The 57,671-nt window shown below is 37.9% G+C and carries 50 protein-coding genes (2 of these 50 cut by a window edge); 42 read left to right on the top strand and 8 right to left on the bottom strand.

Annotated elements, in window-relative coordinates; genetic code table 11:
- Positions 1-300, bottom strand: partial view of an SDR family oxidoreductase gene (locus tag H5116_RS12540; RefSeq protein ID WP_182716279.1) — the beginning only. The gene continues 381 nt to the left of window position 1, outside the view; only the first 300 of its 681 coding nucleotides appear in the window; its start codon is at positions 298-300; its stop codon lies beyond the left edge, outside the window.
- A gap of 274 nt (positions 301-574) precedes the next feature.
- Between H5116_RS12540 and H5116_RS12535 the strand changes: the two genes are divergently transcribed.
- The 3 genes from H5116_RS12535 (at position 575) to H5116_RS12525 (ending at position 5,057) form a co-directional block, all read left to right on the top strand.
- Entirely contained in the window at positions 575-1,429 is an 855-nt protein-coding gene (locus H5116_RS12535; protein ID WP_182716278.1) for a mechanosensitive ion channel family protein, read from the top strand.
- A 152-nt stretch (positions 1,430-1,581) separates the two neighbouring features.
- Positions 1,582-3,993, top strand: coding sequence for a thrombospondin type 3 repeat-containing protein (locus tag H5116_RS12530; RefSeq protein ID WP_310735993.1), 2,412 nt, complete (start codon positions 1,582-1,584; stop codon positions 3,991-3,993).
- A gap of 5 nt (positions 3,994-3,998) precedes the next feature.
- Positions 3,999-5,057, top strand: a complete 1,059-nt coding sequence (locus tag H5116_RS12525) for a hypothetical protein (RefSeq protein ID WP_182716276.1) — start codon at positions 3,999-4,001, stop codon at positions 5,055-5,057.
- 35 nt (positions 5,058-5,092) lie between these two features.
- On the opposite strand, the gene astB is transcribed toward H5116_RS12525, so the two are convergent.
- The 3 genes from astB to H5116_RS12510 all read right to left on the bottom strand — a co-directional run bounded on the left by astB (position 5,093) and on the right by H5116_RS12510 (position 8,663).
- Positions 5,093-6,439, bottom strand: coding sequence for an N-succinylarginine dihydrolase (astB, locus tag H5116_RS12520; RefSeq protein ID WP_182716275.1), 1,347 nt, complete (start codon positions 6,437-6,439; stop codon positions 5,093-5,095).
- Positions 6,440-7,076: 637 nt separating this feature from the next.
- Complete coding sequence (locus tag H5116_RS12515; protein ID WP_182716274.1) at positions 7,077-8,183, bottom strand: L-dopachrome tautomerase-related protein; 1,107 nt, start codon at positions 8,181-8,183, stop codon at positions 7,077-7,079.
- 45 nt (positions 8,184-8,228) lie between these two features.
- Positions 8,229-8,663: a MarR family winged helix-turn-helix transcriptional regulator gene (locus H5116_RS12510; RefSeq protein ID WP_170071607.1), complete on the bottom strand. Its 435-nt coding sequence runs from the start codon at positions 8,661-8,663 to the stop codon at positions 8,229-8,231.
- Between the two features lie 129 nt (positions 8,664-8,792).
- Here H5116_RS12510 and H5116_RS12505 point away from each other — a divergent pair, with 129 nt between their 5' ends.
- The 5 genes from H5116_RS12505 to H5116_RS12485 all read left to right on the top strand — a co-directional run bounded on the left by H5116_RS12505 (position 8,793) and on the right by H5116_RS12485 (position 14,254).
- Entirely contained in the window at positions 8,793-9,221 is a 429-nt protein-coding gene (locus H5116_RS12505) for an organic hydroperoxide resistance protein (RefSeq protein WP_182716273.1), read from the top strand.
- Between the two features lie 176 nt (positions 9,222-9,397).
- On the top strand, positions 9,398-9,754 hold the full coding sequence (locus H5116_RS12500) for a metalloregulator ArsR/SmtB family transcription factor (RefSeq protein ID WP_024595411.1): 357 nt from the start codon (positions 9,398-9,400) through the stop codon (positions 9,752-9,754).
- A gap of 20 nt (positions 9,755-9,774) precedes the next feature.
- Entirely contained in the window at positions 9,775-10,785 is a 1,011-nt protein-coding gene (locus tag H5116_RS12495; protein ID WP_182716272.1) for an ArsJ-associated glyceraldehyde-3-phosphate dehydrogenase, read from the top strand.
- 24 nt (positions 10,786-10,809) lie between these two features.
- A complete protein-coding gene (arsJ, locus tag H5116_RS12490; RefSeq protein WP_182716271.1) occupies positions 10,810-12,027 on the top strand; it encodes an organoarsenical effux MFS transporter ArsJ in 1,218 nt (405 codons plus the stop codon).
- 106 nt (positions 12,028-12,133) lie between these two features.
- Positions 12,134-14,254, top strand: coding sequence for a methyl-accepting chemotaxis protein (locus H5116_RS12485; RefSeq protein ID WP_024595408.1), 2,121 nt, complete (start codon positions 12,134-12,136; stop codon positions 14,252-14,254).
- Positions 14,255-14,358: 104 nt separating this feature from the next.
- Here H5116_RS12485 and H5116_RS12480 read toward each other — a convergent pair whose 3' ends face one another.
- Positions 14,359-14,946, bottom strand: coding sequence for a TetR/AcrR family transcriptional regulator (locus H5116_RS12480; RefSeq protein ID WP_182716270.1), 588 nt, complete (start codon positions 14,944-14,946; stop codon positions 14,359-14,361).
- 112 nt (positions 14,947-15,058) lie between these two features.
- On the opposite strand from H5116_RS12480, the gene H5116_RS12475 reads away from it, so the two are divergent.
- Positions 15,059-15,601, top strand: a complete 543-nt coding sequence (locus H5116_RS12475) for a carboxymuconolactone decarboxylase family protein (protein ID WP_024595406.1) — start codon at positions 15,059-15,061, stop codon at positions 15,599-15,601.
- Positions 15,602-15,663: 62 nt separating this feature from the next.
- On the opposite strand, the gene H5116_RS12470 is transcribed toward H5116_RS12475, so the two are convergent.
- Positions 15,664-16,194, bottom strand: coding sequence for a hypothetical protein (locus tag H5116_RS12470; protein ID WP_182197176.1), 531 nt, complete (start codon positions 16,192-16,194; stop codon positions 15,664-15,666).
- 51 nt (positions 16,195-16,245) lie between these two features.
- Here H5116_RS12470 and H5116_RS12465 point away from each other — a divergent pair, with 51 nt between their 5' ends.
- On the top strand, positions 16,246-16,617 hold the full coding sequence (locus H5116_RS12465) for a DUF1294 domain-containing protein (protein WP_182716269.1): 372 nt from the start codon (positions 16,246-16,248) through the stop codon (positions 16,615-16,617).
- A 64-nt stretch (positions 16,618-16,681) separates the two neighbouring features.
- Here the strand turns inward: H5116_RS12465 and H5116_RS12460 are convergent, their stop codons facing one another.
- Together H5116_RS12460 and H5116_RS12455 are read right to left on the bottom strand one after the other, a co-directional pair.
- Entirely contained in the window at positions 16,682-17,038 is a 357-nt protein-coding gene (locus H5116_RS12460) for a PEGA domain-containing protein (RefSeq protein ID WP_024595403.1), read from the bottom strand.
- A gap of 170 nt (positions 17,039-17,208) precedes the next feature.
- Complete coding sequence (locus tag H5116_RS12455; protein ID WP_024595402.1) at positions 17,209-19,182, bottom strand: serine/threonine-protein kinase; 1,974 nt, start codon at positions 19,180-19,182, stop codon at positions 17,209-17,211.
- Positions 19,183-19,675: 493 nt separating this feature from the next.
- On the opposite strand from H5116_RS12455, the gene tagH reads away from it, so the two are divergent.
- The 32 genes from tagH to H5116_RS12295 all read left to right on the top strand — a co-directional run.
- The gene (tagH, locus tag H5116_RS12450) at positions 19,676-20,986 is read left to right on the top strand and encodes a type VI secretion system-associated FHA domain protein TagH (RefSeq protein WP_024595401.1); all 1,311 of its coding nucleotides are present in this window, start codon (positions 19,676-19,678) and stop codon (positions 20,984-20,986) included.
- A gap of 15 nt (positions 20,987-21,001) precedes the next feature.
- Positions 21,002-21,466 (top strand): type VI secretion system lipoprotein TssJ, encoded by a 465-nt coding sequence (tssJ, locus tag H5116_RS12445; protein WP_024595400.1) that lies wholly within the window; start codon positions 21,002-21,004, stop codon positions 21,464-21,466.
- Positions 21,467-21,481: 15 nt separating this feature from the next.
- On the top strand, positions 21,482-22,810 hold the full coding sequence (gene tssK, locus H5116_RS12440) for a type VI secretion system baseplate subunit TssK (protein ID WP_024595399.1): 1,329 nt from the start codon (positions 21,482-21,484) through the stop codon (positions 22,808-22,810).
- Positions 22,811-22,831: 21 nt separating this feature from the next.
- A complete protein-coding gene (gene tssL, locus H5116_RS12435) occupies positions 22,832-24,112 on the top strand; it encodes a type VI secretion system protein TssL, long form (RefSeq protein ID WP_024603626.1) in 1,281 nt (426 codons plus the stop codon).
- A 9-nt stretch (positions 24,113-24,121) separates the two neighbouring features.
- The gene (gene tssM, locus H5116_RS12430; RefSeq protein WP_182716268.1) at positions 24,122-27,634 is read left to right on the top strand and encodes a type VI secretion system membrane subunit TssM; all 3,513 of its coding nucleotides are present in this window, start codon (positions 24,122-24,124) and stop codon (positions 27,632-27,634) included.
- Positions 27,616-28,344, top strand: a complete 729-nt coding sequence (gene tagF / locus H5116_RS12425) for a type VI secretion system-associated protein TagF (RefSeq protein ID WP_024595080.1) — start codon at positions 27,616-27,618, stop codon at positions 28,342-28,344. Before tssM ends, tagF begins: the two co-directional genes overlap by 19 nt.
- Positions 28,337-29,134, top strand: a complete 798-nt coding sequence (locus H5116_RS12420) for a protein phosphatase 2C domain-containing protein (RefSeq protein WP_182716267.1) — start codon at positions 28,337-28,339, stop codon at positions 29,132-29,134. The genes tagF and H5116_RS12420 overlap by 8 nt, the downstream gene beginning before the upstream one ends.
- 220 nt (positions 29,135-29,354) lie before the next feature.
- Positions 29,355-30,470 (top strand): type VI secretion system protein TssA, encoded by a 1,116-nt coding sequence (tssA, locus tag H5116_RS12415; protein ID WP_154902980.1) that lies wholly within the window; start codon positions 29,355-29,357, stop codon positions 30,468-30,470.
- A 16-nt stretch (positions 30,471-30,486) separates the two neighbouring features.
- Positions 30,487-30,990 (top strand): type VI secretion system contractile sheath small subunit, encoded by a 504-nt coding sequence (gene tssB, locus H5116_RS12410; RefSeq protein ID WP_024594566.1) that lies wholly within the window; start codon positions 30,487-30,489, stop codon positions 30,988-30,990.
- Positions 30,987-32,477 carry a type VI secretion system contractile sheath large subunit gene (gene tssC, locus H5116_RS12405; protein ID WP_024594567.1) on the top strand — a complete coding sequence of 497 codons (1,491 nt, stop codon included), beginning with the start codon at positions 30,987-30,989 and terminating at the stop codon, positions 32,475-32,477. The genes tssB and tssC (H5116_RS12405) overlap by 4 nt, the downstream gene beginning before the upstream one ends.
- Positions 32,478-32,513: 36 nt before the next feature.
- The gene (gene tssC, locus H5116_RS12400; protein WP_182711777.1) at positions 32,514-34,040 is read left to right on the top strand and encodes a type VI secretion system contractile sheath large subunit; all 1,527 of its coding nucleotides are present in this window, start codon (positions 32,514-32,516) and stop codon (positions 34,038-34,040) included.
- Between the two features lie 2 nt (positions 34,041-34,042).
- Positions 34,043-34,810, top strand: coding sequence for a type VI secretion system accessory protein TagJ (locus H5116_RS12395; RefSeq protein ID WP_182716266.1), 768 nt, complete (start codon positions 34,043-34,045; stop codon positions 34,808-34,810).
- Positions 34,811-34,827: 17 nt separating this feature from the next.
- The gene (gene tssE, locus H5116_RS12390; protein ID WP_024594570.1) at positions 34,828-35,313 is read left to right on the top strand and encodes a type VI secretion system baseplate subunit TssE; all 486 of its coding nucleotides are present in this window, start codon (positions 34,828-34,830) and stop codon (positions 35,311-35,313) included.
- Positions 35,310-37,136: a type VI secretion system baseplate subunit TssF gene (gene tssF / locus H5116_RS12385; protein ID WP_024594571.1), complete on the top strand. Its 1,827-nt coding sequence runs from the start codon at positions 35,310-35,312 to the stop codon at positions 37,134-37,136. Before tssE ends, tssF begins: the two co-directional genes overlap by 4 nt.
- A complete protein-coding gene (tssG, locus tag H5116_RS12380; RefSeq protein ID WP_182716265.1) occupies positions 37,133-38,122 on the top strand; it encodes a type VI secretion system baseplate subunit TssG in 990 nt (329 codons plus the stop codon). Before tssF ends, tssG begins: the two co-directional genes overlap by 4 nt.
- Before the next feature lie 22 nt (positions 38,123-38,144).
- Complete coding sequence (gene tssH / locus H5116_RS12375) at positions 38,145-40,748, top strand: type VI secretion system ATPase TssH (protein ID WP_182716264.1); 2,604 nt, start codon at positions 38,145-38,147, stop codon at positions 40,746-40,748.
- Between the two features lie 250 nt (positions 40,749-40,998).
- Positions 40,999-41,478, top strand: coding sequence for a type VI secretion system tube protein Hcp (locus tag H5116_RS12370; protein WP_024594574.1), 480 nt, complete (start codon positions 40,999-41,001; stop codon positions 41,476-41,478).
- A 73-nt stretch (positions 41,479-41,551) separates the two neighbouring features.
- Positions 41,552-43,429: a type VI secretion system Vgr family protein gene (locus tag H5116_RS12365; protein ID WP_182711773.1), complete on the top strand. Its 1,878-nt coding sequence runs from the start codon at positions 41,552-41,554 to the stop codon at positions 43,427-43,429.
- Positions 43,430-43,436: 7 nt separating this feature from the next.
- Complete coding sequence (locus H5116_RS12360; RefSeq protein ID WP_182671935.1) at positions 43,437-43,793, top strand: hypothetical protein; 357 nt, start codon at positions 43,437-43,439, stop codon at positions 43,791-43,793.
- A gap of 35 nt (positions 43,794-43,828) precedes the next feature.
- Positions 43,829-44,119, top strand: a complete 291-nt coding sequence (locus H5116_RS12355; protein ID WP_024595244.1) for a PAAR domain-containing protein — start codon at positions 43,829-43,831, stop codon at positions 44,117-44,119.
- Positions 44,120-44,121: 2 nt separating this feature from the next.
- Entirely contained in the window at positions 44,122-45,150 is a 1,029-nt protein-coding gene (locus tag H5116_RS12350; protein ID WP_182716263.1) for a hypothetical protein, read from the top strand.
- Positions 45,147-45,998, top strand: coding sequence for a hypothetical protein (locus tag H5116_RS12345; RefSeq protein WP_182716262.1), 852 nt, complete (start codon positions 45,147-45,149; stop codon positions 45,996-45,998). Before H5116_RS12350 ends, H5116_RS12345 begins: the two co-directional genes overlap by 4 nt.
- A complete protein-coding gene (locus tag H5116_RS12340) occupies positions 45,998-50,515 on the top strand; it encodes an RHS repeat-associated core domain-containing protein (RefSeq protein WP_182716261.1) in 4,518 nt (1,505 codons plus the stop codon). The genes H5116_RS12345 and H5116_RS12340 overlap by 1 nt, the downstream gene beginning before the upstream one ends.
- On the top strand, positions 50,512-51,486 hold the full coding sequence (locus H5116_RS12335) for an ankyrin repeat domain-containing protein (protein ID WP_182716260.1): 975 nt from the start codon (positions 50,512-50,514) through the stop codon (positions 51,484-51,486). Before H5116_RS12340 ends, H5116_RS12335 begins: the two co-directional genes overlap by 4 nt.
- Before the next feature lie 55 nt (positions 51,487-51,541).
- Positions 51,542-52,039 carry a DUF6795 domain-containing protein gene (locus H5116_RS12330; protein WP_182716259.1) on the top strand — a complete coding sequence of 166 codons (498 nt, stop codon included), beginning with the start codon at positions 51,542-51,544 and terminating at the stop codon, positions 52,037-52,039.
- A 14-nt stretch (positions 52,040-52,053) separates the two neighbouring features.
- Positions 52,054-53,226 carry a lipase family protein gene (locus tag H5116_RS12325; protein ID WP_182716258.1) on the top strand — a complete coding sequence of 391 codons (1,173 nt, stop codon included), beginning with the start codon at positions 52,054-52,056 and terminating at the stop codon, positions 53,224-53,226.
- Between the two features lie 117 nt (positions 53,227-53,343).
- A complete protein-coding gene (locus tag H5116_RS12320) occupies positions 53,344-54,117 on the top strand; it encodes a ChaN family lipoprotein (RefSeq protein WP_182716257.1) in 774 nt (257 codons plus the stop codon).
- On the top strand, positions 54,111-54,689 hold the full coding sequence (locus tag H5116_RS12315; RefSeq protein ID WP_182716256.1) for a hypothetical protein: 579 nt from the start codon (positions 54,111-54,113) through the stop codon (positions 54,687-54,689). Before H5116_RS12320 ends, H5116_RS12315 begins: the two co-directional genes overlap by 7 nt.
- Before the next feature lie 71 nt (positions 54,690-54,760).
- On the top strand, positions 54,761-55,027 hold the full coding sequence (locus H5116_RS12310) for a hypothetical protein (protein ID WP_058547829.1): 267 nt from the start codon (positions 54,761-54,763) through the stop codon (positions 55,025-55,027).
- Positions 55,028-55,109: 82 nt separating this feature from the next.
- Positions 55,110-55,889, top strand: coding sequence for a hypothetical protein (locus tag H5116_RS12305; RefSeq protein ID WP_182716255.1), 780 nt, complete (start codon positions 55,110-55,112; stop codon positions 55,887-55,889).
- Positions 55,890-56,127: 238 nt separating this feature from the next.
- Positions 56,128-56,559, top strand: coding sequence for a DUF6795 domain-containing protein (locus H5116_RS12300; RefSeq protein ID WP_259398380.1), 432 nt, complete (start codon positions 56,128-56,130; stop codon positions 56,557-56,559).
- A gap of 23 nt (positions 56,560-56,582) precedes the next feature.
- Positions 56,583-57,671, top strand: the 5' portion of a protein-coding gene (locus H5116_RS12295) for a lipase family protein (protein ID WP_064387120.1). Its footprint extends 78 nt past the window's final position; only the first 1,089 of its 1,167 coding nucleotides appear in the window; it begins with the start codon at positions 56,583-56,585; its stop codon lies off the right edge, out of view.

Below are 57,671 nucleotides of genomic sequence, written 5' to 3'. Positions count from 1 at the left end.
GTCGCCTTCTTCAACCCCTAAAGTGTCTAGCCCTTTACCTGCATTAGCAAAGGCAACATCTAAACGACTAAATTTTTCAATGCCTTTAGCAACTACGTTTTCAAGCGCGGTAAAGTCGGTTGCATCTGCGGCTACGCTAATGGCGTTATCTGAGCCCAATGACTCTACTAATTCAGTTAATTTATCTTCGCGTCTAGCGGTAAGTATTACTTTATGACCATTGTTAACCAGCATTTTTGCGGTTGCTTCGCCAATACCACTTGAAGCGCCGGTTATGAGTACTATTTTCTCTTTTCCCATAGATAACCTCTTTTGTGAACCTTGAAAGCTTAAAATAACCATACCAATAAACGATTAACCTATATTGAATAGGCGCTATAAATTAGCCGTAAATAGGTGGGCTCTACGTATCAAAAACCATAGTTTTAACGGTATTTTTAAAGTTGAAATAAGTGATTAAAAAAGATAGGTTTAAATTTTTTATTCTATATACTCGCGCCACTTCTTTTGAAGTCGGTTTTATTAGATTTAACCATTATTTTGCTGAGTGTCAGCAATATTTATCGGAACAAACATGAAAGATAAACTTTTAGCGTTTTGGCAAAGCCATTCAGAAACAATCATCACTTTAGGGTACAAAGTGGTTTTAGCGTTGGTGATTTTAGTTGCGAGTGCCTTAATTGCACGCTCGGTTAAAAAAGCGATTAAAAACTCTAAATCGCCATTAAAAAGGGTAGATAGTACGCTACTCCCGCTTTTATCGAGTATTGCTGGTTATTTAGTTTATATAATTGGCGGGCTATTTATTTTAGATATTTTTGGCGTAAACACGGCCAGTTTAATTGCGCTAATGGGTGCTGCTGGTTTAGCGATTGGTTTAGCCCTTAAAAATACGCTGAGCAATATTGCTGCGGGTATTATGCTGCTAATACTCAGACCTTTTAAAATAGGCGATTTTGTTGATGCCAGTGGCACACTAGGTACTGTGAGTGAAATAAACCTATTTACCACTATTTTTAAAACCACCGACGGTCTTTATATAGCATCGCCTAACGGCAAAGTGTGGGGTGGCAATATTAAAAACTTTACCCGTAATGGTAAAAGACGAATGGACATAGTGGTGGGGATTTCGTATGCCGACTCTATTGACGTTGGCTTAAATGTACTCAAAGAATTAGCGGCATCAGAGAGCCGGTTACTCGCAGAGCCTGCACCTAAAGTAATGGTGACATCAATAGGCGAAAGCGCAGTGAACATTCAATTACGTGCGTGGGCTGTTAATGGTGATTATTGGCAAACTGTGTGGGATTTAAATAAACGTGTTAAAGAAGCAATTGAAGGCGCTGGGCTGAGTATTCCGTTTCCGCAGCGTACGCTGCATATATCCGAGTCGATGGCGTCGGCAATAACGGTAAGTAAAGACGTTTAAATTCTAGTAGCATGGACTGTACTAACTGAGCTATATATTAGTTTCACTTTTAATATACTTGATTATGTTTGTTAATAAATTGATAGTTAAATTTAAATAAGGCTATAATATACAGATACTTTTTAAATTAAATTTTGGTGTCAAGGATGGCTGTGAGAAACTCCCTACGTCTATTTTTTCTGTGTGTGTCTATAAATACTTTGCTTGCTTGCGGTGGTGGAGAATCTTCTGATTCTTCCCAACCCATCGAGAAATCACCCGAAACAGTCACTCAAACATATACTATAACTGCTATTGATGGTTATTTACGTTCTGCAGTTGTATGGCTAGATCTAAATAATAATGGAAGACAGGATACTGATGAACCTAGCACTATTACCCAAGCTAACGGTAAAGGAGTACTGACTCTTTCATCTGAAATTAATCCTGAAGATTATAGTGTAATTTTATTTGCTGAAGAGGGTAAAACATTTGATGAAAGCTTAAATAGGGTTATTAATGAAAACTTTATATTAGCTTCACCAAAAGGTGAACAAGTAATTAGTCCTTTAACGACACTTGTTTATTTGAAAAACAGAAAAACGCTTGATATAAACTCCGCTACTTCTCAAATTAGTCAGTTATTAAATGTAGCTCCGCAAAGTTTATTAGAAGACTTTATTATTAAAGGTCATGCTCAGAATGAGTCTGTGGCTGCTGATTTAGTTCGCCTTGCTATTATTCCCGGTTCAGAAACTAAATTGCTTAGTGATATTAATAATAGTGAGAGTGTATTCAATGAACTAAATGAGTACTTAGGGTTAAGAGAAAATGCGGACAGCCAAATATATATTATTAGAGATAGCACCGGTAAGTTGTCAGGCGATACAGATTTAGATGGTATTGCTGATAGTGAAGATTCAGATATTGATGGAGATGGTGTATTAAATACACAAGATGCTTTTCCATATAATATATCCGAATGGAATGATCTAGATAATGATGGTATTGGCGATAATAGCGATCCTGATATCGATGGCGATAATGTAGCTAATGCTTCAGATGTGTTTCCATTCGATGCAACTGAATGGGATGATCTAGATGGTGACGGTATTGGTAATAATAGCGATCCAGATATAGACGGTGATGGCATCCTTAATGATGAAGATGAAAACCCATACATAGCTGAATATAATACGATTAAAAACCCAGGTGAGTTAGCTATAGAGCAAACGATTGTAGGTGATATTTCTCAAGGTCAATGGCAGTATTTTACCGTTGAAGCACCTGAAAATAGAATACTAAATATTACGTTATTTAATTTATCGGGCGATATTGATTTATACGTAGAAGAAGATGATTTCCCAACCAAATTTGAGTATCAATGTCGTTCTAATTTAGGTACTACTCAAAATGAAAGTTGTGCAATACGTGTTCATCAGTCTGCTACTTACCACATCGGTATACTCGCGAAAGAAGGCGCGACTTTTAATTTATTAGCCACGACAGAAAATGTTATATATAAAAAGGCAATGCTACTTTTACACGGATTAGCTTCAAGTCCTAGTACATGGAATGCAATGGTAAATGACGATAGCTTTTTCAATGGTCAATGCCAAATATTAACTACTAACGATAATATTCTTCCAGTAGTTGAAGCTAATAGTGATGGCATTAGCTGTTTCAATTTGGAGTTTGGAGCATTTGATAGAGAAGGCATTTATGCAAGAACAGGCTTAGATAATAAATCATGTATTAATGCTTTGGGTTGTGATGGTGATTTTACCTCTTTTGAAGGCTTAGGTTACGAAGTAGAAAAGGCTGTAGAGAAAATAGTTGATTCTTTAGGTGAAGATACTGAAATATTTTTATTTGGTCATAGCCGAGGTGGTCTAGCTGCTCGCTCTTATTTGCAGAATGATCAAGCTATGTATAGGTCTTTTGTTAAAGGGTTCGCAACAACAGGCACTCCGCATCAAGGTTCTCCATTAGGCCGTTTTTATCAATATATGAATGACAACTGCATACCAGAAGGTACTTATCGACAAGATGGCGGAAAGTGTGAAGATAACTGGGAGGTTGTCGAGATGCTCAATGGTACAAGAACATATTTTGGGCTTAATCTCGGACCAGATTATCAAATGGATTTGCAATCCCCAAGTATTGATCTCTTATCGCCAGAGTCATCTGCAATACAAGATTTGAACAGCAACTTAATGAGCCTTGATGACCTAGTAATAGGGCAACTGGCTTATCAAGGGACTGACTTCGGAATCCTTTCGAAAGACGCTGGTATTTCGGGTTATGATTTGTATGCCTATCGAGCATTATTTTCTGGTGACCATCCGCATCCAGAAACGCTAAGGTATATTGAAAATGGACAAACAAGAGCTTCATTTATTGGTGATGGAATTGTACCTGTTTATAGCCAAAAATTGAGTTTATTGTTAGAAAGACAAGGTATATCAATTACTAAAGAAGATACACAAACAGATGCAAATATTTTGCACACAGAAGAGACTGAAAGAGTAACCGATATTTTTAGGTTGTTAGATGCCTTATATACAGATTTAGAGTGGAAATAAGTATTATGAAAAAAGTGATACTTTTAACTTTTATATGTTTACTGGTAGCGTTTACTTTTTATTGGTTTTTGCCTGTTGTTCAGTATGCAGAGTTCCCAGTGAATACAGATGCTAAATCTAGAGGGATTAAAGATACTGTATCTAATGTACAAACACACCAAACAGACACTACTTTGGTCACTTCTAAATCATCAAAAAATGCCAAAGATAATAATGTTGAAAAAAAAGAACTTAGTGATAAGGATGCTTTAACCATTGCTAAAATGCTTTTAAGTCGTGTTTATAACAGTGAAACCATTGATTTTAATGCTGAAAAAGAACTGTTAACTTATTTAAAAACTACAAATAAAGAAGTTGTTTATCAATTTATTGTTGAAAAATTACAATCAGCAATTAAGGGTAATAAAAATGATGATATATTAATTGAATATACTTTAAGCCTTTTAGTCGCAATAGATACTCAAAGAGCGAGTGAAGTGTTTTTTGGTTTTGTTGCCGAAGATGACTGGCAAGGATCGAGGGCTATATATAACGTTAAAAAGTCGATAGAAAAACTAAATCGAGGTGGTCAATACACCGCTTTAGCGCAGCAAGCATTTACAATTGCGAATGAAGAAAACCCATTTATTGGCGAGTTAGCTACTTCAATCGCTCGGCATGCAGAGGCTGAACAAATAGAGTATTTATTTGGTTATATTGATGAAAAATATGAGAGTAAGCACATGTTTGTTAAGCGTGCGATGAACACTATTCATGATGAATCTTTAGTTCCTCATATAGCAGGATATTTAACAGATAACTCCACCGCCAATATAAAAAACACAGTACTAAATACGCTTGCTAATATGGGACAATACGAAGCGACTGCTGTCTTAATCAAATGGAGTTCTACACAATCAAAAAGCTCTGCTGAGCAAGTAGAAAAACTGTTTGATATCGCAGTACAAAGAAGCCCTTCTACAAAAAGAGCAATAGAAAAAGAACTACATATTCAAAGTTTTGTAAGTAGCGAGGTAAAATTGGTGATTGCTAATGCTGCGAATAAAAAAACGTTGAAACAATAATGCAGCGACACTTATGCCGCTGCATTGTGAAATTGTTAACCCTCTAATTGAAAGTCGTACACTGAGCCTAAATTTAGTAGTTGTGTAAGCTCATCAAGTGCTTGGTAGCTTTCGGTGAGTAGGGCTGAGTCTGCAAAGTCACTTGCGCCTAATTTGTCGCGGTAGTTACGTTTTGCCCAGTCACACAGTTGTGTGTATTTAGTATCAGTTAAAATAACCTCTGGGTTTACTGCAGCAAGTTCTTGCTCGTTAAGGGCTACACGTAAACGCAAGCAAGCTGGGCCGCCGCCATTTTGCATACTTTGGCGTAAATCAAAAAACTGTACTTGGTTTACTGGGTTATCAGCCATAATCATTTCTTCAATGTAGGCGTTAACCGCGACGTTGCGTTTACATTCTTGTGGTGCCACTAACAGCATTGAACCATCTTCAAGGCTCACAAGCTGGCTATTAAATAAGTAACTACTTACAGCATCGGAAATACTTACTTTGTCGGTAGGTACTTCAATAATGTAAAATTCTTTATTGCCTACATACGCTTCGCGAATATCTTGCAGTGCCAGTGCTTGGTTTAAAAATGCTTGCTGGTGGCACAGTAATACGTTGGCGTTACCTACTGCAATTACATCGTTATGAAACACGCCTTGATCTATTACGTCTGGATTTTGCTGTAGTAAAATTTGGCTTGAATCTTTTAAGTTATGTAAACGGCAAATTGCTTCTGAGGCTTCTAGAGTTTGCCTTGCAGGAAATTTAGCTGGTTTTGGTAATTGGCTGTTAAACGCGCTGGCACCAAATACAAACATTTCAAGGCCTTGCTCGCCGTGGCTGTCACAAAAACGAGTATGGTTTGCTGCACCTTCGTCGCCAAAAAAGCCTTGGTCTGGTAAATGGGTATGGTGCGCAAAGTATTTGTCGTTATTAAACATCGCTTTTAATAAGCGCGTAGTGGTTGCAGGCTCTAATGAACGATGAAACTTATTATTTAAATTAGCTGAAGTAAAATGTACTTTGCCGTCGGTTGTATCAGGAGATGGCGATACCGTAGCGGCATTGGCTGTCCACATTGCTGACGCTGAATAACACGCGCGTAATAAAATAGGATCTGCTTTAAATGCTTTGTGAATTACTTGTGCATCATTACCGGTAAAGCCTAAGCGGCGCAGTACGTTTAAGTCGGGGCGCGCATGAGGGGCAAATACACCTTGAGTTAGGCCTTTGTCGTGCATGGCTTTCATTTTTTCAAGGCCTTGAAGCACAGCCTCTTGAGGATTTGAAAAGCTTGCTGCGTTATTTAACGAGGCAACATTACCATACGATAAACCAGCGTAGTTGTGAGTAGGGCCAACTAAGCCATCAAAATTAACTTCCAAAGCGTGCATACACGTTCCAACTAAAAATTTTCAATAGGATGCAACAATACAACGCAATAGGGCTGCTTGCAAAGTTATAAACGCAGTGTTTTTACTAATTTTTTCGATGTTTATAAATGTGGAGTTTATTACAAGGGGGTTGTTTTAATATTGAACGATTAATTTGAAGTTTAATTAAAATGTACACATAAATTTCATAGTGTGCAAAAGCTTAGCCTAAAGTAGGTTTATACATTTAAGCTTTATGCCAAGCCTTTACACAATACGATGTTACTTAACATAGACGCGCTCTTTATCAGCGGTGGTATGGGTATTTGTTGGATCATTAACTTGCCAAACGCTAATATCTAAACGCCATAAAAGGTAAAGGGTATGGTATAAGTTGAACATGGTTTTTCCTTGGTATTTTCACTGAACACATCAGTTTATTGGAAGAAGTATGCCAACATTAACTTGAATATTTTATGAATAGAAATCAGGTATTTAGTATTTAAGTGTAAATACGTACTAAAGGATTAGCACCAAAGCGGTGAAGTATTTTTAAAATATGCACCAGTGTGGTGTGTTTTTAACAAAAAGCCCTGCAACTATTAGGTCACTTAAATGTGCAAGGCTTTTTAAAAAATACAGTCACTCAAAAAGCAAATTAGCGGCCTACTTTTCCTTTTACTAAAGGCTCGAACGACATTACTTTAAACTTACCGTGGCTTTGATTTTTGCCATTATTAAGTACAGGCGAATTATGTAAATCGTCAACGGTAAAGTATATTTTATGATCGGCTCCGTAACTAAAGCCATCAGGCCAGCTTAAGCGTTCGTCCTTAAATAATACTTCGTAGTTGCCAGTGGGTTTAACTACGCCAATTGCGCCATTGGTTATGTCGGTTACATATATGTTACCGCCGCCATCAACAATAATACCGTCTGAAATTGGCTTAGTGCCGTAACGCGTAACTTTGTCTTCAAGTGCTTTAGCCCAAAGGCTCTCGTTATTTATATCGCTGGTGGCAATGCGGTAAACCGACGTGCCCGACATTGAGCCAAAGTAAAGCCAGTCTTCGTTAGGGTCAAGCGTAATAGGGTTAACACCTAAGCGGACTGGTTGTCCGCCAAGGCTCATTATGCGCCCATCAATAACCATATCGATATTTTCGGCGGTGGTGTAATGGCTATTTTGTAACACTCTGCGTGCGACACCTGTTTTAAGGTTTACCGTAATAATAGCGGCTTGGCTGCCTTGGGCTGTGTCGGCAATGTATACAACGCCATGTTTATTATCGATGACTAAATCGTTTAAAAACGAGGTGTCGGTAATGGCCGGTTTAGCCAGATAAATAATTTTATGTAGTTGCTCTTTGTTTGTATCCCAACCTACTAAGCGCCCAGCGTGATCGGGCCCTGAAGTGTCGAGCATCCATAATACACCATCGCTTGATACGTTTATGCCAAGTACGTCGTAAAAACCTTTACCGTTATTGTACGCGTATGCCCACTCTTCATTAGGATAGGGCTTAGTTGTACCATCGCTTAAAAGCTCCATAATTTTTTGCTTTTGGCCAAAAAAGCCATGCACAGATAAAAACTTTCTGCCCGATGGGGTAATAGCAATGTTGCCCGGAGGGTGCTGCGCATCAAATGTGGCTACTGTTTTTAAATCAGCATTTTGATTATCGGTATTAGCAGATACGGCGTTGCTACCTAAAAGAGCCGTGCTACACGCCGCTGCTAATAGTAATTTTTTAATATGGGTCATTTTTAAAACCTTTTAAAACACGTTTATTGTTTAAAAATTAAGAGCCTAATCGGCTAAGTCGTTTACTACTAAATCGAGCAGCTGCATTAACTGCTGTGCTTGTGTTGCATCTACACTATCAAATTTACATAAAATATTTTTAGGAATATCGGCTGCTTTTAACTTAAGCGATTGGCCATGCTGGGTTAGCTGCACTAGGCGTTTGCGTTTGTCGTGCTCATCTTTAATAACAGCCAGTAATGATTTGTCGCTCATTTTTTTGAGTATTTGGGTCATTGCACCGCCGTCTATCGCGGTTTTATCTTTTAGCTCGGCAATTGTTATTTCGTCTTGCTCCCACAGGGCCATCATTACTACGTATTGTGGGTAAGTTAAATTTAGTTCGCTTAAAGGCTCGCGATACGCACGCGCAATGCTGTTAGATGCCATGTATAACCGATGACATAACTGATTCTTTAACTTTAATTGCTCAAACGACATAACTTTATCCTTCATTTCGATACATGCTATTTTAATTTGCATGCAAAATATTTGCAATCTCTAATTACTTGCTCTATTATTTTGTACGCAAACTAAATTGATTGATATTTTTAAACTTTGGAGTTCATTATGAATGTATTACAAAACGTAGCTTACACAGCAAAAGCAACTGCAACTGGCGGCCGTGAAGGCGTAGCTAAATCTGATGATGGCCGTTTAGATGTAAAACTATCAACACCTAAAGGTTTAGGCGGCGATGACGGACAAGGCACTAACCCAGAGCAATTATTTGCCGCAGGTTATGCAGCATGTTTTATTGGCGCACTTAAATTTGTAGCGGGTAGCGAAAAAATAGATTTACCAAGCGACACACATATTAATTCACAAGTGTCTATTGGTGCGATTGAAGGCGGTTTTGGGATTGCGGTAAAACTTGCTGTATCACTAGGTGATATGGATAAAACAGCAGCGCAAACGCTTGTAGATAAAGCGCACCAAGTATGTCCATATTCAAACGCAACACGTGGCAATATTGAAGTAGAGCTTTCAGTTATTTAATTAATTGCTAAGTTAACTAATACTGTAATAGCCCAGTGGTTTTGCCACTGGGCTTTTTTGTGCGTGGAGTTTAATAAAAATGAGTCGTTAAATAAACATACAAAAAATCATATATTCACTATTCCATATATTCTGTTTTTGTTTTATTGTATGTGCAATAAAACTGCGAGGACAATATGGAACAATTCAACCCACTTCAATTTTATAAATGCCTAGCGGACGATACGCGTTTAAAAGCAATGCTGCTCATTAGCCATCAAGAAGAGCTATGTGTATGCGAACTGGTTACTGCACTTGAGCTAAGCCAGCCTAAAGTGTCTCGCCATTTAGCGCAGTTAAGACAATGCGGATTGTTGAGCGACCGTAAACAAAATCAATGGGTTTATTACAGTATTAATAAAGCCCTACCAGAGTGGGCTAAAAATGTATTAACGCAAACGCTTACTGCTAACCCTTCATTTTATGAAAACGATTTAACGCGCTTAAATGTTATGGGTAATCGCCCTGAACGTATTACTAGCTGCTGTAACTAACTTATTAAAGGTATTTAATTATGACTATTAAAGTAGGTATTAACGGTTTTGGCCGTATGGGACGTTTAACTCTGCGTGCAGCAGTTGATTGGCCAGAAATAGAGTTTATTAAAGTAAATGATGTAGCGGGCGATGCTAAAACCCACGCACATTTAATTGAGTTTGACTCAGTACACGGGCGCTTAACACAACAGGTTTCTAGTGATGATAATAGCTTTAGTGTGGGTAAGCATACGATTGCAGTTACCAACAACAAAGCCATAAACGAAACTGATTGGTCTGATTGCGATGTAGTAATAGAAGCCAGCGGTAAAATGAAAACCACAGAGCTGTTAAATCAATATTTAGCGCAAGGTGTTAAGCGTGTTGTGGTAACCGCACCTGTAAAAGAAGACGGTATTTTAAATGTAGTAATGGGTGTTAACGATGATTTATATAACCCAAGTGAGCATAACATTGTTACAGCCGCCTCTTGTACTACTAACTGTTTAGCGCCAATAGTAAAAGTACTGCAAGAAAAAGTGGGCATTAAACACGGCTCAATGACTACTATTCACGACATTACTAATACTCAAACGATTATTGATGCCCCTCATAAAGATTTACGACGTGCGCGTTCATGCGGTACAAGTTTAATTCCTACTACAACCGGTAGTGCAACGGCTATTACGCATATTTTTCCTGAGCTTAAAGGTAAATTAAACGGCCATGCCGTGCGCGTACCTCTTACTAACGCATCAATTACTGATTGTGTTTTTGAGCTCGAGCGAGGTGTTACACAAGACGAAGTAAACACGTGGTTTAAAGACGCTGCAAATAACGAGCTACAAGGTATTTTAGGCTACGAAGAAAAGCCGCTTGTATCTATAGATTACAAAACAGATCCGCGCAGCTGCACTATTGATGCGCTTTCAACCATGGTAATTAACAACACTCAACTTAAACTATACGCTTGGTACGATAACGAGTGGGGTTATGCAAACCGTACTGCTGAGCTAATGCTTAAAGTTGCACAAAGTGATTTGGTTTAATCTCGTTTAAAAAGGTTTAACGCTATGTTTGCGCAGTTGGCTAACTTACCGAGCTCTATAAAACAATATTTAATAATTACTGGTAACTATTGGGCATTTACTTTAACTGATGGTGCGCTACGCATGTTGGTGGTGCTGTATTTTCATCAGTTAGGTTATGGCGCATTTGCGATAGCCATGTTGTTTTTGTTTTATGAAATATTTGGGGTGATCACCAATTTAGTAGGTGGTTGGCTTGGCGCGCATTTAGGGTTGAACAAAACCATGAATGTAGGGCTTGGGCTACAACTTGTCGCTTTAGCCATGCTTTGCGTGCCAGGGGATTGGCTAACCGTTGCCTATGTTATGGCAGCGCAAGCACTGAGTGGCATAGCAAAAGACTTAAATAAAATGAGTGCAAAGAGCGCCATTAAGTATTTAGTACCGCAAGACGATGCAGGGCAAAGCCAATTATATAAATGGATTGCCATACTTACCGGCTCTAAAAATGCTTTAAAAGGGGTGGGCTTTTTTTTAGGCGGCTTATTACTAACTGTATTTGGTTTTGTGGGGGCATTAATAAGTCTAATTATTTTACTTAGTGTTGCGTGGGTTATTAGTTTAATTTTTTTAAAAGGCGATATTGGTAAAGCTAAAAACAAACCTAAGTTTAAAGAATTACTTTCTAAATCGCGGGCAATTAACTTACTTAGCGCAGCGCGTTTATGCTTGTTTGCAGCGCGCGATGTATGGTTTGTAGTTGCACTACCTGTTTACTTAGCCGCTCAGTTTAACTGGGATCATTGGTGGGTCAGCGGTTTTATGGCTTCGTGGGTAATTGCTTATGGGCTGGTGCAATCGCAAGCACCGCGAATAACTGGGCAAGGTGATTCAACTTCACATTCGGTCAAAAAAGCATACTGGTGGGTTGCTTTATTAAGTGGTGTAACTGGCATTTTGGCGTTGTTGATGCAATTGGATATAGCGGTACATTTTACGCTTGTAATAGGCTTACTTATTTTTGGTGGAGTATTTGCTGTAAATTCATCGCTGCATAGTTACTTAATAGTAAGTTTTGCAAAAAACGATGGAGTGTCACTCGACGTTGGCTTTTATTATATGGCCAATGCGATAGGGCGTTTGCTTGGTACGGTGCTTTCTGGTTGGGTTTTTCAAGTATATGGGCTTAGTGCGTGTTTATGGGTAAGTGTGTGTTTATTAGTTTTAGCCGCAATTACAACAGCACGGTTAGCTAAACTTTAAAAACCCAACGTATTGTATTAAATTCAATTTGTTTAACGATATTCATAGCTTCATTGATTAGATCTACTAAACTGTATCAGTAGTTTTAATTTAAAGGGTGTAATGAATGCGAGAAATATCGTTAGCAAAAAAGTTACTCTGGCTTAGTGTCGGTAGTATATTTATAACTGTACTAGTGCTATCAGGCATTTTGTGGTGGCAGTTATCATCAAGTAATAAGCAGTTAGCGACTAAATCTGAAGAGTACATTACTGTAGAAGTAGAAGAAAAGCTTAATGCTCATGCAGCTGGATACGGAGAAAAAATTGCAGGCTTTATTAATGAAGCTTACCGCATTCCTTATTCATTAGCGGCTTTATTAGGTGACGCAGCAAAAAGCGAAACCCTTAGCCGCGATACGGTAGTAAGTATAAACCGCTCGATGTTAGAGCAAAATACTTTGCTTTCTTCTATATATTCGCAATTTGAGCCTAATGCTTTTGATGGGCAAGATTCGAGCTTTAAACAAGGTTACAAACATTCGGTTAATGGTAATGGCACCTTAGAGGTGTATATTACTCGCGACCAAAACGGCACTATTGAGCAGCAAAAAGTAGCCAACGCTGCCGATAAATATATTACCTCTTTAAATGAATTTGGTATTCGTGAAGCGCATTGGTATTTGTGTGCAAAAGACACGTTTAAGCCTTGTATTATGGAACCGTATTTATACGAAATCCCATCGGGCGATTCAGTAATGCTAACTTCGTTAACTGTGCCTATTTTAAAGTCAGGTCAGTTTATTGGTTTAGCTGGCGTTGATTTAACGCTCCCAACTTTTCAGGGCTTAACCGAAAAGCTGTCGAGCGAGCTTTACAACGGCCAAGCAAAAGTAACACTTTTAAGTGATATAGGTTTAATTGTAGGCAGCAGTCACTATAAATCTAAATTAGGCCGCCCATTTAAAGAAGCGGTTAGTAGCAACACTTACAGTGAGCTTGTTAAATTTAAAGGTCAACATGGCCTCTTTAAAACGCCTAGCGAGTATTTAGTCAACTACCCAATTAATATAAAACTAGCTAACACTCAGTGGTCATTAATCATAGAAGTACCTACAGAACTAGCACTTGCAGGGCCTGAAGCGCTAGAAAAAAACATGCAAGAAACAGCAACATCACTCAGATTTATTATTTTAATAACAGGCTTAGTAATTGCTGTGGTTGCTTTTGTTATTATGAAATTAGTAATAGCAGGTGTAATAGCGCCGCTACAACAAATTCAACAACGGGTTGATAACCTCGCAAGTTCTGAAGGTGATTTAACACATACATTACATGTTGATAGCCACGCAGAGCTTATTGCATTAGCTGGTGGGTTTAATAGATTTTTAGCAAAGCTACGTGATTTAATTTCTGAGCTTAAAACGGTGTCTGATCAAACCAAGCAGCAAGGCGAAATAGCACAACACATAGCTATTGATACTAAGCATAATGTGCAATCTCAATTTCAAGAAATTGAAAGTGTGGTAACGGCTATGAACGAAATGAGCGCAACAGCACTTGAAGTCGCCAGAGCATCAGAGCAATCAGCCCAACAAGCCGATGAAATAAATAGCTTGGTAGTGAGCAGTGAGTCGAGCTTATCTTCAGCGATGACGCAAGTTAAAACGATGTCTGAAGAAATTAAAGAAGCTAACCAAGCCGTTGAAAAAGTTGCTTCGCGTAGTAAAGATATTACGCAAATATTAGATGTAATTCGTACTATTTCAGAACAAACAAATTTACTTGCACTTAACGCTGCTATTGAAGCTGCGCGCGCTGGTGAACATGGGCGCGGCTTTGCCGTTGTTGCCGATGAAGTACGTGCACTTGCTTCTAAAACGCGTTCATCAACAGACGACATAAGCCAGCTAATTGATAGTTTATTATCTGAAGTAGGTAACGCATCTACCGTTATTGAAAAAGGCGTAGTACGTGCACAAAATGCCGTTGATGAAACATCAGTAGCTTTTGATGCTCTGCACAGTGTTGTTGTTAAAGTTGATGAAATAACCAACCAAATTACACATATTGCCACCGCTGCTGAAGAGCAAAGTTTAGTGACTGAAGAAATAAACCGTAATTTAACGCTTATATCTGATGCCGCATCGCAACTTGCTGACTTATCTACACAAGCAGGGGATAGCAGCGAAGCGCTTAATGCACTTGTTGCCCAGCAAGATAATGAACTTAACAAGCTTAAAACGTAACTTACAAATTAAGCTTTAAGCACAAAAAAAATGGCCAGTTAATACTGGCCATTTTTATTTAGTAGAATAAATGTAACTTGTTGAGAATGCTCGATAACTGCTATTTATAACTTTTTAATCAACATAAACATTTGGTTGATCATTGGCTCAGCAAATTGCCCTACATTAGGACGATTAAAATAACCGCGTAAACCTGTAAATTGCACTTGAAAAAAGCGCGCATATTCAACAGCGGTCAACGTGTTACGTAACTCACCTTTGTTTATTGCTTGGGTAAATAATTGCGTTAAATAGGCTTCAAATTGAGCCGTTAAATCTAAGCTTAGCTCATACAGGTTTGAGTCTTTTTCTGCAAATTCGCTGTTTGCTTTAACTAGCATACAAATAGCGCTTGGACTGCAATCTTTTGTTTTAATTACCACGTTTTCAACAAACGCACGTAATCCACCAAGTACTGTATCGGCACTTGATAAAAACCCTTCTATTTGGGTTTTCATTTGTACGGTGTAATCTTTCAGCGATTCGCAATATAGACCTTCTTTAGAGCCAAACGCAGAGTAAATACTACCCGGGCGCATATTAACTGCTTCTTGTAAGTCACGCGTTGAGGTTGCATGAAAACCTTTTTGCCAAAATAGCTGACTAGCAACGCGAACTACATTCTCGCGTTCAAATTTAACCTTATTAGCCATATCATTCTCAATCAATTTGAACATTTGCTCAATTTTAACTTGAACAGTCGCTCAAAATCAAATACTATGTGTCTCGAAGTTACTTAAAACTATTAATTATTAGGAGCTAACCATGGCCGAATTTACTTTATACACTCAAGAAAACGCACCAGAAGAAGCAAAACCGTTACTAGCTGATTCAGTAGCAGCATTTGGTATGCTTCCTAACTTACATGCAGTAATGGCTGAAGCACCAACATTACTTAAAGGTTACCAAGTACTGCATGAGTTGTTTCAAAAAACATCATTCAACGCAGAAGAGCTAACAGTAGTATGGCAATCAATTAACGTAGAGCACGACTGTCATTACTGTGTACCTGCTCACAGTGGTATTGCAGCGGCAATGAAGGTTGATCAAGGTATTGTTGACGCACTTGTTAACAAAACACCACTTGAAAACCCTAAGCTAGAAACTCTTCGTGAAACTACACTTGCAATGACACGTGAACGTGGCGTGATCAGCGATGAGCAAATCGAAAAATTCTTTGCCGCAGGTTACGCTAAGCAACAGCTACTTGAAATTATTGTAGGCTTGTCTCAAAAAGTAATGAGCAACTACACTAATCACCTTGCTGATACACCAGTAGACGCTGCATTTAAAAAATACGTAAAATAAATACGGTTTTATAAATGACAAAAGGCAGCCTAGGCTGCCTTTTTTGTGTTTATAAATCGCGGCTATTTAAATTTAACCGTTTTTGTACTGCGTGTATAAATACGTTGTTCGGGCTTTGTCCACTCACCCTTTTTTAAATAAGAGGTCGATACAAGAAATTTATCGTCTTTTAGTTCACTCATCGATTTAACCTTTGTAATACCATCTAGGCTACCAGTTACATCTTCATAGGCTACAAATTGAGTGGGGCTGAGGACTTTCATAGTCCCTTTTGTATAAAACCCTGCTGTTGTGAAATAGTAAAATACCAAAGACTCTTTTTTACTGTCGTAAAAAATCATCGACTCGCCGCCATACTCACCTTCATTAATAGAGTGCTTGGTATGTATCGCTTTACCGTTTAAAGCACGCTCCCAACGGCCAACATCTTGTATTTTTTTAGCGCCTTCAGGTACTTTAAAGTCAGCCTGCCAAGTTCCTAAATAGGGCTTAAATACGGCAAGTTCTTTATCAAGGTTGGTGGATGTATCGGATGCATAGCTATTAAATGTTGATAAGCATAAGACTAAGAATATCGCTTTAAAATATGTCATAATTTGGCTCTTGTTTTTGTAATACCAATGCCAAGTATAGGCGATAATTAATTGATAAAGAAAATATTAATCACATTCTCATTACTTTATTTAGCCGCCATTTGGCTGGCTTACCTACTGCAATACTTACCTGTTTATATACCTATATATGTACCTGGTTATATAAGTGTATTAAGTGCTATCACTTTTTTAATGTACGCGTGGGATAAGCGACAAGCTAAGCGCTCTTCACATAAAAAAGTAAATCGTACGCCAGAGCGCACACTGCAACTACTTGCATTATTTGGAGGATGGCCGGGGGCATTACTTGCTCAACAATTACTTCGCCATAAATCGCAAAAGCGACGTTTTATAGTGGTGTTGTGGTTATGTATTTTAATAAATGTAGGGGCTGTGGGGAGTTTATTATATTATTTGGTGTAGTTTAAAATTATGCCTTTAATACATGTGAAATGTTTAAAGGCATAATTAAAGTTTAGATACTGGACTAGTTAGCCGCTTCAGTTGCTGCTACTTCATCTAAATTTACTGTTAAAATTGTCTTTTTATCGACTACAACCCACTTGCGGTAAGTTAAGTAACCTGGCTTGCTTACTTCAACGTCGTACTTACCTTCTTTAAGTTCAATGGCATCTTGGTACACAGGCGCAATGTTCATAATGCGTACGCGTGCATCACTAGGGTTAGTGATTACAGTTAATGAAATAGGTGCTACAGCTTCGACAATTTCTTCTTGTACTTGAACTGCTTCTTCTTTTGCAAGTTGCTGCGTTTCATCTACAGACGATGTAGTTGAACAACCACTTAGTATTAGTAATGCCGCTAGTGCGCTTATCTTTTTCATAGGTACTCCATAAACTCATTTAAATAGTGATAATTACGAAAAATCTTGGAGGAGTTTATGCAAAATGATCGCTCAACCCGTCGTCCTTGACCTTCGTTTGTTAAAACAAAACGTTTGTTAGTTTAATATATTTTTAGTTATTTGGTGATGCTCTCGCAATAAATAGTTTTTTAAAGCATTACATTATCAAGAGACTGAGTAATAGCTTCGCTTCTTTCAACTAGTTGCTCTGCTGTACGGTACATCTTTCTTTTCATTAACGTATTTGCCATAGTGATATAACGTCTAGATAATTCTTGTTTTAAAGAAACGAGTAATGAAAAGTCTTTAGGTAATGTTGCAGACTCGGTATTGATTAATTCTTCAAAATCTAATAAATCTCTGTACTCTTCAATCGTCTCTAGTTTTTGTGTGTATCTATCAAATCTAGGACCGTAAAACACGACGGCATCTTCAGTAGGAAAATCAGCTGGTTCACCTAGGTTTACTTTCTTTTGGTAAAGCGTTAAAGCATCTATCGCCGACTCTCTTTTTAGAAGGTCTGCAAAGCCAAGTTCATTTTTTTGATTATTGGTGAAAATAGCTTTACCAACATTAAGTAAAGATTTTTGCGTGATAACATCATCTTCTTCAATCGCTTTATCTAAGGCAAGTTTATAGTTATCAAAATGCACTTCAGACGGGCGATAAACGTAGGTGCTATCGACTACACTTAAATCATTGATTAATTGTGGAATACTATTATTGTCTAGTTCACTATAGCGAGATTGCTCAAGTAACAAATCAATACGAGAAGTAATATCTGAGATTATTGATTGACGCTCTCTTAAAATGCTTTCGAGTTGTACCGATAGCTTTTCTGAATCTGGGTAATACTCCAAGGCTTTACTATAAACATTAATTGTTTCATCAAAGTCTTTAAACTTGTTAGCGCTTGTATTGATTTGATTCGCTCTGTAATCAAAACTTTGTAGAATATTAGCTTGATTAGATCTTAATAATCCCTGTTTTAATACCTCGTATTGAGGTGGAATTTCTGCAAGCTTGTTTAGAATCTCCGGCCCATCCCAAGACATCCATGTTTCTACTTGTTGGTTAATTGCTTTTGCATTATCTAATTTTGCTTCAAGCTGCTTTATATTATTTGTATTTGATAGATAGTACTGACCAGCCAAAAGGGCTAACACAACAGTACTGGCTGCAAGTGCTATTGCCGGTTTAAAGTTACTTTGAAGCTTATCTAAAACAGGCTTTAACGAATCAGTTCTTTTTGCTGCATCTAAAGAAATTGCTTTATTAAGTGTGCCCCATAACCATAAAGGGCAGTTACTAGGACGTTTTGCCGATGTATCTTTAGGGAGTGTGTCTGCTGCAACACGATTATATGGATGTTTGCTACTTAATAACTCTAGGGCAATACACGCATAAGAAAAAACGTCATCTTTAACGGATGCTGCAGCACCTTTTAATTGTTCAGGACTTGCATAGGTTGGCGTATAACCACCTACAGTGCCTAGGCTTGATTCACTATTAACTGCATAGGCATCTTCAATGGTTTTGTGTTTAGCAATACCAAAGTCAAGTACCTTGAGGCTACCATTTGAATCGAAGATTATATTCGATGGCTTTAAATCGTTATGAATGACGCCACGAGAATGGGCATAAATTAAAGCATCGGCAAGTTGATTAAGAATCACGCTCGCTTTTTTGAAAACCATTCCAGAGGGTTTGTTGCGTTTAATTATTTGCTCTAGCGTTTCGCCTTCTACTAATTCCATGGTTACGTAATGTAAACCGTTATCAGAACCTGCAGAATATACTTTTACAATATTTGGATGGGAGAGCTGTTGTGTTTTAGTTGTTTCATCCTTAAGAAGTGAAATAGCTTCTTCAGAATGAGAAAACTCTTCTAATAATACTTTAATCGCTACGAAAACTTCAGGACGACTCGCACTTTCTAAAAATAAATCTCTGGCTCGGTAAATGTAACACATGCCACCTTGGCCAATAAGTTCTTCAACTAAGTAGCGATCCGAAACTTTTTTACCAATAAGGTTTAATTTATTTATTGCTTTTGACGTGCGAAGATTTGAGTCAAGCGAAGCTATCTGCGTTTTATCATTAGAACTGTTGACACCGCTCATTATAAATCCTTTTATTGTGTATATTAAAATAATCGCAAAGGTGAGTTTTTTATTTTTATCAATTCTCCCTTTGATAAGCGTTGTATTTTTACAAAAATTAGCCAACTTAGCAATGTTTCTAAAGCAGAACTTTCGTACAAAACTTTAAAAAATTAAGGGCTTTTATATTAATTATTGAAATATCGTTTATTTACTGTTTATTTTTATAAACAGTGTAAGCCTACAGGCATTGTTTTATAACACTTCTAGGGGCTTAAAATGAATAAAATGTAATGCTAATTATTAAATAACAATTTTTTAAATGGGAACATACAAAATATCTTTTGTAAGCTTTGAAAGGGCTTTTTTATAGAGGTTTTGTTTAATTTAATTTATTTAAATTTGAGCTTTTGTATGGTTGAGTATATTTTTATATATTAATTTCAATGTTGACAATAGTTTCTCTTCTACTTTATCCTAATGAGAATGTAGATTTATGGGACTAACTTATCAAATGGAACTGATACTAAACATCACTAGTTATCATAGACTCTCTCCAGAAATTGAAGCAACTAAAACAGTAAAAGACTCTCTAATATTTGGCCGTTCAGAAGCATGTGATTGGCATTTTCCTGATCCTGAAAAAATCATTTCTAGTAAGCACGGACGCATAGTTAAAGAGGGCGACTCTTTTTATGTTTACGATACATCTACAAATGGTACTTTTGTAAATTTTGGTGTAGCTCCATTAGGTCAAGGCAATAAACAACGCTTGTCAAATAGTGATACGATCACTGTGGGTGATTTTCAGATAGAGGTAAAATTAGCTACTAATGAAAAAACAGCTGACACCGATTATGGTAATTTAAGCGCTGCAGCTAGTATTAGCAAAGAGCCAGAAAGGTCTTATCAGCATCCTACGGAGCATTTTTCTGAGCCAGAACAGTACTTTAATGAATCAATAATGGATGAGTCTATGCCTGCAGTTTCTATGACTCAGGCCAGTGACCTTAATTCAGCTAACCAAATACCGGAAAACTGGGATGAGCTTGCTCACTTAATGAACCCAGAAGCTGTAACTCAACAAGCACCCGTTGTAAGTAAACCACAACAAAAACCAGCTGTTGAGCAGCAAACTTCAGTTAATACACCAGTACTAGATACGCCTGTAACTAAACCTCAAGCAGTAAAGCCTGCTCCTAAACCAGTAGTGCAAAAAAATCCAACATCGCTTAGTGAAGATACCGCTTTAACTGATGCTTTTTTAAACGGGCTGGGGGTTAAAGCTGAGTTACAAAATTCATTAAACTCACAAGAACTTTGGTTTGAAATGGGCCAAGGGTTAAATCTATTACTGACCGAGTTGATGGAGTCTCTTCGCCAAAGAGCGCTTGTAAAAAACCAATTGCGTTTAAACCAAACGATGTTTCAAACTCAACAAAATAACCCAATTAAGTTTTCGGCAGATATTGATGACGTTATTCAGAATTTATTCATCAGAAATAGTGCAAGCTTCCTGTCGTCTCAAGAATCAATCAAAGAAAGCTTTGTTGATACGCGAAGACATGAACATGCTTTATTAGCAGGAGCTGACGGCGTATTAAAAGGGATGTTAGAGCAAGTTTCTCCCCAACATATAAATCAACAAATAAATGATAATTCTAACGTATTAAAAATCATCCCTGGTCAAACAGAGGCTAAGTGCTGGAAGCTATACAAAAATTTATATGATGAGTTATCTCATGATGTAAATAGTAAGGGAGCTATGGCGTTGTCAGATGATTTCTTAAAAGCATACAACGATAGAATTAAAGAATCGTTCTAGAAAGGAAAGTAGATAATGAACAAATTTAAGCTCTTTTTAATGAGTTTCAGTTTACTGTTTTTAGCCATGGGTTGTTCAACTGTTAATAAGTTTGTGCCTCCTTCTACGGATCTAAAAATTAATGTGTCTAAAAATGTAAATCCAGACACGTCAGATAGACCTTCACCGGTAGTAATGAAAATTTTTGAGCTTAGCTCGAGAACAATTTTTGATACTCAGGATTTCTTTAGCCTGTATGAAACACCTGAAAAACTATTAGGCCCGGACTTATTAAAAAAAGATGAATTAGAATTACAGCCAAACTCTGTTCAAAAATATAAAATGAGCTTAAACCGCAATACACGATATGTTGGTGTTGTTGTCGCGTACAGAAATATCGATCAAGCACGATGGAGAGCTGTAATCGAAGTTGACCCAACTGGCTATGACGATATAGATGTAAATGTTGAAGCAATTGCTACATACATGAGAGAGCAGTAAAAAAGGATTTGTACAATGAGTGATAACACTCGTGTTGCTTGGACCGAAGGAATGTTCTTAAGGCCGCAACACTTTCAGCAGTCAGATAAGCATTTTTCGCATTTAATTAAGCAAATTTGTAATGGGAATTTAGCAGATCCTTGGGGCATACTTGATATAAGTATCGATACTCAGCTATTAAGCTCAGGCCAATTTGCTATTGAGTCATTGTCAGCTATTACCCCTGATTTGCTACCTATCGATATGCCTCAATCTACCTCTTTGCCTGAGCCTTTAGTGGTGGGCAAAGATGTTTATGATGAAATAATTTATTTAGCGGTTCCTGCACTAAAAGCCAGTGGTATTAATATTTCATCTTTAGATGAGGATATTGTTACGCGTTATAAACTAAACGACTTATCTGTAAGTGATGACTCTTTAGGTGCACAAGCTCAAGAAATTATTCAAGTAGCTAAGGTATTTAGTAAGCTAGTATTGTCATCAGACGACCATGCAGGCTATATATTATTGCCACTTGCACGCATTGTTGAAGTTAGCAGTGAAGGTCAAATTAAGCTCGATCCAAAGTATATACCAGCATCGTTAAAAGTAGGTCAGTGTAAGCCATTACTTGGTTTAGTGAGAGAGATTGGCTCAATGATCAAGCAGCGCTCAGAGAGTATTGCTGTTAGATTGTGCCAAGGTTATGCGGGAAGTACCTCTGTAGCTGATTTTATTATGCTGCAAACATTAAACAAGTATGACGCTGTTTTTGAAAACTTATTATCAGTTAATAATCTTCATCCAAGCGTTCTTTATACTCGTCTAATAGAGCTTGCTGGTGAGTTATCTACTTTTAGTACCGTAAACAAAAGAGTGCCTAAATTACCTAAGTACGATCATAAAAACTTAGGCCCGGTATTTAGTGAAGTAATAAACTTTTTATACCAATCTTTAAGTCATGTAATTGAGCAAACTGCTACGGAAATAAAGTTAGAGCAAAGCAAGTTTGGTATTTCTTTTGGTGCGCTCAAAGACAAATCAGTACTTAGCTCAGGTCAATTTGTATTGGCTATTAAAGCCAGTGTTCCTCACGAGGAGCTTCGTAAGATATTACCTTCTCAAATTAAAATCGGTAGTGTTGAGACAATCCGAGATTTAGTAAATAATCAAATCCCAGGTATTACAATCAGTAACTTACCAACGGCACCGCGTCAAATTCCTTACCATGCAGGTTTTCATTATTTTGAATTAAATAAACATGGCGAGCATTGGGCAAAACTTCATTCAAGTGGTGGTATTGCTATTCACTTGTCAGGAAATTACCCCGAGTTACAACTAAGCCTGTGGGCAATAAGAACTTAACTTTTAAAAGGAAGAGTTTCAATGGACGAAACCATTATAAAACCACGTCCTGGTCGATTAGGGCGTGATGCCTCAAATAATCCTCAAGTAGATAATGATCCAGACAAAACAGTCATGTCTGTTGAGCCTGTTGCAAGTAGTATTCCTAGTAATGCAAAGGTTTCTATATTTAGAAACCCATTAATGGAAGCCGCAACAGACTGTTTCTCTTTGGTTATTTCAATTAGAAAATCAGTTGAGATGACTAACTTAGCTGCGTTAAAGCATCGATGTGTAGAGGCTATCAAACGTTTTGAAGTCGAACTACGTAATCAAAATTTATCAAAAGATGTAATCAAAAACTCTCGTTATTGTTTATGTGCAATTTTAGATGAATCAGTTTTAAACTCTAAATGGAGTTCTATGGAATGGGCTGACGAAAGCTTGCTTTCGACATTTCATAAAGAAACTTTTGGCGGTGAGTACTTTTATACTTTACTTGATAATGCATTGGCCCAGCCTGAGCAACACAAAGCCTTTTTAGAGCTGCAATACCACTGTTTAAATTTAGGTTTTAAAGGTAAGTACAGACTAGATACTGTGGGTGACAATAAAGTAGAAGAATACCGCTCACAAATGTATCACTTATTAAATCAATTAGATGGGCCAATCAATAATAAGCTTTCTCCTAACTGGAAACAAAGAGTAGCCGCTGGCGTAGAATTAAGAAATCAGGTGCCATTGTGGGTTATTTTTTCTGTTTTAGGCTTACTTTTACTTACCGTTTATTTATTTATAAATATGAAGCTAAATGATGATGTTATGGCTGTTAGTGACAAGCTTGCTATCATTCATCCTGTAGCTGAAGACCAAGCAGTAGATAAAAAAGATCAGCAGTTACTTGTACTAGAGCAGCTATTACAAACTGAGATTCAAATGGGGATTGTGACGATAAAGAAAAATATCGATAGGATCAGAATCTCTATTAATAGTGAGAGCCTTTTTAATCAAGGTGACTCTAAATTATTACCTTCATTTCAGCCTATTTTAGAAAAACTAGCGTTAAGCCTTGAAGGAACTAAAGGACGTATTTTAATAACCGGCCATACAGATGACACACCAATTAGAACTGATAAGTACCCTTCTAATTGGCACCTTTCTTTAGCGCGCGCAACTCAAGTTGCAAACTCTATGGCTAAAAGTACAAACCTCAGTGGGCGTTTATGGCCCGAAGGTAAGGGCGCAGCAGAGCCTATTGCCAGTAATTCAGATTCAGCTTCTCGGTCATTAAACCGACGAATTGAAATCGATTTATTATTTTAAGAGGCTGAAATGAGTTTTTCACAAAAAATAAAAAAAGTGACCTACGCACTTACATCTCGTACGGCAATGCTAATTATCGGCTTTTTAGCTTTATCATTATTAATTTGGTTTGGCGGCCCATTAATCGCGATAGCTGACTATGTACCACTACAAAGTATTGCAGCAAGACTGTTTACTATTATATTGGTTTTATTGGTTTTTTCTGTGTCTAAAATTTATCGTCTTGTGCAACAAAGCAAACGAGACGAAAAAATGGCTGATGAGTTAATTGATAGTAATAACGATACAAATAGCTCTGAAGTAAATGAAGAAATTACTACGCTTAAAACGCGAATGAACGAAGCTATCGATCTTTTAAAAGACGTAAAGCTGTTCAAAGGTAAAAATATTTACCAGTTGCCATGGTACATAATGATAGGCCCACCAGGGGCTGGTAAAACTACCGTTATTCATAACTCAGGACTTGATTACCCGCTAAAAGACAAACTAGGTGTTGACTTGGTTCATGGTGTTGGCGGTACTCGTAATTGTGATTGGTGGTTTACCAATAAAGCAGTTTTAATTGATACAGCTGGGCGCTACACAACGCAAAGCAGCCATGCAAAGCATGATTCACGTGCATGGGAAGGCTTTTTGGGATTACTTCGTAAGTACCGTCCTCTTAGGCCTATTAATGGTGTAATGATCAGTATGGGTATTTCTGAGCTGATGAGCCAGACCAAAACTGAGAGAAACCTACATGCTCGTGCTATTAAACAGCGCTTACAAGAGCTGCAAAGCCAATTAGGCATGACCTTTCCTGTTTACGTTATTTTTTCTAAAGTTGATTTAATTGAAGGTTTTAGAGAGTTTTTTGGCGAATTAACCGAAGAAGAGTGTGAGCAGGTTTGGGGCGTAACCTTTGAACTTGATTTAGATAAAGACACGCAAGTAGATGCTTTCAACAAAGAATTTCACTCATTAATTTCTAAATTAACTGAAATGTTAAATCGTAGATTAATTAATGAAAGAAACGAAGAAATTCGCGCTAAGATATTTGAATTCCCTAGGCAGCTTCGTGTTTTACAAGGTGTAGGAGATGCTTTTTTAAAAGAAATATTCACTCCTAATGCATACGAAGAACTACCAATGTTTCGTGGTGTTTACCTCACAAGTGCAACGCAAGAGGGTACCCCATCTAGCTTTTTAAACGAAGCAAACGCAGGCGAATCTGGATACATTAACCAATCTAAAAGCTTTTTTATAAAGAATGTATTAGAAGGTGTAATTTTTCCAGAGCAAAACTTAGCAAGTACTAACAAACATCATGACAAGCAAAATAAATGGCTTCGTGTTGGTAGCATAACGCTTGCATGCACAGCTTTACTTGGTTTTTCAACATCGTGGTACTTTAGTTTTGCTTGGAATAGTAACTTAATTTCAGAGACTGAAGATGCGATTGCAACGTACCAAGAGCTTGATACAGCCTCATTTGACCGTAATAACTTACTAGTACTAAACGACAGATTAAAGGCTCTTAGAAACTTACCTGCAAGCAACCCTGAACTTGTTAATACACAAGAGTCTAAATCAATTGGGTTTGATAAACTAAATGAAATAAAAATGGCTTCTACACAAGCCTACGACCGTTCATTACAAACGTATTTAGAACCGTTTATTGCAAGTACCTTAATTAAAGAAATGGAAGCTCATCCTGAGCACTTAAGTTATTTATACGAAACACTGAAGTGTTACCTCATGTTGTTTCAGCCTGAATACTTAGAAAGTGAAGATATAACGGTTTGGTTTAACGCTTATTTAGAGCGTAACTTACCAGGCGATAAAAATATGCAAACCAGAGTAGAGCTGATGGAGCATGTTGCTACATTACTTGAAAACGGTGTTAGCCAAATTGAAATTGATAATCAAGCAGTGCGTGTTGCGCGAGCTGAGCTAACTAAGCTACCAATTGCTGAGCGAGCATATCAACGATTACAAGCCGACTTCCTAGATAGCAGTATTCCGCCATTTAGGCTTACAGACATTATTAGTTTTGAAAGTGCGCAAAAATTTACTTTTAGAAATGACGGTGAGCTTACGCGAAGTATCCCTGGCTTATATACATTTAATGGTTTTCACGGCATTTTTAATGTTGAGAAAAGTAAAATGCTTGGTAATTTAATGGCAAGTAGCTGGGTGTATGGTGAAGAGGCAACGGGCACTTACGATATTTCTAAAGATGAGATTGAGAAGAAACTAGAGCAGCGATACTTTCAAGATTATATCTATTATTGGCAATCATTTATTGATGATCTGAGCCTGAATCAATATAGCTCTCCGGCTGAGGGGGTTAATATTACTGATGCCTTAGCTGGCTCTGAAGCGCCTATTAAAAATATTATCACTGCAGTACAAAAAAATGTGCAGCTAACTAAATTGCCAGTATCTGATAACCAAAAGGCTGCAGGTAAAATTGCAGCAAATGCTGCTGAAATAGCTATGCAAACCAAAGCTAATCGTATCAAGCGTTTTTTACCTGACGAAGCCCCTAAATTTGATATTAAATTACCGGGTCACCAAGTTGAAGAAGCCTTTGAAGATGTAATAAAAATTGATGCTCAACAATTAGATAATATTCAGAAAAATCTAAGAGAGTTAAACGTTTACTTAACCAAACTTGATAGAGGCGATCAATTAAAGTCGTCAATTAAAGACCAAATTAGCGGTAAAAGTAAGCCTAGCTTTATTCGTCAGCTTGAGTTTCAAAGTCGAGATTTACCTTACCCGTTTAATAGTTGGCTGTTAGATATAAGTAGAGATACTAGTAACATAACTAAAAATAGTGCCAACAGACATTTAAACGAGATGTGGAAAAGTAAGGTGCTACGCGAATATAACGCTGCAATTGTTGGCCGTTATCCGTTTTCTCCATACGCAGATAAAGAAGTGAATATGAAAGATTTCACTCGATTTTTCGGCCCAGGTGGAACAATTGATAGCTTTTTCACCAACTATATTGCGCCAAGTGTAGATATGAGTTCAACGCCATGGAAATTTGAAAAAGATATAGGTATTAGCCGAGATACATTAGCGATGTTTGAACTGGCAAATCAAATTCAAACAGTCTTTTTTGATGGCGGAAGTGCAACACCAAGAATTGAGTTTGGCTTAAAACCATTAGAATTAGACCGTACCATCTCTAGCTTTATGCTGGAAATTGATGGTCAGTCAATGACTTACAGGCATGGTCCACTTAGGGTAACAAATTTTGTATGGCCTGGAGCAAGTGGCCAGAGTAAAACACGAGTTGTATTTACTCCTCCAAATGGTGGTCGTTCTATAAATACAACTTACCAAGGTGAATGGTCGCTATATCGCATGTTAGACGAGTTAAGTGCTAAAAGATCAAAAACACGTGAAGACTTAGAGTTACATTTTTCACTCATGGGAAACAATGCGAAAGTCGAGTTATTGCCTAAATCAATCAGGCATCCATTTTGGAATAAAAGTGTAGAGAAGTTTTCATGTCCGACCCGATTATAAATATTGGTTATCTTGGCAAGGTACCTAGTTTAGGTGATTTTGTACAAGATAGCGTTTCGAAAGAATTTTCAGAGCATTGGGAGCAGTGGCTGCAAGCAGCCATTGCAGTGAGTAAAGAACAGCTAGGTGAAGTATGGCAAGATAATTACTTAATTGGACCAGTATGGCACTTTGCATTATCGCCAAACATTGTTGGTGACAAAGGCGTTATGGGGACTCTATTACCGAGTATGGACGCAGTAGGTAGGCACTATCCCTTCACAGTTGCTAGCACATTAGAATTTGCACCTATTGATGTTTTAAACTCAGGTGTGTTTTCTTTAGAGTATGAAGACACTGTATTAAAAGTGCTTGATAGTTCGGTTGATTTATTTTCTTGGCGTAAAGAGGTTGCTAAGTCTCTAAGCTCTATAGCAGGAGTTAAAAAGCAGGTTAGTTTTTTAAATTCTGTAGATAAAAATAAAAGTGCAGAAGCATTTGAGTTCTCAGGTGATGAGTTATCAAGTCAAGCCCTCCAAGATGCAATGCATGCTCTTTTGTTAAAAAAACACGGTGATTACAGCGTTTGGTGGACACATGGCTCTTATAATATAAAACCTATGGTACTCATAACGCCTGGCTTGCCTGCGGTAAATCAAGTTGCAGCAATGTTAGATGGAAGGTGGAAACACTGGGAATGGAACTTTACACAGGTAAAAAATAGTGATTAGCAAGTTTAGTACAAGTTATGCAATTACCCACCGAGGCGCTGTGAGGCAGCTTAACGAAGATGCGCATGTAGAGATAAATAACCATAACTTATGGGTTGTCGCAGATGGGATGGGAGGTCACGAAGCAGGTGAAGTTGCCAGTCAGCTTGTTGTAGATGTAATAAGAGCAAAAGTTGAAGAGCTACCACTTGAGAAGCTTGAAGTATCTCACATAGTTGAAGCCATTGAAGATGCGAATAGGCAATTAAACGAATATAGCGCCCAATATTTAGGTAGCAAAACCGCAGGAAGTACAGTTACTGCCTTATTTCTTAAAAATAATAAGTACTATGTTTTGTGGGTTGGTGATAGCAGAGCTTATATGCTTCGAGATGGTCAACTTAAACAGATATCGAGAGATCACAGCCAAGTAAACGATTTAATTGATGAAGGGATTATTTCAGTAGAAGAAGCCAAGACACATCCATTATCAAATGTAATCACAAGAGCTGTGGGTGTAACTGCGGATGTAAAAGTAGACGTTATTCAAAATGAAGTAAAAACGGGCGATATATTTTTACTTTGTTCAGATGGGCTCACCGGTGAGTTGTCTGATGAAGACATATGTTTATCGCTAGAGCCTAGTAGCATTATTGATTCTGGTATGGCGCTTATGCATTCATCATTAGTTAGAGGTGCAAGAGATAATGTGACCTGTATTTTAATTAAGTACGATGAAGGATACGCTGGTAATAAATCAGAAACATTCAACATTCAAGATGAAGCTACTATCCCGCTTTTTTCTAAATAACGATTTTAAGTTAAAAAATTTGGTTTGTATTTTATATTTGAGTTTTTACTTTAATTACATCTATTAATTAATAAGTATATTAAATTTTAATTGTTTATATAAAGGCAATAATTAAGGTTTAAACTCAATTGTAACTAGGCTTGTAATTTATTATAAAGAATGTAATATGAAATCCGCTCCGCTTTATTGGAGTTTTATGGATAATTATTAGGACGACGGAATGTTTTTATTTGAAGAGTATATTTCCCCTATTTCAGACACCGAGGTTGCAGGTATTGATCCTCGCTCAGATGTCTCGCCTACGTCGACTTATTACGCCTTAAAAGATTTAAGAAACCAGCTTCGCGCAGCAGAAAGAAATGCATTAGTGGATGAAGAAGGTATTTCCTCACTAGCAAGAGATTGGCTTCCTTTATTAGAGCAATGTAGCAAAGCAATAAAAACACAAAGCAAAGATATCGAATATTTAGCTTGGTTTATTGAAGCACTTTGTCGAATTCATGGCTTCAAAGGCTTAGCTTTTGGTTTTAAAGTTGCTCATAACTTGCTCGACAATTATTTTGATGAATTATACCCGTCACTCGATGACGATGATGAAGTGTCAGACAAAGTATCTGCATTGGTTGGCCTTAATGGTTCAGCAGGCGAAGGTACATTAATAATCCCGATAAAAAGTATCTATCTGACCGATAGCGCCAGTATGGAGTCATATTCTTTTTGGGAATATCAGCAAGGCTATGATATTTCTCGTTTAACAGATGAGAAAAGAGAGAAAAAGCTTAATTTAGGTGCTGTTGACTATGAGCTCATTGAAAGAAGTGCTGCAGAAACAAGTACTGAATTCTTTGTTACTTTAAAACAAGACATTGAAAACGCGATTGAGCAATTTGCTTTATTAAGCGAAGTATTGGATAGAGTAACTGGACAGCCACAGCCAACATCAAATATAAAACAAGCATTAGCAGTTAGTCTTGCTGCTGTTGAGCATGTTGCTGCAGATAAGCTTGAAGCTGCTGATAAGGCAAAAGCTGCATTAAACGAAGTGCAAGAAGTGGTTCAAAGTGAAGACGACGACGGTCAAAGTGTTACAGAGCAAGTTGTAAAAGTTAATCACGAAATTAACTCAAGAGAAAGTGCGATTAATAAACTCAAAGAAATCGCTACTTTTTTTAGAAAAACAGAGCCGCACTCACCTATGTCGTACACCATAGAACAAGTAATTCGATGGAGCGAATTGTCGCTGCCTGAATTATTAAATGAATTAATTACAGATAGTGATGCTAGGACTGGGTACTTTAAGTTGTCTGGCATTAAAATCAGCGAAACTGAAACATAAGTAAAAGGAGTTCTCTATGAGTATCCATGATAAATTAAAACGAGTTCGTAAGCCTCGCGTACACATCACTTATGATGTGGAAACTGAAGGCACTGCAGTAAAAAAAGAATTACCATTTGTTGTTGGTGTTATGGGCGACTTCTCTGGTGATAACACAGAAGCATTAAAACCACTTAAAGATAGACGATTTGTGCAAATAGATCGTGAAAACTTTAATGACGTTTTAAAGCGCATGAGCCCTTCACTAAAATTATTAGTTGATAATACGCTTAATGATGATGGTTCTGAATTTGAAGTAAAACTTAACTTTAAATCGATTGATGACTTTGAACCAGCAGCTGTTGTAAATCAGGTTGAGCCATTACGTAAATTAATGGAAACACGTAACAAGTTACGCGATTTAATGACTAAGATTGACCGCTCTGAAGAATTAGAAAACGTGCTTGAAGAAGTACTAAGCAACACAGCAAGCTTAGATACAATCGCAAAAGAGCTTAAAATAGAGGAGACTGAAAAATGAGTACAGAGCAACTAAGTACTGAATTAGAGTCTACCTCAGAAGCAACGTCTTCACTATTAGAGCAAGCTATTGGCGCAACTAAGCAAACCGATGCAAGCCGTGCAGAAGAGTTACTTAAAACACTGACAGAAGAAGCCTTAAAAGGGACTGTTCAGTGGAACAAAAACATGACAGTGACGTTTAATGAAGCAATTCAATTAATCGATCAAAAGATCTCAAAACAGCTAAGTGTAGTAATGCACAGCGAAGAGTTTCAAAAGTTAGAAGGCTCTTGGCGTGGATTGCACCATTTAGTAATGAATTCTGAGACAAGCTCTACACTTAAAATTCGTATGCTAAATATGAAGAAAAAAGAACTTCATAAAGATTTGAGCAAAGCTGTTGAGTTTGACCAAAGCCAAACATTCAAAAAAATCTATGAGTCTGAGTTTGGTACTCCAGGTGGCGAACCATACGGTACTATCGTTGGTGACTTTGAGTTTACTAACCACCCTGAAGATGTTGAAACATTAAGCCTAATGTCTAATGTTGCAGCCGCTGGTTTCTGTCCATTTATTTCAGCTTCATCGCCATCATTATTTGGTTTTGATAACTGGGAAGAGCTAACCAAACCACGTGATTTAGAAAAAGTATTTGAATCTCTAGAGTACACTAAGTGGCGTTCATTCAGAGACAGCGATGATTCGCGTTTTGTTTCATTAACTATGCCTCGTTTCTTATCTCGCCTACCTTATGGTGCGGCTTCTAAACCAGTTGAAGAATTTAACTATGAAGAGTTTGAAGTTGAACCAAAAGATGGCCGTTCAGTAAGTACTGATAACAGTGATTACTGTTGGAGTAATGCAGCCTACGCTATGGCAACAAATATGACCAAAGCATTTGCTCAATACGGTTTCTGTACTGCAATACGTGGTGCTGAAGGCGGCGGTAAAGTAGAAGGTCTTCCTACGCATATCTTCACAAGTGATGATGGCGATCCAGATCTTAAATGCCCAACTGAAATTGGCATTACAGATCGTCGTGAAGCTGAATTAAGCAAGTTAGGTTTCTTGCCTCTTTGTCATTACAAAAATACAGATTATGCAGTATTTTTTGGTGGACAAAGCTGTCAAAAACCACAAATTTATTCAACTCCAGATGCCACAGCTAATGCGGCAATATCTGCACGTCTACCTTACCTTATGGCAACGTCTCGCTTTGCTCATTACCTAAAAGTAATGGCGCGTGATAAAATTGGTAGCTTTATGGAAGCTGAAGACGTTGAGTCTTGGTTAAACCGCTGGATCCTTTCGTATGTAAATGCGACTGAGGGTGGTGGTCAAGATATCAGAGCACGTTATCCTCTAGCAGATGCAAAAGTATCAGTTAAGGAAATTCCAGGTCAACCAGGTGCATATAATGCAGTTGCATGGTTACGACCTTGGCTACAAATGGAAGAGCTTACTTCTTCTTTACGCCTTGTAGCTAAAATTCCAGAGATCGGTTAATTAACTGATCTTTAGCGTTAAGGATAATGCAGTAGAATGAATCACGAAGAGTTTTCATTTATAAATCAAGACTTCGCTTTTGTACAAAAAGCGCAGTCTAGAATAAGTGATAATGAGGCTTTACTCGATAGGTTTTTAAACGAAAAAAACCTAGATAAAGCCTTGTTGTTATGGCTTGAAGGTTCTTCAGATTCACCTATATCTTGGACTAAAGAATCACTTGGTCCTTATTTACAGCGCGTAATTGTTGAACTCGATCAACTCATTTCAGAACAATTAAACCTAATAATTCATAATGATAGATTTCAAAAGCTAGAAGCCAGTTGGCGTAATCTTTGGTGGCTGATACTTCAAAGCGAACAATACGACAAAGAAAATAAAGTAAAAATAAAAGTATTGAACTGCGATTGGGCAACACTCTCTAAAGATGTAAACAAAGCTATTGATTTTGACCAAAGCCTATTTTTTCAACTACTTTATCAAAGTGAGTTTGATAGCGCAGGTGGCGAGCCATTTGGTGTAGTAGTAGGTGATTATGAAATTAGTAACATGTGCTCAGCAGGCACAATTTATAATGACATAGACACAATAAAAGAAATATCTAGAACCGCTGCCGCTGCTTTCTCTCCATTTATTTGCTCAGCTTCTCCTAACTTATTTGGTGCAGATAACTTTTCTGATTTAGGCTATTACGCAGACTTATTTGACCAGTTTGAACAACCCGAATACGCTAAATGGCAGAGCTTTCGAGCGATGGAAGAATCTCGTTTTATTGGGCTTACGCTTCCTCATGTATTAGTTAGACCGCCATATAGCAATGATGGAAAACGTCATCAAGATTTTTACTTTAAAGAACAAATTAAAGACCCTGAAAGCGATATGCTTTGGGGCAATGCAGCATATCAATTTGTATCTACCTTAATAAGAGCATATTGCGATAGTGGCTGGTTTGGGCACATTCGCGGTATTGAGCCGGGTAAAATTTCAAAGGGTCTGGTTACAGGGCTTGCGAGAGACAGTTTTGCAAACGACACTTATCAAAAAGAAGCAAAGCCACCACTAAACTTATTAGTAACAAGCAAATTTGAAAAGCAATTTTCTGAACTTGGCTTTATTCCAGCATCATCAGTGACTAATACAGAACACATTGTTTTTTATAGTAATGCATCGGTTCAAAAAACCAAAAATTATGAATCAAGCGCCGCTAATATTAATGCGCGCTTATCTTCAATGCTGCAATATATTTTGTGTGTATCTCGTTTTGCTCACTATTTAAAGCTATTAGCTCGAGACCGTGTCGGCTCTTATAACACGGCACAAGCTTGTGAGCGAGACCTACAAGCGTGGATAAATAATTATACAACGGCTTCAGATTCCTCCTCCGAGCATATAAGAAGTAAGTACCCGTTAAGTAATGCCAGAATAAAAGTCAGTGAAAATAAAGCCAATCCAGGGCATTACTTTTCTGTTTTACAATTACAGCCACATTTTCAATTAGATCAGATGATCTCCAGTATTAAATTAATTACAGAGCTCAGTCCTCATCATAAAATAAAGGAATAGTCATGAAAAAAATACATAGCTTAATTCGCGAGGGGAAACTTACTGATGCATTATCTTGTTGTGCTACAGAGCTTCAAGATGAGCCATTAAACTTTGATATCAGAAGTATTTACGCCGAATTACTTTGCATAAATGGTGAACTTGAAAAAGCCGATAAACAGCTAGATTTCATGGTACAAAAAAATCCAGAATTTGCAGTAGGTGCAGTAAATTTAAGGCACTTAATTCGTGCTCAGCAATCTCGTGTAGATTTTTATCAAGGTAAAGGCATTCCTAAGTTATTTCATGATGCGAATGAGTTAGACACACTATTTTTGAAAATGCATGTTGCTCTGTTAGAAGGCTCAACCGACGAAGCAGCTCAGTTAGCTCAAGAGATGGAGTCTTTAAGAGTTAGCACAGACGTGGCATCAACAAGAGATCTTGATGATTGCTTAAACCCGTACCTAGAGGTTTTAGGTACTAATGGTGAGTTTTATCTAGCAAACTTTAACGAAATTGAATCGTTAAAAATGGAGCCAGTAGAATCTTTATTAGAAAGTATTTGGTTACGTGTTGAAATTACAATTAAAGATGGTCCATCAGGTACAGCTCATTTACCACTTGTTTATATTAACTCTGAATCGGAGCTTGAAAAGCTAGGTCAAGTGTCTGACTGGGTTGAGTTAAAAGATGAATTTATTATCGGTAAGGGCATGAAAATGCTGTTTGTTGATGATGAGGCTATCACCATCCCAAATTTAAAAATAAGCTCACTTGAAACAGCATAATTTAAGCTTAAGCAACCATGATAGAGCATAAACAGCAGCTTCAAGCATCCATTATAGATAGGCTCATTGACGATGAGCCCGACTTCCAGGATGCGCCATCACGTACCGAAGGCATCACTATTAGTGAGCTTAGAAAAAACGTGCGCAGAGATATTGAAGCTTTGCTAAATGCTCGAATTCAATGGCATACATGGCCAACTCAATACACCGAGCTGGCTACTTCATGTTTGTCTTATGGTTTACCTGACTTTTCGAGTATGTCTGTAAGCTCTCACGAAGGGCGCGCATTACTGTGCGAAACCGTCAGAAATACAATTTTAAAGTTTGAGCCACGGTTTCTTGAAGTAGAAGTGTTTACAGATGAAGAAGTACCTTTAAACAGAGTATTAAATTTAAGAATAAATGCGCTTTTATACGCCGACCCTGAGCCAGAGTTTATTAGTTTTGATTCAGAAGTAGAGCCCGTGAACTTGGGTATGAAAATTATTGAGGCATCATTATGAACGATGAGTTATTGAAGTATTACAATCGTGAATTAGCATTTGTGCGTCATTTAGGTAAAGACTTTGCTGAAAAATATCCAAAAGTTGCAGGGCGTTTAAAGTTAAGTGAAGATCATATTGAAGACCCTCATGTCTCAAGATTAATAGAATCTTTTGCATTTTTAACTGCCAATATTAGGCAAAAGCTCGACGATAGTTTCCCGGAGTTAACGGATGCTTTGCTAGGGCAAATGCTACCAGATTACCAAGCGCCAATCCCATCAATGTCAGTTGTTAAGCTCGAAGCTGAGAACTTATCTACGGCAGGGGTGGTTATACCAAAGGCAAGTGAAGTAGAAACTAACGTTGACTCAATGAAGCAATGTAAATTTCAAACGTGTTATGAAACCTACCTTTGGCCTGTTGAAATAACAAATGTGCAATTTGATAATAGCCCATTTGTAGCGCCGAAGCCTCGCTGGCAAGAAAAAGCAAAATCTATTTTCAAAATAGAATTAACAGGTGAGTATAAAGGGGTTTCGCTTGCAGAAACTGGCCTTGAAAAATTACGGATTTTTATCAATGGCCAATGGCATCATACACTTAAAGTTTACGAACTACTGTTCAAACATAGTATTGGTATTGCTATAGACAATGGCGATGAAGGTATTAGATATCTGTCAAAAAACCAATTAAAAGCAGTGGGCTTTGATTCTAACGAGGCTGTGGTTCCTTATTCGCAGCGCTCATCTGCAGGATATCGTTTGCTCGTCGAAAATTTTACTTTTCCTGAGAAGTTTAGGTTTTTTGAGCTTGAAGGCATTCTTTCATCACTGCCTAAGCAATCTAATAAATGTAGTATTTATATTTACCTAGATACTGAATCTGCTGAGCTTGAAAAGCAAGTAGATAAAGATATGTTCTTATTAGGCTGTACACCAATAATAAACTTATTTGAACAAGAGCTTGAGCCAATACGACCTGAGATCAGTGAATATGAATATCAGTTAACACCGCGTTATATGGACTCGGAAATATCAGAAGTAATTGGTATATCAGAAGTTATTGCATTTGATCATAAAGGCAATAAACAAATTGTTTCGCCTTTTTATGGTCAAACACATCCTAAATATCATGGACATGATGATTTGTTTTGGCATATTCGTCGAGAAACTGCTTCTTGGGCTGGCGGTTATGTAGAGTCAGGAACCGAAACATTTTTATCGTTAGTTGATGCTACTTTTGAAAATAGTGCGATGGAATATGGTGACGGAAACTCTGTACTTACTGTGCGCGCAAATTGTAGTAATCGCAACCTACCAGCAAGCATGCCATTTGGTGATGACGAACTTGGTTTATTAATGCCTGAGCGCGGCGATGTAATTAAAAAAATTAGATGTTTAACGCCATTTACTCATGCAGTGAGACCTATATTAGCTGATGCAACACGGTGGCAGTTAGTTAATCATTTAACGCTTGATACCTTTAGTGGTGAAGACGCATGTAATAAGCTTAAAGAAGTTTTGCGTTTATACGATTTTAGAGCATCACCACAAACTAAAGGCATGATAGATAATATTTATAGAGTGGTAATAGAGCCTTCAACTGCCCGTGTGATTCAAAAAGGTAAAGTAAGCTTTGCAACAGGCAGCGAAATTGAAATTACATTTGCTAACGATGATTTTTCTGGCAGCGGCATGTTCTTCTTTGCATCAATACTTGATCACTTTTTTGCTCAATTTGCAGCAATAAATAGCTACACGCGTTTAAGTTTAAGGCTTAAAGAGCAAGAACAAATTTATTATCAATGGCCTGCAAGAGTGGGTGACTGTCCGTTATTATGATAAAGCAAATAATCTCACAAGCTTCTCAAATTGACTTTTACAAAGCTGTTTTCATAATTGAAAATCAGCTAAAAAAGCGTGGCTTAGATTATCGACATGTCGGTTACGACAGTAATCCAAAGCAAGAGTTGATTAAGTTTACAGCTACCCAAAAGTTTGGTTATCCAGGTAATGCAATTACCAAATTAGAAGAAACTGGTTTTGAAGACGGTATGCATAAAGTAACTATGCAGGTTTCTTTTATGGGGCTGACGGGTTGTTCAGGCGCTTTACCCCAGTTTTATAGTGAACTTGTGATGCAGCGTTTACGCTATAAAGATACAACCATGCGTGACTTTTACGACATGTTTAATCATCGTTTAGTCTCACTGTATTACCGCGCTTGGAAAAAATATAAGCCTTCGCTTAATCACGTTAATAAAGAAAAAAACAAAGACCCATACACACAAATACTCGGTTTATTAAGTGGTGGCTATAACGAGCACCAACTGCATTTTTCAGGTTTATATAGCCGTAAAATTAGAAATGCATTTGATTTAAAAAATGTACTTTCGTCATACCTAGGTTGTGATGTATCAATCAAACAAATGGTTGGCCAATGGCACGAGTTAAAAGAGCAAGAACAAACCCGTTTAGCCAGCCAGGCATTATATGAAGGCCAGCACGCCCGTTTAGGTGTTGATACCATGATTGGAAATAAAGTATGGGACGTATCTTCTAATATCGAAATCCACATAAAATCAGATAATCCAGATAAAGCAAAACAACTTTTGCCCAAAGGTCCGCTTTTCGAAATAGCTAATCAAATAACAAAAGACTATGTAGGAAATGCTATTAACTTTCGCTTGGTCATTGAGTCAAATTTTCAAAATTTAGGTGCCGCTAAACTTTCAAAAAATGAGTGTCAGTTAGGCGCTAATAGCTTCTTATCTGTACAAGATAACAAATTAAAATCTAACCCTACTAAGTTATCGTTTAAGGGATAATTAAAATTAAAAGGAAAAAAGTATGTCTTCGATGACACTGAATAAACTAGTTGAAAAACTGAGTCCTGATTGCAGAAAAAGCCTAGAAGGTGCTGTTGCTATATGTAATAGTCGCAGTCATTTCACGGTTGAACTTGAGCATTGGTTACTTGCAATGATTGAGCAGCAATTAGATGATGTTAGACTAATTTTTGGCTCGTTCGATATAGATATTGATAAAGTTCAACAGGATTTAAATCAATCATTAGAGTCGTTTAAAACGGGTAGTGAGTCATCTCCTAGTTTGTCAGTGCATGTTACGAGTCTTCTTAAGCAATCTTGGTTAAGTACCAGCATTGAGTTTACAGATAATCAAATTCGTAGTGCATACGTTATTTATACCCTTACTAAAGACGATACATTATCTAGCTTAGTAACACGTTGTAGTAAGTTATTTAATAAAATAGAGCCTGGTCAATTGCTTCATGCATGGCCTGAAATAGTTGCGCAATCTCAAGAGCGCAACCATTCAGTACAAAATGCGTCAACTCAAGCAAATGTTGGTTCTAAAACTCCAAGTTTAGATCAATTTACTGTTGATTTAACTGCCCAAGCACTCGCTGGAAAAATAGACCCTATTCTTGGTCGTGATTTCGAAATTCGTCAAATGGTTGATATTTTAACCAGACGCCGCCAAAACAACCCAATTTTAACTGGTGAAGCAGGCGTAGGTAAAACAGCTGTTGTTGAAGGGCTAGCATTAAGAATTGCTCAAAAAGACGTACCTGCTGTATTACAAAATGTAAAAATTCACAGCTTAGATTTAGCACTATTACAAGCTGGTGCAGGTATGAAAGGGGAATTTGAAAATCGCCTTAAATCGCTTATCAATGAAGTAAAAAATGCGGTAAATCCGGTTATTTTGTTTATTGATGAAGCACATACCATGATTGGTAGCGGTGGTGCAGCGGGTCAAAATGATGCGGCAAATCTATTAAAGCCTGCTTTAGCGCGTGGTGAATTACGCACAATAGCTGCAACTACTTGGGCTGAATACAAAAAGTTTTTTGAGAAAGACGCCGCATTAACACGCCGATTCCAAGTTGTAAAAGTTGAAGAGCCAACCCCTGAAAAAGCGGTGGCAATGTTACGAGGCTTAGTGCCTGTAATGGAAAAACACCACAAAGTGTTTATATCTGAGCAAGCACTTGAAGGCGCGGTGCATTTATCACATCGTTACATTACTGCAAGGCAGCTCCCAGACAAAGCCGTTGCATTACTAGATACAGCTTGTGCACGTGTTGCAATGAGCCAAGCATCTACTCCAAATACTATAGAGCAGCTTGTAAATCGCTTAAGCGAAATAGAAACACAAGTAAAAATGCTTAACAGAGAGCAAAAAACGGGCTTAGATCATTCACAGCAACTAGACACATTAAAAGCAGAGCTAATTACAATTGAAGAGCGATTAGCGCCGTTAAATGAGCAATTTAGTACTGAAAAAGAAATTGTGGCTGAGCTTAATCTAGCTTTAGAGCTTATTAACTCTCAAGATGAAGAGTCATCACAAGAGATACTCGATAAGCTAAGACTTAGTAAAGAGAAGCTAGCCTCTTTTGAACATAATATGGTTCATTGGCAGGTTAACGAAGAGCTTATAGCGCAAGTTATTTCAGATTGGACAGGGATACCTGTTGGCAAAATGCATGAAGATGAAATACATGGCATTTTAAATTTAGCACAGCAAATGAAGCAACGAGTTGTAGGGCAAGACCACTCTCTTGATTTAATAGCTAAAGTTGTTCAAACATCTCGTGCTCAGCTAGCAGATGAAAGCCGTCCTAACGGTATATTTATGTTAGCAGGGCCAAGCGGTGTGGGTAAAACAGAAACTGCACTTTCGCTAGCCCAAGAAGTGTATGGTAGTGAAGAAAACGTCACGGTAATTAACATGTCAGAGTTTAAAGAAGAACATAAAGTTTCTTTATTACTTGGCTCTCCTCCAGGGTATGTAGGTTACGGTGAAGGAGGAATATTAACCGAGGCAGTAAGAAGAAAGCCATATAGTGTTGTACTTTTGGATGAGATGGAAAAAGCACACCCAGGCGTACAAGATATTTTTTATCAAGTGTTTGATAAAGGTACAATTAAAGACGGTGAAGGCCGCGATATCGACTTTAAAAACACAATCATTATTATGACCTCAAACGTGGGCACAGATACCACAATGAGCTTGTTTGAAGACGAAGAAAGTAAACCAAGCATCAAAGGTTTATTAAAGGCATTACAAGATGATTTACTTGCTTCATTTAAACCGGCATTTTTAGGTCGTATTAATGTAATACCTTACATTCCGTTAAGTGACGATATTCTTACTGAAATTGCCGCTATTCAAATAAATAAAATAATTAAACGTGTTAAAAAACACTACAATGCCGAGTTAATTTATAATGACGATGTAATTGAATATATTATTGCTAATTGCCAAAATGCAGGCTCAGGTGCACGTAATATTCACACTATACTTCAAAATAGAGTGCTGCCATTGTTGTCTGAGGTTTTACTTTCTAGCATGATTGACGACAAAGAAATTAATAGTATATCGCTATTAGTAAAAGATAATGAATTTGAACTAGAGCTGAATTAAAGTTTAATTAAAGTTAATTTGAAATAACTTGTTATTAAGGTTGTTTCTTTAGTTTGAGGGCATTATAATTTTGGTGCCTGATATCACTACATGGAATTTTTGAGACATTGTCTTCATCTAAGGAAAGGAATCAGAAGGCCTTTTCATTGCTGTATTAAAGATAATGGTTTCAAAGGAATTTTGGTATATACCAAAGTAAAGAATCCAGTATTAATGGATAACATTGTTTAATAAAAAGGAGCATTATCAAATGCAAGCAAATACATATTTAAAATACGGTTCAATCAAAGGCGAAACTACTGCTGAGTCTTTCAAAGATTTAATTACAGTTTTATCTCTTGATTGGAATGTAAGTCGCGAAATTAGCTCAGCTACTGGTACAGCGATGGACCGTGAGTCAAGCTCTACTCGTCTTGGTGACGTAACAATCACTAAACTTCAAGATAAAGCATCTCCGGATCTTTTCAAAGAAGCGACAATCGGTAAAGGTTTACCAGCTGTTTTCCATATCACTAAGCAAGGTGATAAGGTTGAAGAAATCATGAAAATCGAACTTACAGATGCAATGATTTCTAGCTACTCAGTTTCAGTACAAAATGATCGTCCAATCGAAACAATCACTATCAGCTACACAGAAATGATGATGACTGTTACTCCAACAGACGACAAAAATAACATTACTGCTCCTCTTGTATACGGTTACAGCGGTGTTAAAGGTCAACAAATGTAATATTTGTTACCTTATAATGGCTCTGGGCATTGCTCAGAGCTTTTTTTGATCTTTAGGACGGGAAAAGCAAGGAATGCAAAAAGCAACACAAGATAAAAACGTAATTCAAATTAGCACCCCTGTTGGTAAAGATGCCCTCTATTTAACTCGCTTTGTTGCCCAAGAGGCAATGTCTGATTTGTTTGTTATGTCTGCCAATATGTACACTATTGGTAAACAAATCGCGCACGAAGACTTAGTGGGTAAACCTGTATCTATTAAAGTAAAAAATGCAGATGGCGGTGGTGAGCGTTACTACCACGGCATTGTTAGTCATTTGGTTTCAAATGGCAGCCGTACGGCTGATGTTGACGAGCAAAAAAATTATATAGATTATCAAGCGACGATAGTTCCATTCGCAGCTTCAATGCGCAATCGTAAAAATAGCCGCATTTTTCAAAAGAAAACAATTAAAGAAATATTTGCTGATTTATTTGGCCAACACAATGTTGCCTTTAGCGATAAAACCAGTAAAACCTACCCTAAATATGAATATTGTGTTCAGTATCAAGAGTCTGATTTTGATTTTATTCAGCGCTTATTCCAACAAGAAGGTATTTTTTACTTTTTTGAACACTCAAACAGTAACCATACGCTTGTATTAGCTGATGATATTACGGCTTACGAAGTATGTAATGAAGGCAAAGTTGTATTTTCAACTGGCCATTTAAGCGAATCACACGTATCGCGCTGGCAAGGTGGCTTAAGCATTGCCCCTGGTAGTTTTAAACGTGTTGGTTACGATTTTAAACAGCCATCACGATACCCAGATGGCGAGCAAGCAAACGCTGAACTTCCTACTCAATCGGTCTCTGAAATTTTTGAATACACGGGCGAGCAAGAGTGCCATCCGCGCGCTGCTAATCTAGCGTCTGTGCAGCTAGAGTCACTGCAAAGAGACATGAAGCTTTCCAGTGGGCGCAGTGATTGCCGCTCATTTACTGTAGGTAAGTTATTTAGTTTTAAAAAGCACGAAGACCCACGTCTTGAAGGTAAAACATTTGTTATTACCTCTATGATGACTTCAATTACAGTACCCAACCAATCAGGTTCGCAGCAGTCATCGGTAGAAGAAGTTTATTCAAATCACTTTGAATGTGTCCCAAAAGAAATCCCTTACAGAGCACAAATAAATAAGAAAAAGCCTGTAATAAACGGGGTCCAAACGGCAATCGTAACTGGCGATAGCGCTGATGAAATTATGATTGACCAATATGGTCGTGTAAAAGTGCAATTTGATTGGGACAGAGAAGGCAAAAAAGATTCTAAAAGTTCGTGTTGGATCCGCGTTGCCCAAAACTGGGCTGGTAAAAAGTGGGGGGCTTTTTTCTTCCCTCGCGTTGGCCAAGAAGTACTTGTGGATTTTATAAATGGCGACCCAGATCAACCTATAATAAGTGGGGCCGTGTATAACGCAGACTTAATGCCTCCGTATGCATTACCGGCAGAAAAAACGCAAAGCGGCATAAAAACGCGTTCTACAAAAGAAGGCGGAGCAGATAATTTTAACGAGCTTAGGTTTGAAGATAAAAAAGGCAGTGAGCTGGTTTATCTTCAAGCAGAAAAAGACAAGCAGCTCTATGTTAAAAACGATCAAAACGATAAGACAGATCACGACCACAACATTGAAATTGGAAACGACAGAAAAACAGATATTGCTAACAACGACACCCTTAATGTTGCTAAAAATCGTATTGCCGAAATGGGTAAAAACGATACTTTAAAAGTAGGTAAAACATTAAATATAGAAGCGGGTGATGAAATAGTTATTAAAACAGGCTCTGCACAAATCAAAATGAGCAGTAATGGTAATATAACTATTGAAGGCACTAATATAAATATTAAAGGTAGTAATGTTAAAGTTGACGGCAGTGCTATTACTTTATCAGCTGGAATGATTAAATTAAATTAGTGCAAATATGGAAATAATAAATAGCTTTCATTCAGGACTTAGAAACGGCATTAATAATAACGGATATGTTGTATATTGCCGTTATGGGCTTGCGCATTTAATATGTTTGCCAATTAATAGGCCAGACGATCCATTGCTAAATCCAGCATTAAGTCACCTAAAAGCAATGAATGGTTATTACGCTGGCCAGTTTTTAAATAATTTACACCCAGTATTAAATAGTGAAGATGTTGTGTCGGGATTATACCAATATGCTATGCAAAGCCCTGTTGCACTTTCAGATTATTCTCAAAGTGAATTAATAGAGTGTTTATCTCTATTAGTGGCGCACAGCAAGTTATTAATTATCCCTTTATTTGATTAGTTTTATTTAAAAATATAAACAGACAAGGAGTCTTTATGGGCAAGCCCGCAGCTACAATTGGTCACATGCATGTGTGTCCCAAAACAACCGGCACAGTGCCGCATGTAGGCGGCCCTGTAGTTATTGGTTCAACTAATGTCTTAATTGGTGGAATGCCTGCTGCGCGCAAAGGCGACATGATGGTGTGTATTGGCCCACCAGATAGTATTAAATCGGGTTCTGGCTCGGTTAAAATTAACGGTAAGCCTGCAGCTAGAATGGGCGATGACAGCTCCCACGGCGGTAAAATTGTTGTTGGCAACCCTACAGTATTAATAGGTGGCTAACCTTGCTATCTACATACCTAAGTAATCATAAAGCGCAACTGCTAGCAATTAGTGAAGCACAATATTGCCCTTTTACATGCGTAGGTTTTATTAAAACGCTTAAAACAAAGCTATTAGAAGCATGTTGGTTAACGGCTAAGAAAAATAACGTCCCACAAAAATTTAGCCAGCCAGATTTAGTGCAATTAATCACTTTTTTACAAAGCGACCCCAATATTGATTCCACTGCACAAGCATGCGTTGAGGTAATGGCTAATTTGCCTCAAAACATTAACTTAGCGTTTATTAACGCTTTAATGAACGAGCCTACCTTACATAGCCTAACTAAATTAATTATTTATAAAGTTCTGTTACAGCAACACAGCTTGAATTTAATCGCTTATATTGACTTAAAAACTTTGTGCTTTGCATTAACCACTGACAAAGAGTCACTTGAGCATTTACAGCCAGCGTTGGAGCAAAATTTATTAATAAGTAGCCAAGCCAAAAATACCGAAGTAATAAATACGTTTAAACACTTATGCAATGCTGGGCTTATTAATTCTCCGTTAATGTCGCTTTTTTTATTATCACTCAGTTGGGAACAGGTGAATGTAGTTGGCAACCATGCAAGCAACACTTTAACGGTTGACCAAACCATGCAGGTATTACTGCAAAGTAGCTTTGCAAAATTAATTCCATTAGCTAATACTTTTTTAAATAAAGTTGAAGAACCACATACCATTATTGCTTTAATAAGGCGCTTGCTCGGCGATAAGCTTGATTTATTAGTGAGCTTTGAAACACAACTGCAAGCATGGCAAGGTGATGAGTTATCGTGTAGTGAATTTAAGCGTCAGTTACACACTAACTGGCCAAAGTTTGAGGGCGAGCTTTCATCTTCGCGCTTAATAGCAGGTAAAGCGCTAAATACTAAGTTAAATGCTATAGAAATGTCTGCTATGGATAGCTATAGCCAAGCTGTATTTAACTTATATAACTACTACCAACACGCTAATGCTAAAAAGTTAGCTGCGGAGGCCGTGTTGTGAGTGCTTTTAATATTAATATGGAGTGTTTTTTAGCGCCATTTTCTCAAGACATAGATGAGCTTTTATACGGCGAAGAGTCTGCATCAAATGAGTTTAAAGAATGGCAATCGTGGAATGCATGCATTTACGATTGCATATTAAAAGCAAAAGAATTATTTGCAAAAGTTGAAGACCTACAAGCACCTTTAGTTTGGTTGCTTCCTGCGCTTGAATACCAAGGCGAGCTTAAGCAACTTTTGGCAAATAGTTTAAAACAGTTATTTCCACAGCATGTAAGTCATATTTTGTTTTATGGTGCTACAGGCGCTAATACAATGATCGAACTTGTGCAAAAAAATCAGTGGAAAAAGGTTAACGTACTTGCAGTAGACGCAACATACAAAGCAAATATAAATGGTGAATATGCCTATCGAGGTGTTGGTGGTGCATTTGCAACTGTTACAGCGGTTAAAACTGGTTGGATGCAACAAAGCCACGAACTGGCTCCATCTGTAGATTTTATAAAGCATAACCAATTAAGTGGGATTTTTTCTAACATTGCGCTTAATAGTAAAAAACAAATAGATTTTATATGTGCGCCAGGTAATGGCGTAAACCACGAAAGCGATGTGTGGTTAACAAATTTACAATTGCTCAGTAATTTAATTAGTGAGCATACACATTATGAATTACCTAATTACAAATTAGGTAAAATTGGTGCGCTTGAAGGACTCGTCAATTTATATCAGTTGACCTCAAGCCCGGCTATTGTAAATCACTTTAAACACGCGTTAGTGATTTCTCAAGAACAATCAAAATACCAGGCCGCAGCATCATACTTATGGATAAGTGAGGAAGTACACAACTAATGCAAAGTAATACAGTTGTTTTACAAGGAACAAGTTACCCCATTTGCCTCGTTGCTGGTAAAGGCCAAACGCCCTCTGGCTATGCACCTGCAGTAGCAAACACGGCACAAAGTGCTAAACAGCAAATAGCTGAAATTGGTGGTGCGCTAACTGGCGATGCTGCCAAACGCCTCGACGTAATTAACTTATTAAATAGCGCAGGCGTTAGCTGCCCACGCAGCGCCTCTGCCCGCGAAACCGCAAGTGCACTTACCCAAGCTTTAATAGCTGGCGCTGTAACGTGTTATCACCAAAAAGCAAAGTCATCTATTCAAGTTAGTGATAACACCAATAGTGGAGCAGCTGGCAAAAAGTCGAGCAAAAAATCAAGCTCAACAGCAAAAGGGAAAAGCGCATCGCAAGCACCCGCTAAAAACACTGGCGGTGCAAGTAATAACACCGCAAGCGAAGAGCCCATTACAAATCAAGAGTGCCGTTCAGATCCTGTATCAATGCTGTCGGGCGAAGAAATTCTCCCGCTCATCGACTTTACCCTAGCAGGGAGTCGGCAATTAGTGTGGCGACGTTTGTATCGCTCATCTCATGCTGATGTGTGTACAACAATGGGTAATGGTTGGCGCCATGACTTTATGGCAAGCCTTACAGAGCATTACTTGCCGCCGCCAAAAGTGGGTCCTAAACAAAAAGGCACCTACTGGTTAGAGTACCAAGACGAGCACGGCGCTAAACATAAATTTGAAAAGGTAAAGCCTGGCCAATCGAGCTATCAGTTAAGTAGTAACCTTGCACTGCATTACCAAACAAATGGCAAGCAAGTCCTTGTAACGCCAGATGACCAACACCTTACGTTTAAACCAGGCGAAAGCGCATGGTTGCTTGAAAAAATAATTAACGAAAAAGGTCAAAGCATCGCGCTTTATTACGATGCAAAAGAGCGCCTACACCGTATAGAAGTAAACAAAGTGCGCGGCTGTATTATTAGCTACAACGCGCAAGGTTTGTTAAGCAAAATAGCAGCGTACTGCACCGATAAAAACAACAAACAGCAATTACTATCGCCATTACTAGCAAGCTATGAGTACGACGAAAACAAAAACCTTGTTCAGTCTACTAATCAGCAAAACGAAACTGAGCGTTACGCCTATAACGCCGCTAACTTATTAACAAAGCGTACCCGAGCCAGTGGCTTTAGCCATCATTTTGAGTGGGATAGCTATTCACCGAGTGCTAAATGTACAAAACAATGGGGCGATAACAATACTTATACTTACCAGTTTGAATATAACTTAGAGGCTGGTGAAACAACCTGTATAGACTCTCGAGGCCACAAAGAGCACTTTGTACATAACGCACAAGGTAAATTGGTAAAACATACCGACCCTAACGGCAACGTTTGGCAATATACATACAATGCGCAAGGCCAAAAGCTCAGTGAAATTAAGCCCGATAGCAGCACAACGCGCTATAGCTATACACCTTATGGCCAATTAGAAACAATAACGCAGCCAGATGGTAGCCAAACCCATTTTGCTTACAACCAACTTGGGCAACGTGTATTAACTACCTTACCTGATGGCCAAACCATTACGCGTAAATACAGTGTGGCTGGATTATTACAAAGCGAAACCTTTGGCGATGGCCGTACCACGTTATACAGCTACGATAAGCTTGGCCAGTTAACTCAGCATATAAATAAAAACGGCCAAATCACCAAGTTTATTTGGAACGAGCAAGGCGAGCTATTAGCAAAACATCATAACGATGAGTTAATACGTTACAGCTACGACAGCTTAGGCCGCGTAAATGCCACACTTAATAACGCAGGGTTACTCACTCAATATAAATACAATGAGCATGGCCAGCTTACGCAAACCATTGCCTTTGATGAAAAAGAGCCTGAAAATAAACAGCATCAAAATTTTAGCTACGACGAAGCAGGGCGATTAATTAGCTCGCAAAACAGCAAAGGCGATACCACAGAGCAACATTTTGAAGGGCTAAGCCAACCGCACTGTGTTATTCAGCCCGATGGCAGCGCCCTGCATTTAACGTACGACAAAGAGCGAAACTTAACAGCCATCGAGCGAAGCGACGGTCACGTATACCGCATAAGTTACGACGCGAACGAAAACCCAACACAAATAACCGGGTTTGATGGTACGCTACAGCAATATAAGTACGATGCCTGTAACCGCTTAGCCTCAGTAACGCAAAGCAACAAACGCCATGTAAAAATAGAGCGCGACAGCCTTGGCCGTGTAACTGCGCAACATGCAAGCCTTGCAAGCGACTCACATATAATTAATAACGCCAATTACTACAGCTACACAAAGCAAGGTAACATTACGCGTGCACATAATGCACAATCAACCTTAAAGCAGCAGTTTGATAAAGGCGGGCGGCTACTGTGCGCCGAGCAAGTTAATAACCAGCAACAAGCGCATACCTTAAAATACAGCTACGACGAATATGGCAGAAGACAAACCCTTACCCTGCCAGATTCAACTACGCTTAAATACAGCTACAACCAGTTTGGCCAGCTAAGCGGTATTAACTTACAGCAAACCAACAGCAAAGAGTTTGAACTTGCAAAGCCGCTTGTAACATTAGGCTACGACAGCCAAGGTAATATTAAAACCCAGCAGTTTGGTAACAGTATTACCCTCAATCAACAGTTTGATGTATTTAACCGTTTAACGCAGCAACAGCTTACACACCCAGCGCAAACATTATTTGATACCTGTACGTACAACTACGACAGTGTAAACCAGCTTATTGCCCGCAAAAATGAAGGCGTAAGCAGCCAGAATATCAATTTTGAATACAACAGCCTCGGCCAGTTAATACAACAAACATTGGCAGGCGAGCAGAACAATAAAATCACACACTATCAGTGGGATAGCTTTGGTAACCCACAAAGCCAAACAGTTAAATCAAACACAAGCGATGCAGACCTTAGAGATACAGGCGAGCAGGGGATAGAACATGATGCAGCCAGCAACGAGTATACAGCCAGCTCTTCTATTGATTTAACGCGCGCCACCCATAGCGAATACAATGAGTTAGCAGCAAATAGTAGTGAAAATAGTAGTGAAAATAGTAGTAAAAATAGTAGCAACGCTGACTCAGTAGCAAACAATGAAGGCACTAACAACACCACAATAAACAGTGCCACCGACGCCGACCGCCTAACACACTTTGGCGACAGCGACTTTTACTACGACGAGTTTGGTAACCAAATACGCGAAACCGGCAAAGGCATTAAAACCCGTCGTGAATACAACGCGTTTAATCAGTTAAGCTGTTTTAACAACAACGGCACGCTTACCCAATACGACTACGACCCACTAGGTCGTCGTATCGCCAAGCACACCGAGCACGGTAAAATTGACTACATTTGGGATAACGACCAGTTAATCGGCGAATGCCAACATGGTGAATATACCTGGTATATTAACCTGCCTAATCAATTTCACCCAGTCGCACTAATTAAACAAGGTGAGGTGTATTACTATCACCTAGACCAGCTTAATACGCCGCGGTTTGTAACCAACAGCAAAGCAGAAGTCGTATGGGAAAACCAAGCCGATGCGTATGGTTATGAAGAGCCAGAAGCCGAGCCTGACACTAATAAAGAAAACACCTTCACTCAGCCAATTCGCTTTCAAGGGCAATATTTAGATGAAGAGAGCGGCTTACATTACAACCGCTACCGCTACTACAGCCCAAAACAACAGCGCTTTATAAACCAAGACCCGATAGGGTTAGTGGGTGGTATAAACCACTATCAATATGCGCCAAATCCGGTTAATTGGGTGGATCCGTTTGGGTTGTTGTGTGCAGAGGGTGAAAAAAGATTAAAAAACAAGCTGAATTCGTTAGTAGGTAATGGTTTCGATCAAGAAACAGTGGATGCGATTTTTAAAATGGCGATAGCATGTACTCCAATTGATAATAAAGATATATCTACAATTGATTATCCACCAGAAGGTGGTGTGTATCGTAAAAAGCATGAGTATAGCTTTGAAAATATTCTCCCTGAAGAAAATAAAATTACAATAACAAGAGAGATGCCATCGGGCAAAAGGATATCTCAAACCGTCAGTATAAAAGATTTTGCTCAGCAGCATATTGATAACAATGAAAAAGTAGCCAACATTCATTGGGGTAAAATTTTAGAAAAAGAGCATGGCGTTGCTAAACCAAGCCCTGAAGAAATGGAAAATGCTCATGCTCACCATATTGTATTTAAAGAAGGTAGTGGTAAGCAAAAAGAGTGGGTGCTTAAGAGTAAAGCTATTTTAGAGAAACATAATATTGATTGGCTTAAAGGTAAAGAAAATCTAGTATGGGCACCTAATATTGAAGGGTTACATACCGAAGAAATGGCCAAGCTAGTATATGAACATTTAGAAGAAGCAGAGGATGAGTACGGTACTCCAGAAGCTGTTATTGAAGCACTTAAAGAAATGGGCGAGCTCGCTTCCCAACATATAAGAGGAAAAGTATACACATGAGCAAAGAATTAATTAGAGAAGCTTCTAAATTTATCGCTGAAAACGATGTTGAATCGTTACAATTTTTTTTAAAAAAGCACCCTGAATTGATAAGCCATAGTTTTTTATCGAATCGGAACTGGCTACATAAAGCAGCTAAATTTGAATCTCCAGATGTAATTTCAATGTTAGCTGGCTTAGTTGATAAAGAATGTGTTGATGACTTTGGGAGGACACCTCTAAGCTCTGCATTAATTAGCGGTAAATTAACTCCAACAGAAAAGCTTGTAGGCTTGGGAGCAAATGTTAATCATAATAGTACAAGCTCTCCCTTATCATGTGCCGTATATAGCAAAAGTAAAGAACTATTAAAGCTACTGATAGAAAACGGCGCAAATAACGAAAGTAAAGAAGAGCTTATTCGTTATGGTCGTGGCGTTGGTTATAAAAATATCGAAGACGATTTAAACGAACTTAATTATGTATCAGCAATAACAGAAACGTTTAAAGATAAGTTAAGTGCTCATTATGGCGCATTGATTGATGTGCAAAGTAAAGAGACACCATGTATTTTGTATTCAAAACAAGCAAAGGGCAAGTTTGCTGTTTTTTCTGAAAACATCAATAAAGATGCTGAAATAATGTTTGAAGTAACAAAGCAAGGTTTTGATACGGCAGAAGAAGTGCTTACTCAGTCATACCCGTGGTTGTTTGATTGGTTAGAAGTTATAAACCAAGTAGAAATAGACCCAACTCAACGGGTCATTATTATTACCCGAGAAGTTGAATGCACGCCATATCAAGGCATTGCTTTATTACTAGAAGATAAAATTAGCTATAACAATAATCCTGTTAACATTTATAGATTATTTCCGCTTTACCAAAAAGAAATAGATGCCGAAAAACAATATGGCATAGCTGCGTTACTTAAACAGTTTGAAGTAAAAGGTGTCAGTCAAGCAATTCTTAAAAATCGAAAGCCAATACTTTAGTATATTTCGGTAAAGTTTATTTCTAAGATATTTTTAGGTAGGGACTAGAACCACTATGTTTGGTTTAATAAAAAAATATGACGTACACATGTGCTCTGAAGTTAAAGGGATTATTACTTTAAACGGCAATCCCGTTGAAGGTGTTTTAATTAATCGCAGCCTCAAATTTGCACATAAAATTGAAAAAGAAGATCAGGTCATTACAGCTTCCGATGGCACCTTTAATATGCCAGAAGTTGTTGTTGAGTCAAAAATACCCGGTGATATGTTCTCCCATGAAGTTACTTATCAACTTATTACTGCAATTCATGGCGGTGAAGAGTATGAGCTTTGGAATAGTGAGCTACGTGGTATTGATGAGCCCGACGAGTACAAACAAAAGCTAAGCAGTCTAAACGCCGATTTAGTATCACCTAATGTGGATTTTATATTTCCTAACCATGCTCATGAAAATTTAGATTTTTATGGCTCGAGTATTTGTAGATGGGAAAGTGACTTTGAAATCTATGAAACTGAAGACGACGATACGGATTATTTTAAAGATTTTAAATAATAAAAGGATTTTACATGAAAATTTTATCTCCTAGCATAGCGGCACAACTGGCTGATTTTGCGTACAAAAGCATTGCGGTTTCGGCGGCTGGTGATCAGTCAAAAAAAATAAAGTCGAATCCAATTATTAGTAAGCATTTTGCATTTGATTCAAAAACATCAACACTAACAGGTGTAAGTGGCACAACAGCAGAGCATGTATTGAACCAATCTACTGGTTTTGGCTTTTTTGGTGTAGGCAAAGGTACCGGTAACCATGCGGGCGAGATTGTTATAGCAATACGGGGTACTGCTGGGCTTGCTGATGCGTTAACAGATTTACACTGTGGTGTTACCGTTGGCCCAAATTTAGCTCCGGTACATTCTGGATTTAATCGTACTTTTGAAACTATTAAACCGCAACTAGCAGCAATATTGAGTAAGGCAGGTGGGCGCCCTGTTCACTGTATTGGCCATAGCCTTGGTGGTGCTTTAGCAACGTTAGCAGCAAATTGGATTAAAGCTCAATATAAGGTGCCTGTAAAACTTTATACTTTTGGATCTCCAAGGGTGGGTCTTAACCCTTTCGCAATTAAAACAGAGACAAGATTAGATGGCATTTATAGGGCTGTTCATCGTAGCGACCCTGTAGCTATGGTTCCTGTTTGGCCGTTTGTACATGCGGGGAGCGAATATAGGCTAAGTACGTGTGTTTCATTAACGGGTGCGGCGCATAAAATGGCAGGTAATGCGCCAGGTTATATTAACACTGCAGCTAGTTACCCTGACTATAAAAGTATGCAGAAAGGCTCGATATCTAACTTAACGATGACACGTCTAAAGTACTATAACCGCCATCATGCTTCTTTTAATGCACATTGGTCTGAAAAAATCACAAGTGCCCTTATCACTTTATTACGTGAGAGCGGTAAGTTAGCAAGTATTATGGGTCAAATAGGCACATCAGGTGTTTTAACTATTTATGATTTATTAGCTCGGTCAATTGTAGAGATTTCTCAAATGTCGATTAAGTTTGCTGAAGATAGTAAAGGGCTAATTGGGCATATACTTAACTTTGTAGGAAAGCCATTTGTTGCCGTTGATATAACTTATGCAGGTGTAAAAAAAGCTTTAACTTGGATGTTAGAAAAACTTAAAACACTAGTAATTGCTGCGGTCAAAGTTTCACCTCATATCGCCTTTGGCTAGTAATTAAATTAAGGCTCAGGTAACTACTGAGTCATTTTTATAAAGCGGGCCACAATTAGTAAATGTAAAATATCTAGTTTAAAAGCCCTTCGAAGTTATTAAACATAAGGAAATACAGTGAATAAAATAAACACGGATGTAAATTATAAAACAATGGCCGGTAATGCACGCTTAGTGATGCTTGGTGAATCAAGCCATAGCACTGCCGGATATAAGTATGAAGCAATAAAGGCAATCAAACAGCTAAAAGCTGCTGGTTTCACGCATTTTGCAATCGAAATGCTACCAAGAGCTATGCAGGAAAAAATAGACTTTTATCAACGCACAGGTAAAGGCTTTAATGTTATACAGCAGTATTTTAATAAATATTGGACCCATGGCTATTTAACACCTCATGCTTATGGTGAACTTGTTAAGGCTGCGCGCGATATTGGAATGAAAATAGTCGCGCTCGACGTGTTAGTCGAAACAATGGATATAATGGATAGTGTATGTTCTTCGGATAAGGGTATAGGAGGCGACTGCTTTGATACTCATACTTATAGAAACGCACTTTGGGCAGTTAATTTAGCTACTATATTAAACCGTTCAAGTCAGAATAGAGTTGTTGCTTTTATGCATCGCTTTCATGCTGTATTAAATGCAGCAGACCAGCCTGGTGTTGATGTATTTCTTAAAGATCACAATATTTTCAATGTACGCTTTATCGACTTTATTGGAGGGTTAAGTTGCATAAGTGATAGACGTTGCTCAGGTGACTCAAATCAGGATAAATCCCTAAAAGAGCTTTATTTTTATCGAGAAGGCTACCCGTACGAATCATCTGTTAAATCCTTTCAAGTGCATATACCTGAAAAACGTGTAAATAGTGATGGTTCACTACAATGGTAAAAATAATATCATTAATTATCTTTACGTGGGGTGTTGTATTTTCTTCTGTTTCGAGAGCATCGCTTTTTCCTAATATAGATATTAACTCCCCTAACCTAACTGTAGAAAAAGCCGCAAAGCAATGCCAAAAAAGCTTAATGCATGCACCTGAACAATTAGAAGCATGGTGTGAAAAAGCTTATAGTCTTGGAGATTGGGAGGCTTTGTATTACATAGGTGTGCACACCGGAGATGGTAATCGTTATTTGGAGGAACTTAATTCTCGTATTGCAAATAACGAGTATAGTGCTTTAAAAAAACTTGCTTGGATATACCGAAGTGGCCACTTCGTAAAAAAGGATTTAAGAGAATCTGCACGATTATATGAATTGTATTTACTGCATGATAATGAAATAAACTTTCAAACTGTTTCGGCACATTTTGAACTATCCACTATTTACCAAAGACTTGGTATGTGGAATAAAGTGATTACCCATACTGATTACGTTATAAATTATGCAAATAGAGCTGATTGGGTGCATCGCGCTAAATATATACAAAAGCAAGCCAAAGCCTCGTTAGCTGAAAATTAAACTTTAAATGTATTTACCTATAAATATAAAGGGAGCTATAAACGCCTAAACTAAAGCGCTATAGAAATGATATGGAACAACAAAACCAACAAACACTAACTAACCTTGTTTACGATATATATGAAGACCCAACTTTAATAGAAGAGCATCAAGTGCTTATAAACCCTTTGTTGAGCGATTTAGTTGCTAGTGCGCCAGCTGGGTTTGAGGGCATGGCGACGATGATTAATACTCATATTTCTAATGGGTTTAAATTCAAAAATCCTAAAATACAAAAATTTGAACTTGAGTCGGGGCTTTTAAAACTTAAAACGTATTTTCAAAAAATAAACCTATAACCCCCATCATAATTACACACTCAATTTTTAATATTAATGCAGCACTAGTGCTGCATTAATTTTTTCTCATCAAGGATGATCTATGAGCCTTATCACCACGAGTATTTTAATACTGTTTTTACAGCCTTTATTTGTATATTTAGCTCTTTTTAAAGAGTCTGAGCAGAGTGCCCGAAACCGTTCACTAGATAACGAAGATGCTATGTATCTATTTATAGCGCCTGGTTTAGCCGTATTTTATCCTGATGACTTTTGGCAGGCGGTACTTTATTTAGGAAGTGTATGCCTGTTAGGTTTAATGCTTGCCATTATTGTAAAAAGCAAAGCTAAAAAGCGATTAACAAGAGATGACGCTATCGGGTTTACTATTGCCAGTTTTTTATTTTTTGGGATTATAAAATTAATTATTGGTGGGTTAGGATATTTTTTTAGCGAAAATGCCGCGAATGCTTCAGCGCCTGTCATAGGTGAACAAACTTATTCATCAACTACAGGTGAGCTTTTAAACTGGGGCTATTTGTATTATCAGTTTTGGCCAACGCTATACTTTTTACTCTTTACGTTAGCAACATTAGTTATAAAAATGATTGAGAGCCGGTTTAATAAACATTCATTTTCAGGCTCGCTCTTAATATTGGGCGCAGTTTTGGCAGGTGTATCACCGTTATTTGGGGATGCTTTTATTTTAGGCGTTATCGCTAACTTTTTTATATTTTTTGTTGTGTGCACGGCATGTATAGAAATTGATAAAAGGAGCGATCCTTCCGCTGGTGCTATTAGTTTTATATATGGTTTTTTGCTTGTGGGCGGTATCGCGTTTAGTAGTATTGGTAAATTAATATATACGCTATTTTATAATTAAATTAGGATTGTTTTTTGATTAAAAAACATGCAGTATAATTGTACCTAATTAGTATGTTCCCCTACTTTTTTTTAATATAAATATGGTTGGTGTAATTAATTGGCCATAAACATTAAGTAGCTTATAGCTAGGTCTTGGGAGAGTGTTTGCTTTGTTTTTATCGCGTTTAAAAATTTTTGTGTTGGTAATAGTCTCTATTGCCGTTGTTTTTTTTACTACATCACAGGCTTGTGCGGATATGTTTGGCTTTTTTAATAAACAAGAATTTTATTTATCGGCTCCAGTAAAGGGGCAGTTATTAGATAATGGGCAGCCAGTTGCAAACACTAAAGTAATGCGCTCACTCACCTATGGCGATGAATACGTTGACGAAACCACAACAGACGAATACGGTTATTTTACTTTTACAGAAAAAACAATAAAGACAGGTAAGCCCTCTAATATGTTTGATAACGACTCGTTGGTTCAGCATATTTATTTAGAAAACGGCACGCCAGAAGGAATTGTTTTATGGTACACGCTTGTTTCAATTCATGAAAAAAGTGACACACTTAAAGAGCTTCTTGCACACTTGAAGTGTGATATTTCTAAAGAGCCGCAAACATACGATATTCCAATTAAAGAAGATACAAGCCACACTTTTGCGATATACACATCATGTAAACTTTAACTATTTATTTAAAGGGAACTTATATGAATACTTTGACACCCACTCAAGCCGTACAATTAGCAAACCTTGCTTATAAAGCAAAAAGTATTAAAACCACTAATTTACTCAATCGCACACTTCATGCCTCTTTGCGCGACAATTTTAATTTTTCAGTTAATCCAGGTGCAGTACAAGGGGTAACGGGCAGCTTTTTTTCTCATTTATTTAATTTAAGCACGGGCTTTGCTTTAGTAGGGCATGGGCTTGGCGCGTATGAGGGCGATTCGGTTATAACTATTCGGGGAACTAACTCGCTAAGAGATGGATTAACCGATGGGCACTTTGGTGTGAGTGGTGGGTCAAATGGCAGTATGGTGCATGCTGGTTTTAATAAGACCTTTTATAGTATGAAGCCTGCGCTGCAAGAGTTTATAGCAGCGAATATTCAAGATAAAGTGACTGGTTGCGTTCATTTAGTTGGCCATAGCTTGGGTGGTGCGTTAGCGACGCTTTCTGCTGATTGGATCAAAGCTGAGTATTCACTTCCTGTAAAATTATATACGTTTGGTTCGCCACGTGTTGGGCTTGAAAACTTCTCTCGCGCAGCAACATCAAGAATCGATAAAATTTATCGCTGTACACATGGGGCTGACCCAGTGGCTAAAGTGCCTTTATGGCCTTTTTCGCATGCTCCGCACAATGGCCAAGAAATACGTTTAGATAGTGGACAAGGTTTAAAAGGTGCTGCTCATACTCTTGCTGGTACGCCTGGCTACTTAAACACTGCCAATAGCAATAATTGGAACAACTTAACTATACAAGCTAATCACTTTTTAAACATGCCTGTGCGTTTAAAATTTGAAGACAGAAATCAAGCATCATTTACCTCACATTGGGCAGATAAACTTGGTGCTGCATTAATTACCCTTTTAAAAGATGCAGGCTATTACAGCGCAGTTGCTGCCCAAGCAGCCATTGGAACCGGTCTCACTTTTTACGATATGTTGGCGCGAACGCTTGATAAAATAGCTAAAGCGTCAGCCTCGTTTGCAACACAAACCTTAGGTTTACTAGGGCATATGTTAGTGTTTGCTGGCAAAGTAATTAGTAAAGCGGTGGAGCTTACATATAGC

It is taken from the genome of Pseudoalteromonas sp. SG45-2, from assembly GCF_014164115.1.
Classification (GTDB): Bacteria; Pseudomonadota; Gammaproteobacteria; order Enterobacterales; family Alteromonadaceae; genus Pseudoalteromonas; species Pseudoalteromonas distincta.
The sequence above is the reverse complement of the archived record's forward strand: the minus strand, read 5'-3'. Positions and strand labels throughout refer to the sequence as shown.

Bases quoted from the DNA above. Each gene is read 5' to 3' on its own strand.
- H5116_RS12535 (WP_182716278.1), top strand. From the start codon at position 575: ATGAAAGATAAACTTTTAGCGTTTTGGCAAAGCCATTCAGAAACAATC.
- H5116_RS12525 (WP_182716276.1), top strand. From the start codon at position 3,999: ATGAAAAAAGTGATACTTTTAACTTTTATATGTTTACTGGTAGCGTTT.
- astB (WP_182716275.1), bottom strand. From the start codon at position 6,439: ATGCACGCTTTGGAAGTTAATTTTGATGGCTTAGTTGGCCCTACTCAC.
- H5116_RS12515 (WP_182716274.1), bottom strand. From the start codon at position 8,183: ATGACCCATATTAAAAAATTACTATTAGCAGCGGCGTGTAGCACGGCT.
- H5116_RS12510 (WP_170071607.1), bottom strand. From the start codon at position 8,663: ATGTCGTTTGAGCAATTAAAGTTAAAGAATCAGTTATGTCATCGGTTA.
- H5116_RS12505 (WP_182716273.1), top strand. From the start codon at position 8,793: ATGAATGTATTACAAAACGTAGCTTACACAGCAAAAGCAACTGCAACT.
- H5116_RS12500 (WP_024595411.1), top strand. From the start codon at position 9,398: ATGGAACAATTCAACCCACTTCAATTTTATAAATGCCTAGCGGACGAT.
- H5116_RS12495 (WP_182716272.1), top strand. From the start codon at position 9,775: ATGACTATTAAAGTAGGTATTAACGGTTTTGGCCGTATGGGACGTTTA.
- arsJ (WP_182716271.1), top strand. From the start codon at position 10,810: ATGTTTGCGCAGTTGGCTAACTTACCGAGCTCTATAAAACAATATTTA.
- H5116_RS12485 (WP_024595408.1), top strand. From the start codon at position 12,134: ATGCGAGAAATATCGTTAGCAAAAAAGTTACTCTGGCTTAGTGTCGGT.
- H5116_RS12480 (WP_182716270.1), bottom strand. From the start codon at position 14,946: ATGGCTAATAAGGTTAAATTTGAACGCGAGAATGTAGTTCGCGTTGCT.
- H5116_RS12475 (WP_024595406.1), top strand. From the start codon at position 15,059: ATGGCCGAATTTACTTTATACACTCAAGAAAACGCACCAGAAGAAGCA.
- H5116_RS12470 (WP_182197176.1), bottom strand. From the start codon at position 16,194: ATGACATATTTTAAAGCGATATTCTTAGTCTTATGCTTATCAACATTT.
- H5116_RS12460 (WP_024595403.1), bottom strand. From the start codon at position 17,038: ATGAAAAAGATAAGCGCACTAGCGGCATTACTAATACTAAGTGGTTGT.
- H5116_RS12455 (WP_024595402.1), bottom strand. From the start codon at position 19,182: ATGAGCGGTGTCAACAGTTCTAATGATAAAACGCAGATAGCTTCGCTT.
- tagH (WP_024595401.1), top strand. From the start codon at position 19,676: ATGGAACTGATACTAAACATCACTAGTTATCATAGACTCTCTCCAGAA.
- tssJ (WP_024595400.1), top strand. From the start codon at position 21,002: ATGAACAAATTTAAGCTCTTTTTAATGAGTTTCAGTTTACTGTTTTTA.
- tssK (WP_024595399.1), top strand. From the start codon at position 21,482: ATGAGTGATAACACTCGTGTTGCTTGGACCGAAGGAATGTTCTTAAGG.
- tssL (WP_024603626.1), top strand. From the start codon at position 22,832: ATGGACGAAACCATTATAAAACCACGTCCTGGTCGATTAGGGCGTGAT.
- tssM (WP_182716268.1), top strand. From the start codon at position 24,122: ATGAGTTTTTCACAAAAAATAAAAAAAGTGACCTACGCACTTACATCT.
- tagF (WP_024595080.1), top strand. From the start codon at position 27,616: ATGTCCGACCCGATTATAAATATTGGTTATCTTGGCAAGGTACCTAGT.
- tssA (WP_154902980.1), top strand. From the start codon at position 29,355: ATGTTTTTATTTGAAGAGTATATTTCCCCTATTTCAGACACCGAGGTT.
- tssB (WP_024594566.1), top strand. From the start codon at position 30,487: ATGAGTATCCATGATAAATTAAAACGAGTTCGTAAGCCTCGCGTACAC.
- tssC (WP_024594567.1), top strand. From the start codon at position 30,987: ATGAGTACAGAGCAACTAAGTACTGAATTAGAGTCTACCTCAGAAGCA.
- tssC (WP_182711777.1), top strand. From the start codon at position 32,514: ATGAATCACGAAGAGTTTTCATTTATAAATCAAGACTTCGCTTTTGTA.
- H5116_RS12395 (WP_182716266.1), top strand. From the start codon at position 34,043: ATGAAAAAAATACATAGCTTAATTCGCGAGGGGAAACTTACTGATGCA.
- tssE (WP_024594570.1), top strand. From the start codon at position 34,828: ATGATAGAGCATAAACAGCAGCTTCAAGCATCCATTATAGATAGGCTC.
- tssF (WP_024594571.1), top strand. From the start codon at position 35,310: ATGAACGATGAGTTATTGAAGTATTACAATCGTGAATTAGCATTTGTG.
- tssG (WP_182716265.1), top strand. From the start codon at position 37,133: ATGATAAAGCAAATAATCTCACAAGCTTCTCAAATTGACTTTTACAAA.
- tssH (WP_182716264.1), top strand. From the start codon at position 38,145: ATGTCTTCGATGACACTGAATAAACTAGTTGAAAAACTGAGTCCTGAT.
- H5116_RS12370 (WP_024594574.1), top strand. From the start codon at position 40,999: ATGCAAGCAAATACATATTTAAAATACGGTTCAATCAAAGGCGAAACT.
- H5116_RS12365 (WP_182711773.1), top strand. From the start codon at position 41,552: ATGCAAAAAGCAACACAAGATAAAAACGTAATTCAAATTAGCACCCCT.
- H5116_RS12360 (WP_182671935.1), top strand. From the start codon at position 43,437: ATGGAAATAATAAATAGCTTTCATTCAGGACTTAGAAACGGCATTAAT.
- H5116_RS12355 (WP_024595244.1), top strand. From the start codon at position 43,829: ATGGGCAAGCCCGCAGCTACAATTGGTCACATGCATGTGTGTCCCAAA.
- H5116_RS12340 (WP_182716261.1), top strand. From the start codon at position 45,998: ATGCAAAGTAATACAGTTGTTTTACAAGGAACAAGTTACCCCATTTGC.
- H5116_RS12335 (WP_182716260.1), top strand. From the start codon at position 50,512: ATGAGCAAAGAATTAATTAGAGAAGCTTCTAAATTTATCGCTGAAAAC.
- H5116_RS12330 (WP_182716259.1), top strand. From the start codon at position 51,542: ATGTTTGGTTTAATAAAAAAATATGACGTACACATGTGCTCTGAAGTT.
- H5116_RS12325 (WP_182716258.1), top strand. From the start codon at position 52,054: ATGAAAATTTTATCTCCTAGCATAGCGGCACAACTGGCTGATTTTGCG.
- H5116_RS12315 (WP_182716256.1), top strand. From the start codon at position 54,111: ATGGTAAAAATAATATCATTAATTATCTTTACGTGGGGTGTTGTATTT.
- H5116_RS12310 (WP_058547829.1), top strand. From the start codon at position 54,761: ATGGAACAACAAAACCAACAAACACTAACTAACCTTGTTTACGATATA.
- H5116_RS12305 (WP_182716255.1), top strand. From the start codon at position 55,110: ATGAGCCTTATCACCACGAGTATTTTAATACTGTTTTTACAGCCTTTA.
- H5116_RS12300 (WP_259398380.1), top strand. From the start codon at position 56,128: ATGTTTGGCTTTTTTAATAAACAAGAATTTTATTTATCGGCTCCAGTA.